Source organism: Pseudoselenomonas ruminantium (genome assembly GCF_900113715.1).
Taxonomy (GTDB): Bacteria; Bacillota; Negativicutes; order Selenomonadales; family Selenomonadaceae; genus Selenomonas_A; species Selenomonas_A caprae.
This window is the reverse complement of sequence record NZ_FOQK01000006.1, coordinates 30,182-87,852: the sequence shown is the minus strand read 5'-3', so window position 1 is coordinate 87,852 and position 57,671 is coordinate 30,182. Positions and strand designations below refer to the sequence as shown.

Annotated in this window: 42 protein-coding genes and 2 tRNA genes (1 of these 44 cut by a window edge); 4 read left to right on the top strand and 40 right to left on the bottom strand. The window is 54.0% G+C overall.

The window, feature by feature from the left end:
* From BM181_RS04655 to pdxR, 27 genes are all read right to left on the bottom strand, one after another.
* Nucleotides 1-3,510: the 5' portion of a PolC-type DNA polymerase III gene (locus BM181_RS04655; RefSeq protein WP_075442642.1), read on the bottom strand. 330 nt of this gene lie to the left of the window's left edge; the window shows 3,510 of its 3,840 coding nt (coding positions 1-3,510); the start codon lies at nucleotides 3,508-3,510; the stop codon falls past the left edge of the window.
* 30 nt (nucleotides 3,511-3,540) lie between these two features.
* Nucleotides 3,541-4,155 (bottom strand): lytic transglycosylase domain-containing protein, encoded by a 615-nt coding sequence (locus tag BM181_RS04650; protein ID WP_082336166.1) that lies wholly within the window; start codon nucleotides 4,153-4,155, stop codon nucleotides 3,541-3,543.
* A complete protein-coding gene (gene coaE / locus BM181_RS04645) occupies nucleotides 4,136-4,744 on the bottom strand; it encodes a dephospho-CoA kinase (RefSeq protein WP_075442641.1) in 609 nt (202 codons plus the stop codon). Before coaE ends, BM181_RS04650 begins: the two co-directional genes overlap by 20 nt.
* Before the next feature lie 24 nt (nucleotides 4,745-4,768).
* A complete protein-coding gene (gene mutM / locus BM181_RS04640) occupies nucleotides 4,769-5,596 on the bottom strand; it encodes a bifunctional DNA-formamidopyrimidine glycosylase/DNA-(apurinic or apyrimidinic site) lyase (RefSeq protein WP_075442640.1) in 828 nt (275 codons plus the stop codon).
* 1 nt (nucleotide 5,597) lies between these two features.
* On the bottom strand, nucleotides 5,598-8,213 hold the full coding sequence (gene polA / locus BM181_RS04635) for a DNA polymerase I (protein ID WP_143092112.1): 2,616 nt from the start codon (nucleotides 8,211-8,213) through the stop codon (nucleotides 5,598-5,600).
* 66 nt (nucleotides 8,214-8,279) lie between these two features.
* Nucleotides 8,280-9,512, bottom strand: coding sequence for a L,D-transpeptidase (locus BM181_RS04630; protein WP_075442638.1), 1,233 nt, complete (start codon nucleotides 9,510-9,512; stop codon nucleotides 8,280-8,282).
* A 139-nt stretch (nucleotides 9,513-9,651) separates the two neighbouring features.
* Complete coding sequence (fusA, locus tag BM181_RS04625; RefSeq protein ID WP_075442637.1) at nucleotides 9,652-11,715, bottom strand: elongation factor G; 2,064 nt, start codon at nucleotides 11,713-11,715, stop codon at nucleotides 9,652-9,654.
* Between the two features lie 188 nt (nucleotides 11,716-11,903).
* Nucleotides 11,904-12,341: a nucleoside-diphosphate kinase gene (gene ndk / locus BM181_RS04620; RefSeq protein ID WP_075442636.1), complete on the bottom strand. Its 438-nt coding sequence runs from the start codon at nucleotides 12,339-12,341 to the stop codon at nucleotides 11,904-11,906.
* A gap of 43 nt (nucleotides 12,342-12,384) precedes the next feature.
* Nucleotides 12,385-12,903 carry a gamma carbonic anhydrase family protein gene (locus BM181_RS04615; protein WP_075442635.1) on the bottom strand — a complete coding sequence of 173 codons (519 nt, stop codon included), beginning with the start codon at nucleotides 12,901-12,903 and terminating at the stop codon, nucleotides 12,385-12,387.
* Nucleotides 12,904-12,998: 95 nt separating this feature from the next.
* The gene (locus BM181_RS04610; RefSeq protein ID WP_075442634.1) at nucleotides 12,999-14,240 is read right to left on the bottom strand and encodes a tRNA nucleotidyltransferase/poly(A) polymerase-related protein; all 1,242 of its coding nucleotides are present in this window, start codon (nucleotides 14,238-14,240) and stop codon (nucleotides 12,999-13,001) included.
* A gap of 69 nt (nucleotides 14,241-14,309) precedes the next feature.
* Nucleotides 14,310-15,242 (bottom strand): homoserine kinase, encoded by a 933-nt coding sequence (gene thrB / locus BM181_RS04605; RefSeq protein WP_075442633.1) that lies wholly within the window; start codon nucleotides 15,240-15,242, stop codon nucleotides 14,310-14,312.
* Nucleotides 15,242-16,540, bottom strand: coding sequence for a homoserine dehydrogenase (locus BM181_RS04600; RefSeq protein WP_075442632.1), 1,299 nt, complete (start codon nucleotides 16,538-16,540; stop codon nucleotides 15,242-15,244). Before BM181_RS04600 ends, thrB begins: the two co-directional genes overlap by 1 nt.
* A gap of 22 nt (nucleotides 16,541-16,562) precedes the next feature.
* Nucleotides 16,563-17,009 (bottom strand): ACT domain-containing protein, encoded by a 447-nt coding sequence (locus BM181_RS04595; protein ID WP_033170805.1) that lies wholly within the window; start codon nucleotides 17,007-17,009, stop codon nucleotides 16,563-16,565.
* Between the two features lie 141 nt (nucleotides 17,010-17,150).
* Nucleotides 17,151-17,747: a glycerol-3-phosphate 1-O-acyltransferase PlsY gene (gene plsY, locus BM181_RS04590; RefSeq protein WP_075442631.1), complete on the bottom strand. Its 597-nt coding sequence runs from the start codon at nucleotides 17,745-17,747 to the stop codon at nucleotides 17,151-17,153.
* Nucleotides 17,747-19,078, bottom strand: a complete 1,332-nt coding sequence (gene der, locus BM181_RS04585; RefSeq protein WP_075442630.1) for a ribosome biogenesis GTPase Der — start codon at nucleotides 19,076-19,078, stop codon at nucleotides 17,747-17,749. The genes plsY and der overlap by 1 nt, the downstream gene beginning before the upstream one ends.
* Before the next feature lie 34 nt (nucleotides 19,079-19,112).
* Nucleotides 19,113-20,507: a DUF512 domain-containing protein gene (locus BM181_RS04580; RefSeq protein ID WP_075442629.1), complete on the bottom strand. Its 1,395-nt coding sequence runs from the start codon at nucleotides 20,505-20,507 to the stop codon at nucleotides 19,113-19,115.
* 125 nt (nucleotides 20,508-20,632) lie between these two features.
* Entirely contained in the window at nucleotides 20,633-21,682 is a 1,050-nt protein-coding gene (gene rpsA / locus BM181_RS04575; RefSeq protein ID WP_255449292.1) for a 30S ribosomal protein S1, read from the bottom strand.
* A gap of 2 nt (nucleotides 21,683-21,684) precedes the next feature.
* Complete coding sequence (gene ispH / locus BM181_RS04570; protein ID WP_075442627.1) at nucleotides 21,685-22,512, bottom strand: 4-hydroxy-3-methylbut-2-enyl diphosphate reductase; 828 nt, start codon at nucleotides 22,510-22,512, stop codon at nucleotides 21,685-21,687.
* Nucleotides 22,513-22,626: 114 nt separating this feature from the next.
* Complete coding sequence (locus tag BM181_RS04565) at nucleotides 22,627-23,223, bottom strand: lysophospholipid acyltransferase family protein (protein WP_075442626.1); 597 nt, start codon at nucleotides 23,221-23,223, stop codon at nucleotides 22,627-22,629.
* 9 nt (nucleotides 23,224-23,232) lie between these two features.
* Nucleotides 23,233-23,889: a (d)CMP kinase gene (gene cmk / locus BM181_RS04560; RefSeq protein ID WP_177207164.1), complete on the bottom strand. Its 657-nt coding sequence runs from the start codon at nucleotides 23,887-23,889 to the stop codon at nucleotides 23,233-23,235.
* A 42-nt stretch (nucleotides 23,890-23,931) separates the two neighbouring features.
* Complete coding sequence (gene aroA / locus BM181_RS04555; protein WP_075442624.1) at nucleotides 23,932-25,230, bottom strand: 3-phosphoshikimate 1-carboxyvinyltransferase; 1,299 nt, start codon at nucleotides 25,228-25,230, stop codon at nucleotides 23,932-23,934.
* 42 nt (nucleotides 25,231-25,272) lie between these two features.
* A complete protein-coding gene (locus BM181_RS04550; RefSeq protein WP_075442623.1) occupies nucleotides 25,273-26,517 on the bottom strand; it encodes a BaiN/RdsA family NAD(P)/FAD-dependent oxidoreductase in 1,245 nt (414 codons plus the stop codon).
* Entirely contained in the window at nucleotides 26,514-27,242 is a 729-nt protein-coding gene (locus BM181_RS04545; RefSeq protein ID WP_075442622.1) for a pseudouridine synthase, read from the bottom strand. Before BM181_RS04545 ends, BM181_RS04550 begins: the two co-directional genes overlap by 4 nt.
* Nucleotides 27,242-28,471, bottom strand: coding sequence for a D-alanyl-D-alanine carboxypeptidase family protein (locus tag BM181_RS04540; protein ID WP_082336165.1), 1,230 nt, complete (start codon nucleotides 28,469-28,471; stop codon nucleotides 27,242-27,244). The genes BM181_RS04545 and BM181_RS04540 overlap by 1 nt, the downstream gene beginning before the upstream one ends.
* Nucleotides 28,472-28,547: 76 nt before the next feature.
* The gene (locus tag BM181_RS04535) at nucleotides 28,548-31,946 is read right to left on the bottom strand and encodes a DNA polymerase III subunit alpha (protein ID WP_256211298.1); all 3,399 of its coding nucleotides are present in this window, start codon (nucleotides 31,944-31,946) and stop codon (nucleotides 28,548-28,550) included.
* 147 nt (nucleotides 31,947-32,093) lie between these two features.
* Nucleotides 32,094-33,602: a methyl-accepting chemotaxis protein gene (locus BM181_RS04530; RefSeq protein WP_075442621.1), complete on the bottom strand. Its 1,509-nt coding sequence runs from the start codon at nucleotides 33,600-33,602 to the stop codon at nucleotides 32,094-32,096.
* 305 nt (nucleotides 33,603-33,907) lie between these two features.
* On the bottom strand, nucleotides 33,908-35,320 hold the full coding sequence (pdxR, locus tag BM181_RS04525; RefSeq protein WP_256211297.1) for a MocR-like pyridoxine biosynthesis transcription factor PdxR: 1,413 nt from the start codon (nucleotides 35,318-35,320) through the stop codon (nucleotides 33,908-33,910).
* 111 nt (nucleotides 35,321-35,431) lie between these two features.
* Between pdxR and BM181_RS04520 the strand changes: the two genes are divergently transcribed.
* Nucleotides 35,432-35,956, top strand: coding sequence for an ECF transporter S component (locus BM181_RS04520; RefSeq protein ID WP_075442690.1), 525 nt, complete (start codon nucleotides 35,432-35,434; stop codon nucleotides 35,954-35,956).
* Nucleotides 35,957-36,052: 96 nt separating this feature from the next.
* Here the strand turns inward: BM181_RS04520 and BM181_RS04515 are convergent, their stop codons facing one another.
* Entirely contained in the window at nucleotides 36,053-37,651 is a 1,599-nt protein-coding gene (locus BM181_RS04515) for a ribonuclease J (protein ID WP_256211294.1), read from the bottom strand.
* A 362-nt stretch (nucleotides 37,652-38,013) separates the two neighbouring features.
* On the opposite strand from BM181_RS04515, the gene dcuC reads away from it, so the two are divergent.
* Together dcuC and BM181_RS04505 are read left to right on the top strand one after the other, a co-directional pair.
* Nucleotides 38,014-39,288: a C4-dicarboxylate transporter DcuC gene (gene dcuC / locus BM181_RS04510; protein WP_075442618.1), complete on the top strand. Its 1,275-nt coding sequence runs from the start codon at nucleotides 38,014-38,016 to the stop codon at nucleotides 39,286-39,288.
* Nucleotides 39,289-39,328: 40 nt separating this feature from the next.
* Complete coding sequence (locus tag BM181_RS04505; RefSeq protein ID WP_075442689.1) at nucleotides 39,329-40,462, top strand: M20/M25/M40 family metallo-hydrolase; 1,134 nt, start codon at nucleotides 39,329-39,331, stop codon at nucleotides 40,460-40,462.
* A 130-nt stretch (nucleotides 40,463-40,592) separates the two neighbouring features.
* Here the strand turns inward: BM181_RS04505 and BM181_RS04500 are convergent, their stop codons facing one another.
* The 4 genes from BM181_RS04500 to BM181_RS04485 form a co-directional block, all read right to left on the bottom strand.
* Nucleotides 40,593-42,305 (bottom strand): tetratricopeptide repeat protein, encoded by a 1,713-nt coding sequence (locus BM181_RS04500; protein ID WP_075442617.1) that lies wholly within the window; start codon nucleotides 42,303-42,305, stop codon nucleotides 40,593-40,595.
* A 42-nt stretch (nucleotides 42,306-42,347) separates the two neighbouring features.
* Nucleotides 42,348-44,540 (bottom strand): tetratricopeptide repeat protein, encoded by a 2,193-nt coding sequence (locus BM181_RS04495; protein WP_075442616.1) that lies wholly within the window; start codon nucleotides 44,538-44,540, stop codon nucleotides 42,348-42,350.
* Entirely contained in the window at nucleotides 44,530-46,239 is a 1,710-nt protein-coding gene (locus BM181_RS04490; RefSeq protein ID WP_075442615.1) for an ammonium transporter family protein, read from the bottom strand. Before BM181_RS04490 ends, BM181_RS04495 begins: the two co-directional genes overlap by 11 nt.
* 144 nt (nucleotides 46,240-46,383) lie before the next feature.
* Complete coding sequence (locus BM181_RS04485; RefSeq protein WP_075442614.1) at nucleotides 46,384-47,754, bottom strand: cache domain-containing protein; 1,371 nt, start codon at nucleotides 47,752-47,754, stop codon at nucleotides 46,384-46,386.
* Between the two features lie 167 nt (nucleotides 47,755-47,921).
* Here BM181_RS04485 and BM181_RS04480 point away from each other — a divergent pair, with 167 nt between their 5' ends.
* Nucleotides 47,922-48,671: a sulfite exporter TauE/SafE family protein gene (locus BM181_RS04480; RefSeq protein WP_075442613.1), complete on the top strand. Its 750-nt coding sequence runs from the start codon at nucleotides 47,922-47,924 to the stop codon at nucleotides 48,669-48,671.
* A 49-nt stretch (nucleotides 48,672-48,720) separates the two neighbouring features.
* Here BM181_RS04480 and BM181_RS04475 read toward each other — a convergent pair whose 3' ends face one another.
* From BM181_RS04475 to BM181_RS04440, 8 genes are all read right to left on the bottom strand, one after another.
* Nucleotides 48,721-49,524: a class I SAM-dependent methyltransferase gene (locus BM181_RS04475; RefSeq protein ID WP_075442612.1), complete on the bottom strand. Its 804-nt coding sequence runs from the start codon at nucleotides 49,522-49,524 to the stop codon at nucleotides 48,721-48,723.
* A 14-nt stretch (nucleotides 49,525-49,538) separates the two neighbouring features.
* Nucleotides 49,539-51,530, bottom strand: a complete 1,992-nt coding sequence (gene mutL / locus BM181_RS04470) for a DNA mismatch repair endonuclease MutL (RefSeq protein ID WP_075442611.1) — start codon at nucleotides 51,528-51,530, stop codon at nucleotides 49,539-49,541.
* Nucleotides 51,527-54,124: a DNA mismatch repair protein MutS gene (mutS, locus tag BM181_RS04465; protein WP_075442610.1), complete on the bottom strand. Its 2,598-nt coding sequence runs from the start codon at nucleotides 54,122-54,124 to the stop codon at nucleotides 51,527-51,529. Before mutS ends, mutL begins: the two co-directional genes overlap by 4 nt.
* 18 nt (nucleotides 54,125-54,142) lie before the next feature.
* On the bottom strand, nucleotides 54,143-55,450 hold the full coding sequence (gene miaB / locus BM181_RS04460) for a tRNA (N6-isopentenyl adenosine(37)-C2)-methylthiotransferase MiaB (protein ID WP_075442609.1): 1,308 nt from the start codon (nucleotides 55,448-55,450) through the stop codon (nucleotides 54,143-54,145).
* 16 nt (nucleotides 55,451-55,466) lie between these two features.
* Complete coding sequence (locus BM181_RS04455) at nucleotides 55,467-56,387, bottom strand: hypothetical protein (RefSeq protein ID WP_075442608.1); 921 nt, start codon at nucleotides 56,385-56,387, stop codon at nucleotides 55,467-55,469.
* A gap of 143 nt (nucleotides 56,388-56,530) precedes the next feature.
* On the bottom strand, nucleotides 56,531-57,382 hold the full coding sequence (locus BM181_RS04450; protein ID WP_075442607.1) for an RsiV family protein: 852 nt from the start codon (nucleotides 57,380-57,382) through the stop codon (nucleotides 56,531-56,533).
* A 130-nt stretch (nucleotides 57,383-57,512) separates the two neighbouring features.
* A tRNA-Cys gene (locus BM181_RS04445) sits at nucleotides 57,513-57,586 on the bottom strand.
* A gap of 8 nt (nucleotides 57,587-57,594) precedes the next feature.
* Nucleotides 57,595-57,669 (bottom strand) — tRNA-Gly (locus BM181_RS04440).
* Between the last annotated feature and the right edge of the window lie 2 nt (nucleotides 57,670-57,671).

Below are 57,671 nucleotides of genomic sequence, written 5' to 3'. Positions count from 1 at the left end.
ATCGAGCTTCTTCTCCTTGGCCGCCAGCTCCAGCTGATGGATCTGCTCGCCGACATAGTCCTTGCCACGCGCGATGACATTGGCATCGAACTCAGCCGCGCGGATTGAGAAATACGCAGCATAATAGGCCAGCGGGTAATGCACCTTGCAGAAAGCGATGCGGTACGCCATCATGACGTAAGCCGTCGCATGGGCGCGCGGGAACAGATACTTGATCTTCTGGCATGACTCGATATACCATTCGGGGATACCGCCCTTACGCAGGATCTCGACCACATCATCGGCTATCCCCTTGCCCTTACGGACTTTCTCCATCGTCTTGAAGGAGAGCAGCGGATCGATGCCGTTGTGGATCAAATACATCATGATATCATCACGCGCCGAGATAGCGTTCTTGATGGTGCACTGCCCGCTGCGGATAAGGTCCTGGGCATTGCCGAGCCAAACGTCGGTACCATGCGAGAACCCCGATATGCGCACGAGATCCGAGAACACGTCCGGATTCGTATCGTCAATCATCTGCCGCGTGAACGGCGTGCGGAACTCGGGGATGCCAAAGGTACCCGAAGTCGCCCCAAGCTCTTCCGGCGAAAGTCCCAAGGCCACCGTCGAATTGAACAGCGACATCGTGGCCTTATCGTCAAAGGGTATCGTCTTCGGGTCACGGCAGGTGAGGTCTTCAAGCATCTTGATGACCGTCGGATCATCGTGGCCGAGGATATCGAGCTTGACCAGACGGCTGCTTATCGAATGATAGTCGAAGTGGGTCGTGATCGTGCCGCAATTCATATCGTTGGCCGGATGCTGGATCGGCGTGAAGAAATGCACATCCATGTTGCGCGGCACAACCATGATGCCGGCCGGATGCTGGCCCGTCGTCGACTTGACGCCCATGCAGCCATGGGCAAGCCTGTCGATATAGGAGATATGCTTCTTGACGCCCTTTTCCTCGAAGAACTTCTTGACATAGCCAAAGGCCGTCTTATCGGCAACAGTCTGGATGGAACCTGCGCGGTAGACGTTGTCCTTGCCGAAGAGCACCTCGGTATACTTATGTGCGACTGGCTGATAGGTACCCGAGAAGTTCAGATCGATATCCGGGACCTTATCACCATCGAAACCGAGGAAGACGGCAAAGGGGATATCATGGCCGTCCTTGATGAGCGGCTCGCCGCAGACCGGACAGGTCATGTCCGGCAGGTCATAGCCGCAACCATAGGAACCATCGGTAATGAACTTGCTGTACTGGCAGTGCGGGCAGCGCCAATGCGGCGGCAGCGGATTTACCTCGGTGATGCCCGTCATCGTCGCGATGAAGGACGAGCCGACCGAACCACGGGAGCCGACCAGATAGCCGTCGTCGTTGGATTTCTTGACGAGACGCTGGGAGATAAGATACAGAACCGAGAAGCCATGGCCGATGATCGGCTTCAGCTCCTGCTGCAGTCTCGCCTCGACGATCTCGGGCAGGTTCTCGCCATACATGGCCTTGGCCCGGTTATAGGACATCGTGCGGATCTCATCGTCAGCACCCGGGATCATTGGCGAATAGAGATCATCCGGAATCGGCTTGAAGGACTCGATCATCTCGTTGATCTTGCGCGGATTCGTGACGACAGCCTCATAGGCCAGCTCCTCGCCGAGATAGTCGAATTCCTGAAGCATCTCCTCCGTCGTGCGCAGGTAGAGCGGCGGCTGCAGTTCAGCATCATCAAAGCCCTTGCCCTTCATCAGGATAGCACGATAAATGCTGTCCTCGGGGTTCAGGAAATGCACATCGCAGGTCGCGACGAGCATCTTGCCGAGCTTCTGCGCCAGCTCTGCTACCTTGAGGTTGATATCGATAAGATCCTGATCCGTGGTGATGTCGGGGAACTTATCGCTGCGCTTCAAGAAGTCGTTGTTGTGGATTGGCTGGATTTCCAGATAATCGTAGAACTTCGCGATCTCGATAAGCTCCTCATCCGACTGGCCCTCGACGATGGCGCGGATGAGCTCGCCGGCCTCGCAGGCCGAACCGATCAGGATGCCCTCGCGGTACTCCTGGACAATCTTCTTGGGCAGGCGCGGCTGACGATGATAGTACTTGACATGCGCCAGCGAAACCATCTGATAGAGATTGCGCAAGCCATTGGGATTCTTCGCGAGGAAGATGATATGGTTGGCCCGCTTCTGCTCATAGTCATCACCGGTCAGATAGCCCTCCATGCCATAGATGACCTTGATGCCGGCATCCTTGGCGGCCTTGGCCGCATCCGGGTAGGCCTGCACGACGCCGTGGTCCGTGATGGCAATAGCCGGCCATCCCCAGCGCCCTGCCGTCTTGATGAGGTCCTTGACCGAAACGACAGCATCCATTGCGCTCATCGTGGTATGGGCATGCAGCTCGACGCGCTTGACCTCGGCCGTGTCCTCGCGCTGCTGCTTCTCCTTCTTGGCCATCGCATCGATGAACAGTACATACTCGTTCATATAGGTATCAAAGCGAACCGAACCGCGCACGCGCACTTCCATGCCCTCTTTGAGCTGGCCGATGATCTCGTCGTAGTCCTCCTCAGGGCCGTTCTTGCCGCGCTTTGGCTTGAAGAACTTTTTGCAGGCAATGCCGTTGGACTCATCAGCCAGGCAGAACGTGAGCAGCTTCGTGCCCGTCTTGAACTCGATGGTCTTGAGGCCGGAGCCAGCGCCCTCGCCGATAAAGCCCTCGAGGATGACATTCTTCGCCTCACCATCGAGCTCGTCGATGAGCTTGCGCTCGCCCATGACGCCGCGGCCGAAGATCAGATTGCCTGCGCCCTGCACCACGACCGGCTTGTCAAAGTCATCATGATGCTTGGGCAGCTGCGGCTTGTCCGCTGCCTTCGGTACCGGGCTGGGCGCACGTTTCGCCGCCGGCGCGGCCTTCGGGGCTGCCGCCCGCGTCTCAGCCACGCGCTCTTTCTGGCAGGCCGCCAGGTATTCGGGCGTATTGAAGCTGTCGTCCACCTCCAGGTTCTGCAGCACCTCATCGCTGGCATTGCACTCAACAGGGCAGCGATAGCCGAGCAGCTGCTTGATGGCACGGCTCATGAGCTGCGTGACCGAATGGGCGCGCATGATCTCGCCGCCGAGCTCGCCAGGCACGTCGATGACGAGCTTGCTGCCATCAACGCTGTACTTGGAGCGCTTGAGCAGCTGGAACACCGTCGGATTGCCCTCAGAGACCACAGTCACGAGCTTGGGCCAGATCTGCTGGATGCCGTCCTCGATATTGATGACATCCTGATAGAAGACGACACTTTCGAGCTGGCACTTGCGCCGTATCTGGGCAGCCGCCTCCTGCAGCAGCGCATCGGGGATAAGCGTCTGGCTTGTCAGGGCGATCTCCCAGCTACTCCGCTTCGTGCAGACCTCCACATGCCGGATGGTCGCCGCCTTCATCAGTTCCTTCTGCCCCTCATCGAGTGACATTCCCTGAACCAGCTGCCAGAACATATTCTCTTGTTTCGGTACGATCCGATACTTCTGCATGCTGCCAAACTCCCTCAAACTACACGCTGTTTACTCGGGATAGAGCTCCCGGTATTTCTTCTGGTCAGCCAGGACCTGACGGACGTATTCGCGCGTCTCCTTGAACGGAATCGCTTCGATATCCGCAAAATCATAGGACCAGTCGTTCTCCTTCATCCATTCCTGCACGTTGCCGCGCCCTGCGTTATATGCCGCCAGCGCCAGCACATCATTGCCATGGAATTCCTTCTGCAGGGTGGCCAGATACCAGGTACCATAACGGATATTGCGGTCCGGCTCATGGAGCCCCTCCTCTGAGTAGCCCGTATCGCCGAGCTGCGTCGATATCCATTTGGCCGTATCAGGCATGATCTGCATGAGCCCAACCGCCCCGCGGTGTGAATGCACATCGCGCTTGAACTTGCTCTCCTTCTTGATGACCGCTGCCGCCAGATTGCTGTCCACCCGGTACATCGACGCATATTTCATCACGGTATCATGATAAGGATACACATAAAAATAGCTGCGCTGCACAGGCTCGAACTGCAGGATGAGGTAGGCGCTGAGGCTCATCACCAATATGAACAACGCGACACAAAAGCAGGCAACCATGCGGCGATGCTGCATCTGCCTGCTCTGCCGGACCCTATTGTGAAAATCCGTCATGCGTCCACTCCTTCCATAGGAGGTCAACCTGCCGCAGGGTCGCCGGCAAGTCGCCATTATTATCGATCAGGCGGTCGGCGCGCCGCCGCTTTTCCGCCAGCGGCATCTGTGCAGCAATGCGCGCGCGCGCCGCCTGTTCATCATAGCCATCACGCTGTATCAGCCGTGCAAGCTGCACAGCTTCGCTGACGTCGACCAGACAATTTTCTTCTGTCATTTTATCCCATCCGGACTCAAAGAGCAATGGAACATCCAACACGATAAGCGGCACATCTTGTATTTTTTTCTCGGCAAGCTGCCGCTCGATTTCCGCCCGGATCAACGGATGTACAGACCGGTCGATCCAGGCGCGTTCCTCCGGCTGAGCAAAAACAATCTTCCCGATGGCCGCGCGGTCCAGCCGGCCATCAGCCTGCAGCACCGCCGCCCCGAAATGCCTGCGATACGCTTGATAGAGACTGCCCCCTGGTTCGGCCAGTGCATGGGCGATTGCATCCGCATCGAGAATAGCTGCGCCCTTTTCACGCAAATACCGGGAAACGGTGCTTTTGCCGCTGGCAATGCCACCTGTCAGCCCGATTACCTTCATAGTTCTCCCCATTCCTTCTATCCCTTATGGCCGCTGGCATTGCGGGCATAAATGCGTCCCCCGCCCGCCAACGGTCATCTTCTCGATCTCTGTGCCACACCGGCGGCATGGCTGTCCTTGACGGTTATAGACATACAGCTGTTCCTGATGGCTGCCCTGCTTGCCCTCACCGTTCTTATAATCCCGGAAAGTCGTTCCACCGTCGCGGATACCTGCTGCGATGGCCGTATTGACCGACTGATGCAGTCGTTGGCACTCTGCCGCCGACAAGCTGCCAACAGGCCGCAGCGGATGTATCCCGGCCAGGAACAAGGCCTCATCGGCATAGATGTTGCCAATGCCGCCGATGTATTTCTGGTTGAGCAGGAACGATTTGACCGCCGTCCGGCGGCCTTTCGCCGTCTGCTGGATATACGCCGGCGTAAAATCCCCGGTGAGCGGCTCCGGCCCCATTTCCGCAAGGCCATGGATGCGCCAGCGCTCACCAGGGGATAGCGCATAGAGCGTCCCCAGCGTGCGCGTGTCACCATAGACCAGCAGTCCGCCACCGTCCAGCTGGAACAGCAGGCGGGCATGGCTGTCATGGTTCACGCCGTCCGGTTCATAGACGAGCCGTCCCGTCATGCGCAGATGAAAGACAAGCTCACTGCCGTTATCCAGCGCCATGAGCAGATATTTGCCGCGGCGGTTCATACCGGCGATCGTGCGGCCAATCGCCATCGCCCGGTACCCTTCCGGCTCCGGCCATTTGATCTGGCGCGGCAGCAGGAGGTCCACGCCCATGATGCGCTGACCGGTCAGCTGCTTATCCAGATAACGGCGGATGATCTCTACCTCAGGCATTTCTGGCATGTCATTTCGCCTCCGCCCAATCTTTACCGCTATGGATATCAATGACGAGCGGCACGGAAAGATCGGCGACGTGCTCCATTGATTCCTTGAGGATTGCACTGACCTGCTCAAGTTCTTCCTGTGTCGTCTCCAGCACAAGCTCATCGTGTACCTGCAGCAGCATGCGGCTCTTGACACCGGCGGCCTGCAGGCGTTTATAGGCATCTATCATCGCGAGCTTGATGATATCGGCCGCCGTTCCCTGGATTGGCGTGTTCATCGCCATGCGTTCAGCCAACGAACGCTGCATGAAATTGCGGCTCTTTATGGCCGGCAACTCGCGGCGGCGGCCATAAAGCGTCTTGACCCCGCCCGTTTCATGGGCCTCAGCTACCGTATCATCGAGGAATTTCTTGACCCCCGGATAACGCGCGAAATAGTTCTTGATATACTCAGCCGCCTCTTTCTTCGGGATATGAAGATCACGCGACAGGCCATAGTCGCTGATACCGTAGACAATCCCAAAGTTTACGGCCTTGGCCTTACGGCGCAAGTCCGGTGTGACCTCAGTAAACGGCACATCAAAGACTTCAGCTGCCGTGCGCGCATGGATGTCCTGATTCTGGCAGAACGCATCGATGAAGCTGGCATCTTTGGACATATGCGCGAGCAGGCGCAGCTCGATCTGCGAATAATCCGCCGACAGCAGGCAGTCATAGCCTGCGCCCGGTTCAAACAAGGCGCGGATTGTCTTGCCCTCCTCGGTGCGTACCGGGATATTCTGCAGGTTCGGATCCGAGCTCGACAGGCGTCCCGTCGCCGTGACCGTCTGGTTGAAGCTCGTATGGACGCGGCCCGACTCGGGATGGATAAGCTCGCCGATACCGTCCAGATAGGTCGATTTCAATTTTGTCCACATGCGGTAAGCCAGGATCTGCTCGACGATGGGATGCTGGAACCGCAGCGACTCTAACACCTCAGCATTCGTCGAGTAGCCCGTCTTCGTTTTCTTGGTGGGCGGCAGCCCCAGGCGCTCGAACAATACTTCGCCCAGCTGTTTGGGCGAATTGATGTTGAACTCCATCCCGGCCAGCGCATAGATGTCCTGCTGGATTTCTGCGATCTTGCTGCCGACCTCTGCGGCTTTGCGCTCGAGATGCGCACGATTCACATAGACACCATTCTGCTCCATAGCCGCCAGCACTTCCACCAGCGGCAATTCCACCGTTTCATACAGGTCCTTCATGCCAAGCGACGTAAGCTCAGCCATGAGTTTATCCTGCAACATGCCAAGTATCCTGGCATTCCAGACCGCCTGCTCGGTTTCATCAGTAAATCGCTCGGGAACAGACTGCTCCGGAAAATACTGATGGGAAAGATTGGCCAGCTCATATCTTGCCAGTTCCGGCTGCAGCAAATAAGCCGCCAGCTTCACATCAAAATATTTGTTTCCCGCCTTGAGACCGGCATGATAGTAGCGCTTGAGTTCAAATACCGTAGCAGGCTTTTGCTCCATCGCGGCTAAGACCAGCGAAAATGCCGGCGTGTCCGCTGCCACAAAACCAGCTTTGCCGACAGGTGCTGTCACCACGGCCAGTCCTTCGAGCTGCTCAAACGGCGCCTTGCCAGTAAAGATACCACTGACCGCCAAAGATTCCGCCTGCGCCAGCATAGTTTCGGCCTGCTCTTTCTCCCAACGGTCATAGGTCAAATCAAGCGTAACAGTCTCGGGAATATCCATCCCTGCAAACAAGCCATCGCCCTCGGCTCCATAGATTTTCGTGAAATTCTTCCAAACTGCCTTGAGCTCATAACGGTCGCAGAATTGTTTCATCCGCGCATGATCCGGCGTAATGGCATAGCTGTCCATCTGCAATTCCAGCTCTGGCACCTGCAATTCGATGGTAGCCAGTTCCTTCGACAAAATGGCCTGCTCGCGGTTCTCCGTCAGGCGCTCCTTTAGTTTCTTACCCGAAATATCCGCAATATGTGCAAAAACATTTTCCAGCGTGCCATACTCGATAAGCAGCTTGGTTGCCGTCTTCGGCCCGACCCCGGGCACGCCAGGGATATTATCGGACGTGTCGCCCATAAGCCCTTTGAGGTCAATCATGCGCAGCGGCTCAAAGCCGTATTCCTCCGTAAAGACTGCCTCATCGTAGGCCTTGAGTTCTGATATTCCCTTTTTGGTCAGCATGACGCGCAGATTCGGCCGCACAAGCTGCAAAGCATCCTTATCGCCCGTCACCACCATGACATCATGACCAGCCGCAGCTGCTTTCGTTGCCAGCGTACCGATGATATCATCGGCCTCATAGCGCTCCTTTTCGATGAATGAAATGCCAAAAGCTGCTGCAAATTCATGCAGCAGCGGGATTTGGGCGAGGAGCTCTTCCGGCGTCTTATCACGCGTTCCCTTGTACGCAGCGTAACGTTCCGTGCGGAACGTCTTTTTCCCCTTGTCAAAGGCGATGACCAGTGCGTCGGGCTCCAGCTCACTCAATAGCTTGGTCAGCATATTCGAGAAGCCAAAGATCGCATTGGTCGGCTCACCTTGGGAATCTGTTAGCGGTGGCAGCGCATAAAACGCACGATACATAAGACTGCTGCCATCTAAAATCACAAAACGCTGGCTCAACAGGATTCCTCCTCATATTGTTCAATTAAAAATGTACCAACCGATCATTTTCCAGGAACCTGGTGCTTACTTCGTAGCCTCCTGGTAGATTTCCGTCAACGATTTCTTGCTGGCACTGCCATCGGTCAGCACCGGCTTAGTCTCTGCCTTTTCTTGCACAGGCACTGCTTTTGTGTCACCCGCAACCTTCTGGCTTTGAGCCGCAGGCTCTTTTTCCGTACGGACTTCAGCAGCAACGGTCTGCAGCGAATAGCGTTTCTCCTTGTCCATGCCACCCGTCAAATGGAACAACGTCCGTACATCTTTATCCGTACAATAAAGCACATCGCGCTTATCCACGCCAAGTGCCTTGCCATAGGTACTCATGAGCGTCTGCGCCTCTGGAATCCAGCCCAGGTTGACCTTGACAGCATCCGCCAGATCGATTGCCGGCAAATACAGTACACCATCCTGCTCAACGGCATTGTTCTTCAACCGCTTGCCATTGACATAGAGCGGATAAACCTTGCCAATATACGTCGGATTGCCATCCGATTCGACGATTTTCTTGTCAATTTCCTCATCGCTGACAAAATTGCCAACACCATAGCCACTGAGCCATTTATGCACTTCTTCGGTTGTAATCTTCTGCCAGCCATACTCATCGGGATAAATGTAGTATACGACCGTACCATCAGCCGGCGCCTTCTCGACGACTACACGGTTATACGTGATTTCAATCGGCGTGCCGACATGGATCAGACTGTAAAGCTCCTCGACGTCCTTCTCAAACATGCGCATGCAGCCATGGGAAGCATACGTGCCAATAGAGCCGGGATTGTTCGTACCGTGGATGCCGATGTTGCCCTGCACGCCAATCCAGCGATATCCCAGCGGACAATCAGGGCCCGACGGGATTGATGTGCCAGTCTCGGGGTCTGTCCAGGTCGGATTGACTTCCTTTTCACTGACCTTGTAATAACCAGTCGGCGTCGGCGTCGAGGCCGTTCCCGGTGCAATCGGATACAGGCGGACCTTTTCCGCGCCACGGTACAGTGCCAGCGAACGCGCCGCCAGATTGATCGAGATCTTCAGCTGGTCTTCTTTCTTCTGCTCGTCCTTCTTCTCTTCTGCTGCCACATCAGCCACCGGCTCCTGCGCAGCTGGCTGTGCAGCAGGCTGCGCGGCCTGCTCTTTCTCAGCGGCAGGTGCCACGGCCACCTGCGGCTGCACACTGCCCTTCTCAGCAGCCGAAACACCGGCCGCCGTCCCCGTTATCATCATCGCGCCCAACATTCCAGCGCAAACTTTTTCCCACATAATACACTATCTCTTTTCTTTGTTTTTTTTGCCGCAGACACGGCAGCAATTACCTTATTAGCTTAACATCTTTACCCCGTGTTTGCAAGTGAAAAGGGCCTCTCCGCAAAAGGAAAGGCCCTGAGGCTTGCACATATTCCTACCGTGCCTGTGCTTCGGCAATGATGTCTGCGGCCGCGCGCTCCGGCACCGGCTCATAGCGGGCAAATTCCAGCTGATACGAGCCGCGTCCCTGTGTCAGCGAACGCAGGTCCGTTGCGAACTTATAGAGCTCTGCCAGCGGGATCAAGGCCTGGATTTCACTCATATCACGGTCTTTGCTATCGACGCCGAGCACATGGGCGCGCTTGCTGTTGAGCCGTCCCATGACATCACCTAGATAATACTCCGGCGTCAGGACCTTGATGGTCTCGATCGGTTCGAGCAGGATCGGGTCTGCCTCCATGACTCCTTTGCGGATGGCCAGGGCTGCCGCCGTCTTGAATGCTGCCTCCGACGAATCGACAGGATGATAGGAGCCATCGTAAAGATTGACCTTGACATCAACAACCGGGAATCCTGCCAACACGCCCTGGGCCAGCGTCTCAGCTGTCCCCTTCTCGACGGCTGGGATATACTGCTTCGGCACGCTGCCGCCAAAGATCGTCTCGGTGAACTCGTTGCCCGAACCAGCTTCGCGCGGCCCGATCTCGAGCCAGACATCGCCGAACTGTCCATGACCACCGCTCTGCTTCTTGTGGCGTCCCTGTACCTTGACACTCTGGCGTATCGTCTCACGGTATGGCACCCGTGGCTTGCTGAGCTCGATCTCCGCCCCGAATTTGCGCTGGAGCTTCTCGGCCAATATCTCCAGATGGACTTCGCCGACACCACGGACCAAGGTCTCCCCTGTCTCTTTGTTTTTGCTTACCAGGATGGTCGGATCTTCATCCTGCTGCTTGGCCAGCGCACCGAATACCTTATCCTCTTCGCCTTTTTTGTGGGCCGAGGCTGCCATTTCCAGCATCGCCTCCGGATACGCGATTGCTTCATACTGGATAGCATCGCTTTTATCGCAGAGCGTGTCGCCAGTCTTCACCTGCTGCAGCTTCGTCGTCACGACAATATCGCCAGCCGCCACCTGATTCAGATTGTGCTGGACCTTGCCCTGCATCGTGAACAGCGTGCCGATGCGCTCCTCGTTTTCCTTGTTCGGATGGAAATACGATGCATCCCCGCGCATATCCCCCGACAAGATACGGATGAAACTCTGGCGCCCGACAAAGGGATCGACGATTGTCTTGAATACCTGTGCCGAGAAGGCATCCTCGGTATGGCGCTCCTTGAGCTCGCCGCTCACGGGGTCAAGGCCGATTGATACCTTGAAATACGGCGTCGGCATGTACTCGACGATGCCATTCATCAGCTTGCGCATGCCGATGTTCTGCTTTGCTGACCCGCAGAACACCGGAAAGATCTTGCCAGCCTGGATGCCCTCGATGAGCGCCGCGGCAATCTCCACTTCCGTGATATCGGCCCCCTCGATATATTTCTCCAGCAGCTCATCGTTGAACTCGGAAATCGCTTCGATCATCTTCTGCCGTGCCTGCTCGACTTCTGCTGCCATGTATTCAGGCACCTCGTCCTTGATGACCTCCTTGTCATGGGTGACGATCTTCATATGCAGAGACAGCAGGTCCACAACACCTTGGAACGCTGCCTCTTTGCCGATCGGCAGCTGCACCGGCACGACGCCGTCGCCGAAGCGCACGCGCAGCTCCTCGACGACCCCGTCGAAGTCCGCATGCTCACGGTCCATCTTGTTAATGAAAAAAGCCCGCGGCAATTCGTTCTCCTCTGCATAGTACCATGCATTCTCCGTACCAGACTTGATGCCCGACGAAGCCGAAATGACAATCAAGGCACTATCGGCCGCCGCCATCGCATCCTTCACTTCGCCAACGAAATCCGGATAGCCCGGCGTGTCAATGAAATTGAGCTTGAAGTCCCGCCATTCGCAGGCTGCCAGTTTCAGGTTGACCGTCATACCGCGTTTCGTCTCTTCTGGCTCATAGTCCAAAGCGCTCGTGTTATCCTCAACACTTCCGAGACGTTTCACGGCTTCCGTATTGAACAGACAGGCATCCAGCAGGCTTGTCTTGCCTGTTTTCCCATGTCCCACGACAGCGACATTGCGAATATTGGTACTCTTATAGTTCTTCATTGACATTCCCTCCTATTGTTATGATATTATCTGTATTCTCCGAAAATTTATAATATCCTGCTGCGGCTGCTATATTTTCCCAGAAACTCTGCCAATCCCATAGATACCAGGCTCCACTACCAAAGGCTCTACCGCAGGCAGCAAAAAAGCTCCAGGCCGTAACCTGGAGCCTCTGCTCCTATCGCAGATCACTCTTTGGCATGATACTGGCCATCGAGGATCTCCGTCTCATTGAAGAAGATATGTATCTCGCGGTTGGCATTCTCGACGCTATCCGACGCATGGACCGCATTGCGGCTGCCGCTGGCAGCAAACTGCTTGCGGATCGTACCCTCCTCGGCCTCAGCCGGATTCGTCTTGCCATGCAGCTTGCGGACGCGGGCAATGGCATCCTCGCCTTCAAGGACCAGCGCAATCAGCGGTGCTGACGTCATGAAGCTCACGAGATCGTCATAATACGGACGGCCGATATGCTCCTCGTAATGGATGGATGCCAGCCGCTCATCCATCTTGAGCAGCTTCATCGCCACGATGCGGAAGCCTTCCTGCTCATAGCGCTTGATGATATCCCCGCTGTAATGCTTGCTGAACGCATCCGGTTTGATGAGTACGAGTGTTTTTTCCATTGAAACAAATCCCCTTGCCTAAGTATAGAAATATTAAAATCAATCAAAGCATCTCTGCCTTGTAATTTTCTGCTACCTTGCGATAGTCGAGCGCCGAATCATGCAATGCCTCGATCTCGTCCTCGCGCAGTGCCCGGATGATCTGCGCCGGGTTGCCATAGACGAGCGAATTGCTTGGGATCTTCTTATGCTGAGTGATCATCGTCCCCGCGCCGATCACGACGTTGTCACCGATCTCGGTATAGCCCAGAATGATCGACCCCATGCCCACCAGGCAGTTGTTGCCGATCTTGCGTGCATGGATGATCGCATTGTGCCCGATCGTGACATCATCGCCGATCTCCGTAGGAACATTCGCCATGACATGGATCACCGCATTATCCTGGACGTTGGTATTCTTGCCGATCCGGAGGGGTTGGAAATCCCCGCGGACCACCGCATTGAACCAGATACTTGCTCCCTCACCGATTTCGACATCACCGACTACCGTAGCCGACGGAGCTAGAAAAACACTTGGATCGATCTTTGGTGCCACCGATTTATACGGAATGATGTAGCTCATGAACTGTCGCCTCCTCAGCATCTCCATATCGACTGACGCTTTTCGTGCGCCATTTATTATCTTAATTATAGCGACTTTTTGAAAATTTGGCAACTCTAATCGGCACAATCCGAATCAATCAAGAGATTTCGATAAACTTTGACCTGCTGATTCCGTACCCATACGCCTACCTGCGGGCCTGTCATGCCTGCAGGACAATCGCGGCCGCTCACGCGCTTCAGCTGCCGGACGATGGCCGGAGCCTGCGCGAGATACCATGGCAGGCTGTGATGATCCGCACGGATCACCGCATTGAACTCCGGCCAGCTCAGGCAGCTTTTGTCTACTGCCAGCAGCAGATCGACGATCTTGGCCGCCTTGCCGATGCGCGGGGCCCGCATATGCTGGGCAATCACGAACAGGCCGCCCTGGAGCCACTCCCTGGGCAGTGTCATGCGCGCGTTCCAAGCCTTGAGGATTGCCAGCCCCCGTTCCTCATGTCCGTAATGGTGCGGCTCCATTTCCTTGGGCGTCTGTCCTTTGCCCAAGTCATGCACCAGGCCGGCGAACCGTGCCAACAGGGAATCCGTTTCGGCAGCCACCGTATCGACGACCAGCATCGTATGCGCAAACGCATCGCCCTCGGGATGGAACGCCACAGGCTGCGTTTTGCCGATCAATGCGGCCAGCTCCGGAAATACCACAGCCAACAGGCCAGCTCGGGCAAGGCTGCGGAAATACACGGACGGCTTTGGTGCCTGCAGGGCACGCCGCAGCTCAGCCAGCAGCCGCTCGGCCGGCTCTGCACCAAGCTCTTCTTGGCAAGCAGCCATCAGCGCATACGTGTCGTCGCTGATGGCGAAGCCGAACTCAGCCGCCTGACGCGCAGCCCGCAGGGCCCGTACAGGGTCTTCGCAGAAATGCTCCGATATGGCGCGGATGCGCTGCTGCCGGATGTCAGCGATGCCACCGTAGAGATCGATGATTTCCCCCTGGGGCAATTCCATGGCCAGGCTGTTCATGGTCGTATCGCGGCGGTAGAGATCCTCCTCCACCGTCACCTCAGGGTTATAGTCAACGGAAAAACCGTTATAGCCGCTGCCCGTCTTGCGTTCCTTGCGCGCAAAGGCGACCTCGGATCGCTGGCCGTCGATCGTGACCAGATAGACCGGGAACGATCGGCCCACCTTGACAGCCTCCGGCAGGAGCACCGTGAATTGCTGCTCGGTGATGCCGGAGACCATATAATCCTTGTCATGGGGCGTGACGCCGCGCACATAGTCACGCACCCAGCCACCGACCAAAAACACACGTGCACCAGCCGCTTTCAGCCGCCGGGCAAATTCTTCTTCCTTCATCGTGTTCCCCTTACTCTCCTGTATCATCAAAAACACCTTCCCCCGCAGGAGAAGGTGTCGGTATGGCTCTTATTTCACGATATGCGCACCGCGCGTATCCAGATCCATGATGAGGATCTTCGCCTCCACATCATGCTGGCGGAAAGCAGCCTTCATCGCTTCCCCCACCGCCTCTTCACAGTGGCGGCGCTCGAGCGCATAGGCAATCAGGCAAGGCCCGGCTCCACTGAGGTTAGCTCCGAGCGCTCCCGCCTTGCGGGCAGCTGCGAAGACATCATACATGCCCGGAATCAGCTTGGCACGATACGGCTGGTGCAGTGCATCATCAAACACATTGCGCAGGAACTTCTCATTGCCCTTGCAGAGTGCCGCCACGAGCATCGAAGCCCGGCTGATATTGTTCACAGCATCGGCCATCGGCACCTGTGCCGGCAGCACAGCGCGTGCCTTGCGCGTCGACAGCGGGAAATCCGGCACGGCCACGATGAGCTTCATGCGGAATTTCGGCAAGAACGAGAAGCACTCCACATCCCCCCGCGTCACGGTGCTCACGGTAAAGCCGCCAAAGATCGCCGGAGCTACATTATCGGGATGTCCCTCGATATCCGTAGCGAACTGCAACAGCTCCCGCCGGTTGAAGCGGTTGCCGATCAATACATTGGCGGCCTTGAGGCCGGCGACGATCGCCGTGGCACTGCTGCCCAGGCCCCGCGACAACGGCACGTTGTTCTCCATATGGATGACCGCGCCCAGATATTGGTCAAGAAGGCCTGCCTTGCGCAAAAGATACTGCACAGACCGCCAGACGATATTGCGGCCATCGCAGGGGATGTTCGCAGCCCCCTCGCCGCTTATCGTGATCTTGACGCCTGCTTCCTTCTTGAGCGTGAGCTCCAGATCGTTATAGACGGTGCAAGCCAGTCCTATCGCATCAAAGCCCGGGCCGCAGTTGGCGCTCGTGCCCGGAACACGGACTCTTATCGTATGATCTGCAAAAGACATCAAGCCTGCTCCTTCTCTACGCGAATGACATTGCGGATCTCATCGACCACCGGCATCCCCTTGAGCTCCTGCAGAGCTGCCTGGATGCTCGCATGACGGACCGCATGGGTGATAGCGACGATCTCGGCATGGTCGACGATATTCCGCTGGGTCTGGATGACCGATTTGAGGCTGACGCCGGCATCGCCGAACGCCGTCGCGATAAGGCCGAGGACGCCGGGCTTATCATCCACCAGCAAGCGCACGTAGTAAGACGACTCCGTCTCTTCCAGCGGGCAGAGACGCTTCTGCTCATAGCAGGTGCAGCGCACGCGCCCAAAGGTATCATTGACGATATCGCGGGAGACATCGATGATATCTGCGACAACAGCTGAAGCTGTGGGCAGCGAACCGGCTCCCTGACCATAGAACATCGCCTCGCCGATCGCATTGCCGCGGACAAAGATTGCGTTGAACACGCCATTGACCGCTGCCAGCGGATGCTCCTTGGGCAGGAACACCGGATGCACGCGGACATCGACGCCATGCTCGGGCGAATCCTTGCCGACAGCCAGCAGCTTCACGACATAGCCGAGGTTGCGCGCGTATTCGATATCATCTGGCGTGATTTTCGTGATGCCCTCCACCGATACGTCCTTGAGCTCCACGCGGGTATTGAACGCCAGCGAAGCAAGGATGGCCGCCTTGCGCGCAGCATCGAGGCCATCGACATCGGCTGAAGGATTCGCCTCGGCATAGCCCTTGGCCTGTGCCTCCTTGAGCACCTCATCGTAATCACTGCCGCACTCGGTCATCTTCGTGAGCATGTAGTTGGTCGTACCATTGACGATGCCCATGATCTCCGTGATCTTATTTGCCGTCAGGCACTGCTTGAGCGGCGTGATGATGGGGATGCCGCCGCCGACGCTGGCTTCAAACATGAAATCGACATCATGCTTCTCCGCCATGGCAAACATTTCCTTGCCGAACTGCGCGACGACGTCCTTGTTCGCCGTCACGACGCTCTTGCCATGCTCCATGGCCTTGAGCATATACTCACGGGCCGGCTCAAGGCCGCCCATAAGCTCGACGACGACATCAATCTCTTCATCCTTCACGATATCATCGATATTGTCCGTCAGCACATAGCCCTCAAGCTGCGGACGTTTCTTGGCCAGATTGCGGACCAGGACGGTCTTGAGCTGGATCTGTGCGCCGACGCGCTCGGTAATCTGCCGCCGATTCATCTCCAGTACTTGAATGACACCGGAGCCCACGGTACCGGCTCCCAGTAGACCTACACGAATCACTTTCTCCATATCGACGCACCTCCTTTTCTGCTTAAGCCTGTCCCAGTACTTCCAAACGCTTCACGCCATCAACCATGCGCAGCTTGTCGAGCAGAGCCTCGAGGTCTACGCTGAGGTTGGCCGTCTCGATCGAGACCGTAGCATTGGCTACGCCCTGAAGCGGAATGCCCTGATTGATGGTCATGATGCTGCCCGAATCCGAAGAGATTGTGTTGAGAACACTCGAAAGCACACCCTTCTTATGCTCAAGCAAGAACGTCAGCGTGACGATCTTGTTCTGGCTTGCCTCATAGAACGGGAATACATAGTCTTTATATTTATAATACGCACTGCGCGACAGCTCCATTTTTTCCACGGCTTCGTTAATCGTACGAGCATCACCGCGTTTGAGCATCTCTTTGACTTTGATGGTCTTCTTGATGGCCTCTGGAAGGATTTCTTCGCGAACGAGGAAGAATCCGCTCTTTTGATTATTCATATATTACGCCTCCAATGGATATATTTCTACTGACAAAAGATAGTATACCACAAACCGTGGACGATTGCCAATATATTTTTTACAAATGTCCATCACACTTGTAAAATTCATATGTTTTTACGTGAATTATTGTAAATAGTGTCAACGATGTCCAGCTTTGATCTTACTTTCGGTTCCACTCAGAAGACGGCCGATATTCGCGTGATGGCGGATGATGATAAAGGCCGCGGCAAGCACGCCAAAGCCGATGTATTCCACCGGATAACCAAACTGCCAGGCCAGGACCGGTACCAAGGCAGCAGCGACGATCGACCCCAGCGAGACATAGCCGCTGATCTTGACGATGGCCAGCCAGACCAGGAAGACGATGAGCGCTGGCAGCGGCATCATCATGACGATGACACCGAGCCCCGTCGCCACGCCCTTGCCCCCCTTGAACTTCAGGAACAGAGAACACGAATGGCCAACAATCGCCAGGACGCCAGCCAACACCATCGCCAGCGGCGTACCAACGAGCAGTGAGCCCAGCCAGACACTCAAGGCCCCCTTCAGGAAATCCAGCAGGAAGATCAAGAAGCCCGGCCCCTTGCCCAGCGTGCGCCAGGCATTTGTCGCACCGATGTTGTGGCTGCCATGCTCGCGCAGGTCAATGTGCCAGAGCAGCTTGCCAAAAACAAGGCCATTCGGGATTGAGCCCAGCAGATACGCAATGAGACATGCAATTGCCATATTCTCCATTAATACTCGTCCTCCTCATCCCGGGCGCGCACGATCAGGCGCAGCGGCGTTCCCTCGAAACCGTACATCTCGCGCAGGCGGTTCTCGATGAAGCGCAGATACGAGAAGTGCATGAGTTCCGGATCGTTGACAAAGATGATGAACTTTGGCGGCTTGACATCGGCCTGGGTCATGAACAGGATCTTCAGACGGCGGCCGCGGTGCATCGGCGGCGGATTGATCGATACCGCATCGCGGATCAGCTCATTTAAAACGCTCGTCTTGATGCGCATCGACTGCTGCTCGGCAACATACTTGACCAGCTCAGTCACGCGACCGACACGCTGGCCCGTGAGCGCCGAAGCATAGAGAACCGGTGCATACTGCAGGAAGCCGATCTCCTCACGCAGCTCTTCGGTGAAGCGCAGCGTTGATTTGTCATCCTTGTTCGGATAGATATCCCATTTGTTGACCACAATGACAACACCACGGCCCGACTCATGCGCATAGCCGGCAATCTTCTTGTCCTGCTCCGTGATGCCCTCCGAGGCGTCAATCATCATCAAGACAACATCCGCACGATCGATAGCGCGCAGCGAACGCATGACACTGTAACGCTCCACCGGCTCGTCGATCTTACCGCGGCGGCGCATGCCAGCCGTATCGATCAGCATGAACTTCATGCCGTCCTTGACAAAATGCGTATCGATGGCATCGCGCGTCGTACCAGCCATATCACTGACGATGACGCGTTCCTCGCCGAGCAGCTGATTGACGATCGAGGATTTGCCCACATTCGGGCGGCCGATGACCGCGATGCTGATCTCATCCTCATCTTTATCCTCGAGCTCATGCTCCGGGAAAGCTGCGACGATGGCATCGAGCAGATCGCCGAGGTTCATCGCATTCGATGCCGACAAAGGAATCGGATCGCCCAGGCCGAGGTTGTAGAATTCATACGAATTCATCTCCAGCTGCGGGCTGTCGATCTTATTGACACCGAGGATGACCGGCTTCTTCGTGCTGCGCAGGATCTTGGCGACCTCTTCATCCGCCGTCGTCAGGCCAGCACGGCCATCGACAAGGAACAAGATGACATCGGCCTCCTCCATGGCAATCTGTGCCTGATCGCGCATGGATTTGAGGATATGGTTGCTCTCGTCGAGCTCGATACCCCCCGTATCGATCATCGTGAACTCGTGGTTGAGCCACTCCGCATCGAGATAGATGCGGTCACGCGTCACGCCCGGCATATCGTCGACGATAGATACGCGCTTCTTGCCAATCTGGTTGAACAAGGTGGATTTGCCCACATTCGGCCGGCCGACAATGGCCACGATTGGTTTGCTCATGATATTACCTTCTTTCTAACTGAATATCTATTCCTCAGTACTGGATATTTTTCGTATAGCCCGCATTGCTCTGCCAGGTGTAGGCCGTTTCGCCTTGGCGGTCCTTGTGATAGGTTGTCCAGCCAGACAGAGCCTCCCGAAAATCCTTGCCGCCCTGCACGGGCTCGATGCGTGCCTCTGGATAATGGGCCTGAAGTTCCTGCAGCGTCACATCGTCAAGGAAGATATCTTCGCCCGACCGCAATGCCGACTCGGGTATCAGGATGCCCGTCCGCCTGCCCTCCAGGCTGTCGAGCTTGCGCATGATGTCCTTGGCCGTGAGCAGCCCCGAAACATTGACCGTATGGCCGAAGTGATCGTTCTCCACCGGCACGATGCGCACATGCAGATTGTCCTTCGCCAGGGACGACGCCAGCTTCTCCAGCATCGGGGCCACAGACGTCCCCGAAACGACATCGAGATAGACCGGCTCCTCATAGCGGTCTGCTGCCGAAGCCGTCTTTTCCCAATCGTTGATGAAGTTGCGCGTCAGGCCGATGCCGTTATCAAGCTGCGGGAAGCCATCATAGAACTCCGACGGCGGTACCTCCCGGCCTGCCAGCAGATAGAACTCATCACCCAGATAGATGAAGGTGCGGCCCTCTTCCTGCTGGATCTTGCGCTGCCACTTCTCCACCTGGTCGATGACGCGGGCAGCCCCGGCTGCGTCGAACTGGGTGAGCGGGAACGGATCGGTGCGGTACTTCGTGATGCCCACCGGCACGATGGCCAGTGACTGTGCATGGGGCCGCCGCGCGACGATCTCGCGGATCGTGCGCTCGAGCTCCTCCCCATCGTTAAGACCATTGCAGAGCACGACCTGCGTATGATACTCAGCACCAGCCTGCTCAAGATTGTCGAGCTGCTCAGCGATCCTGGCTGCTCCCTTGCAGCGAAGCATCTGGGCCCGCAGCTCCGGATTCATGCATTGGACCGAAACGTAGAGCGGCGACAGATGGAATTGCTCGATGCGCTTGAAATCAGCCGGGCCCATATTCGTCATCGTGACGAAATTGCCATAGAGGAACGAAAGACGATAGTCGTCGTCCTTGATGGACAAGCTGCCGCGCATGTTCGGGGCAATCATGTCGACAAAGCAGAAATAGCAGTGGTTCGCGCAGTTGCGGATGCCGTCAAAGACAGCTGACTCGAATTCGACACCGAGTTCTTCGTCAAATTCCTTGTCGAAGGAAATCATCTCCTGCTCACCATCGGCATGTTCGATCAGCAGATCGATCTCCTCATCGGCCATGGCAAAGCTCAGGTCGATAATATCCCGGAGCTCCTGTCCATTGATGGACACAATCTTGTCGCCCGGCACCAGCTCAAGCTCCTCAGCCAGGCTGCCGGGGTATATGCGCAGGATTACACCTGCATGTTGCTTGCTCATACATCGTCTCTTTCTTTCAGTTCAATCCCGCTATCCTTTATCTTTTCTCCCATCAAAAACAAAGGAGTGATGCTATATCATCACTCCTCTGAGTTATTCTATCCAGTTGATATACTGACTAGTGATTAGTCTTTTGCTTTCGTGATGGACAGGGAGATGCGTTTACGCTTCGTGTCGATGCGCAGAACTTTGACCTTGACCTCATCGCCAACATGAACAGCCTCATCAGCGCGCTCGATGCGTTTCTCAGCGAGCTCGCCCATCGGAATCAGGCCATCGAAGCCCGGCTCGATTTCCATGAATGCACCGAAGTCCGTCAGTTTGATGACTTTGCCTTCAATGATGTCGCCCTCAGCATATTTCTCTGCATTGTCGAGCCACGGATCGCGCATCGTATCTTTGATGGACAGGGAGATGCGTTTTGCTTCCGTATCAACGGATTTAACAAATACATCGAGTTCCTGGCCAACTTCGAGAACATCCGACGGATGTTTTACACGGTGCCAAGCGAGGTCGGAGATATGAGCCAGACCATCTACGCCACCGATATCGATGAATGCACCGTAGTCAACGATACGTTTGACCGTACCGCGAACCGTCGTGCCAGCCTCGAGGGTGGAGAAGATCTCGTCTTCTTTGGCAGCGCGCTCAACTTCGAGAAGTGCACGGCGGGAAAGAACGAGACGCTGTTTGTGTACGTCGATCTCGATGATTTCGCACTCAACCGTCTGGCCAACATAAACCGACAGGTCTTTTACGAAATGGAGCTCCATCTGGGAAGCCGGGATGAAACCACGCAGGCCATTGACCGATGCAACAAGGCCGCCTTTGACAACCTGGTTGACCTGAGCCTGAACGTGCTCACCGCGCTCTTTGACAGCTTCCATGTCTTTCCAAGCAACCATGCGGTCAGCTTTTACCTTGGAAAGGATGCCGCCGTTGTCGCCACCAAGGGAAACAACATAAACATCGATTTTATCGCCAACTTTGACTACGTCCTCAGCGGACTCCGGAGCCGGATAAGCAAGCTCTCTCTTCGGAATAGCAATCTCCTGCTTGTATCCGATATCAACATAGGCTTCATCGCGGGAAACCTGGATAACGGTACCTTCAACAACCGTACGCTCCTGGATATCCGGCATCGAGCTCTCTGCCTGTGCTAATAATTCTTCCATATTCATCTGTTCTGACACTTTATATATACCTCCTTGATAATCCAGTCAGGCGTAGAAGCGCCCGCTGTAATACCAATTTTTTCAATTTTATCAAACCACTCGTCCTGCAGCTCCGCTGCAGTTTCGATGTGATAAGTTCTGCATTTGTCTGCACAAAGCTGTGCAAGCCGCGTCGTATTGGCACTGTTCTTGCCGCCAATGACCAGCATCATATCTACCTTTGCCGCTAAATCCATAGCCGCTGCCTGCCGCTGATCCGTTGCTGTACATATCGTGCGCAATATCCGTATGTCGCGGGATTTCTCCAGCAGATGCGATACGATTTCCCGAAACTTAGCGCCCGAGAATGTCGTCTGGCATACGATCCCGAGCTTCGCACAACTTGGCAGCGCATCGGCTTCTTCCACGGTTTCGATAACCGCCGCCTTAGCAGCCGACCATTCAAATATGCTGCGAACCTCCGGATGTTCCTTCTCGCCGACAATGACGACTGAATAGCCCTCATCGACGAGCGATTTGGCAGACAACTGCGCTTTCTTGACATGCGGGCAGGTTGCATCGACCACTTCAAGGCCACGGCTTTCAGCCGCATCATATACCTGCGGGCCGACACCGTGGGAACGGATGATGACAGTTCCCTTCTCCATCTCAGCCAAATCATCGACAGCACCAACGCCCTCTTGCTTCAGGCGCTCGACCATCTGCGGATTATGGATGATTGGTCCCAATGTACAGGCGGTTCCATCAGCGGAAGCATTTTCCTTGGCAATCGTTATCGCGCGCTTGACGCCATAACAGAATCCCAGATAGTCTGCTAAAATGACTTCCATACATCAACCACCAACATTCAATCATGCGAATTTGCTATATTAGCTATCATTTTTCGCAATCTAATGCTTAGTTTATCATATAATGCAGTGACAAGCAAACTATTTTTTAACAATTTAAAGATTTTTTTCCTTGAGTTCGGCAATCCGCTCCATGATCGCTTGCGAGAAGGCTTCGAGCTGCTCTTTGTCCTTGCGGTCACCGGTGAAATGCATCGGTTCGCCATAGATGACCTTGAGCTTGGGAAAGTGACCGCCGTTGGCAAAGATGCGGTCCGTGCCGATGATGGCGGCAGGTACGACCGGAGCATCCGTCAGCGAGGCAATCAAGCCGACTCCCGCTTCAGCCTTCTTCATCTTCCCCGTGCGGCTGCGCGTGCCCTCGGGGAAAAGACCGAGGCATCTGCCCTGCTTGAGCACCTGCATCGCCGCCTTGATGGCACCGCGGTCAGCAGCCCCGCGCTTGACAGGAAACGCGTGGCAGGAGCGGATTGCTGCACCGAAAATGGGATTCTCGAAGAGCTCGATCTTGGCCATGTAGCTGACAGGCCGTTTGAGGAACGTCGCCACAAACGGCGGGTCCCAGTTGCTCATATGATTGGCGGCCAGGATAACGGCACCGTCCTTTGGCATGTTCTCGCGGCCGATGATCTCCGCGCGGAAAAAGATCTTGAAGAATGCGCCGAAGACAATCTGAAGTATTCCGTATAGCATCGGCTCACCTCACTGGCACATCGAGAGGATCCGTGCGACAACCTCGTCAATCGAAAGGCCCGTCGTATCCAGGAGCGTTGCATCCTCTGCCTGCACCAGCGGCGAGATCTCCCGTTCACTGTCAGCCTTGTCGCGGGCAGCGATATCCTGCTGCAATTTCTCGAGGGTCATATCATAGCCCTTCTGCTGGAGTTCCTTCCAGCGTCGCTGCGCACGCTCCTCGATCGAAGCCGTGAGGAAGATCTTGACATCGGCGTTCGGCAGCACATTGGTCGCGATGTCACGGCCGTCCATGAGCACACCGCCGCGCTCTGCCATCTTGCGCTGCAAGTCAACCATCTTGACGCGCACCGGCCCCAACGCCGCTACCTGTGAGACAATGCCGCTGACTTCCGGCGTGCGGATAGCCGCACTGACATCCGTGCCGTCAACCGTGACCTTCGTCTTGCCATCCGCATACTGCAGATTGACATCGATGTTCTTGACGACTTCGAGGATCAGCTCGTCCGTGACCTCCTGGCCCTGCTGCAGCGTCTTCCAGGCCACAGCGCGGTACATCGCACCGGTGTCGATGTACGTATAGCCAAGCTGCTTGGCCGCCAGCTGGGCAACCGTGCTTTTGCCGGCACCTGCCGGTCCATCAATGGCAACAACTAAATTCTTCAAAATCAATTCCTCCTATTAATCCGGTCAACGCTCGACCGCTAATTACCGCAATTCCTCCAGCGTCTGGTAGAACGCCGGATACGAGATGTTGACGCACTCCGGCCGCTCGATGGTCACGCCCTCACCGGCAGCGCCCAGGATGGCCAGCGACATGGCGATGCGATGGTCATCATAGGAAAATGCCGCCGCCGACTCGATTTTCCGGCCGCCATGGATGATAAGTCCATCCTCCTGTCCTTCGACAGCGCCCGGTGCCAGCTTGTTGAACTGATCCGTGATGGCCTGCAGGCGGTCCGTTTCCTTGACGCGCAGCTCGCCTGCCCCTGTGATGACCGTATCGCCTTCCGCAAACAACGCAGCCACTGCAATGACAGGGATCTCATCGATAAGCCGCGGCATGATCTCAGCGCCAAACCGGGTGCCCTGCAGCCTGCTGTACCGCACGCGGATATCCGCAGCCGCCTCACCACCGCTCGTGCGTTCATTCAGTACCTCGATGTCTGCACCCATATCCTTGAGTACATCGAGAATGCCCGTGCGCGTCGGATTGACACCGACATTGCGCAGCATGAGGTCGCTGCCTGGAATGATGGCACCTGCCACCAGCCAGTAAGCCGCCGAGCTGATATCGCCCGGCACCTCTATCTCCTTCGGCGCACGGAACTCGTCCACCGGATGGATCGTCACCGCCGTGCCCTGCTTTTCCGTATGGACACCAAAGGCCTCCAGCATACGTTCCGTATGGTCGCGCGAGGTGAACGGCTCGACGACCGTCGTATCGCCTTCCGCGTACATGCCCGCCAGCAGGACAGCCGATTTGACCTGTGCACTTGCTACGGGGCTGTTGTACGTCATACCCTGGAAACGGCCCTCGGCCGGCACGATCGTGATCGGCAGTTTCTGGTTCTGCTGGCGGCCAAAGATCTTGGCCCCCATCTGGGACAAGGGCTTTATGACGCGTCCCATCGGCCGTTTGTGCAGCGAAGCATCGCCCGTGAACGTCGTGAGGAAAGGCTGTGGAGCAAGAATGCCCATCATCAGACGCAGGGTCGTCCCCGAATTGCCGGCATCGATGATCATGTCCGGCTCCTTGAGACCATGCAGGCCATTGCCGGTCACGATGAGTTCCGTATCGCTGAGGAATTCCACCTTGGCACCGAGTGCCTGCATGCAGGCTGCCGTCGACATGCAGTCCTGGGCATGCAGGAAATTCGTGATATGCACGGGCGTGCTGCCGAGTGCCGAGAACATCACACTGCGATGCGATATGGATTTATCGCCCGGAATCTGAATCTCACCCTTGAGACCACTTACTGCTTTTGCTATCGTTTTCGTATCCATTGCTCCACAACTCCTCTATTTTCTGCTGTAACAATCGCTGCATCAGTCGTTCCAGACGCTCCAGTTGCCGGCAGCTGCCCCCATCGAGAACGCCGCCTGCAAATTGTAGCCGCCTGTATAGGCATCGACATCCGTGACCTCACCGGCAAAGTAAAGCCCCGGCACGAGTTTCGACTCCATCGTCTTCGGGTTGATTTCCTTGACCGACACGCCGCCAACGGTGACTATCGCCTCAGCCAGCGGCCGAGTACCTGCAATGACCAGGGTCAGGTCCTGCAGGGTCTCCACCAGACGGTGGCGCTCCTCCAGCGTGATCTGATGCACAGGCTTATCCGCCGCCAGGAATGCGCTGTCGAGCACAGGGGCGATAAGCTTATGCGGCAAAAGATCCACCAGCGCATTGCCCAGCTGCTTGCGCTGATACTTCTCGAAGTCGCGCTGGACGCGCGCATCGAGTTTCTCCTGGGACAGTGCCGGCTTGAGGTTCAGCGACAGTTCGACGAAATGACTGTCATCGGCCAGATACTCCGAGGCCATGCGGCTCATCGAAAGGATGATGGGCCCGGTCACGCCGTAATGGGTGAACATCATCTCACCGAACATCTCCTGCACCTTCTCGCCGTCGACACGCAGCGTGCCGCGCACATTGCGCAGCGACAGCCCCTGCACGTCCTTGACCCATTCCTCCTCGGTCACCAGTGGCACCAGCGAAGGGCGCACGGGGACAGTCGTATGACCGACGGCTTCCGCCATCGCATAGCCATCACCGGTCGAGCCCGTTCCCGGATACGATGCACCGCCGACACAGACGATGACCGCATCAGCCTTATAGATGGCCCCGGACTGAGTGCGCACGCCGGCGATGCGGCCTTCCTGGGTCAGCAGGTCCTTGACCGCCACCTCCGTCTCGATCGTCACACCGAGCTCATGCATCCGCTGCACCATGGCATCGACGACGTCCTGGGCCTTGTCACTGACCGGAAACACGCGATTGCCGCGCTCTACTTTTGTCGGTACGCCCTGGCCCTCAAAGAAGCATATGACATCCTGGTTGTCGAACGCCCGCATCGAACTGTTGAGGAAGCGCCCGTTGCCATGGATGTTGCGGATGATTTCGGGCACATCCGCTGCATTCGTGATGTTGCAGCGGCCCTTGCCCGTGATCATCATCTTGCGGCCTGGCTTCTTCATCTTTTCGAGCAGTGTCACTTCGGCGCCGTTTTCCGCGGCCTTGATGGCAGCCATCATACCGGCTGGCCCCGCGCCTACCACTAAGATATGTTTCATCGTTTTATCCCCGCCAATCTGAACAGTGCCAGGAGCTCTGCTGGTGTCAGCTCGCGGTATTGGCCGCGTTTGACACCCTTCAGGGTAAGCCCCGCGAATCTTACGCGCTTAAGTGCCCGGACATCACAGCCGATAGCGGCAAACATGCGGCGCACCTGCCGGTTGCGACCCTCATGGATGGCGATTTCCACGCGGCTCTGGCCGCCGCCCTGTTCCAGGAGCCGCACCTTCGCAGGCGCAGTCATGCCATCTTCCAGTCGGATGCCCTGGCGCAGCCGGTCGAGCGTCACCTCATCCGGCTCGCCCATGATGCGGACAATGTAGGTCTTCTCGACCTCATATTTCGGATGCAGCAAACCATTCATCAGCGTGCCGTCGTTCGTGATCAGCAGCAAGCCCTCCGTATTGTTGTCCAGACGGCCCACCGGATAGACGCGCTCGGTCACCTCCGGCAGCAGGTCAAGCACCGTGCGGCGGCCGCGCTCATCGTGCGCCGTCGACAGATAGCCTTTGGGCTTGTTGAGCAGGAAATAGACATGCCGCTCGGCAGCGGATACCCGCTTGCCGTCCACGCGGATATCCGCCGTGGCGGGGTCAACCTTGCAGCCAAGTTCCGTCACCACCTTGCCGTCGACCTTGACCCGTCCCTCGGCAATCATTTTCTCTGCCGCCCGCCGGGAGGCTACTCCCGCCTGGCTGATGATTTTCTGCAACCGTTCCTGCATCAGAACAATCCTTTCGTAAGTCTTGCCCACCATTCCTTGATGGTCATCCACCAGGAATGATACGCCACATCCTCCGTTGCCAGCAAATCCACGCGGTCGACGACCTTGCCATCGGCATAGCAGATCATCTTGCCGACTACGTCGCCCTTTTTGACCGGCGCATCGATGCTGCCTGGCATATCGAGCTTCTTCTCGATCTTCGGCTTAGCGCCTGCCTCATAACCGATCACTGAATCGCGGGCAGCCACCGCCTGGATCTCGCCCTTGGCCCCCGTCGACACATCGACAGTGCCAGCGACCTCGCCCCGCTTGAGGATTGGCAGCGGCTCGACCTTGGAAAAACCGTAGTCGAGCATCGAGTAAGCGTCCGTCCACATGAAGTCGCTGTCCAGCACCACGGCTACCAGCTGGATGCCGTCGCGCTTGGCCGTCGACACGACGCAGCGGCCAGCCTTCTGCGTATAGCCTGTCTTGCCGCCATTGCCGCCTTCGTACTGCCAGAGCAGCTTGTTCTCGCTGATCACTTCCTTGGACGTATCGTTATACCAGTTGAATACCGCCCGGTCTGTGCTGACAATCTCCTCGTAGCCCGGGACCGTGAAGCCATATGCCGTGATGAGCGCCAGGTCGTGTGCCGTCGTGTAATGGTTGTCATCGGGCAGGCCATGCGAATTGACAAAGTGCGTATCGGTGGCACCGATTTCCTGCGCCTTGTCATTCATCATCTTCGCAAAGGCCGTCATCGAACCGGCCACATGCTCGGCTACGGCAATCGTCGCATCGTTGCCGGACCGCATCATCATCCCCATCAGGAGTTCCTTCATGGGGATCTTATCGCCTTCGGCCAGATTGAGTGACGAGCCCTCAGCCCCCACGGCCCGCGGCCCGACGGTAACGATCTCGTCCGGTTTGCTATGCTCCAGCGCAACGATAAGGGTCATGATCTTCGTCGTGCTGGCCGGATAACGGCGCGTATCTTTCTCGCGCTCATAAATGACTTTGCCCGTCTTGGCCTCAATCAGTACCGCTGAATGCGCCATAAGTTTCGGCAGTGCATCACCAGCCTTGACACGGATGCCAACCGTCGACGGATCTGGCAGTTTCGCCAGATCCGCCGCTGTGATTGCCGGTTTTACGTTTCCAGCTGCCGTAACGATTCCCGGCATCCCCATAAACATGCCTGTTCCCAGCAGGCATATTGCCACACTCTTCTGGATCGATTTCCTCAAAAAACAAACACTCCAATTCCGTTAAGATATACCTTTCTATTTTATCATTCGCCCAAAGGCTTGGCAACACCGTCCCTCAACGCTTCTTAACGGCCTTTGCCCCCAAAAGCCCGGTAAGCTCAGCCAAGACCTCATCACTGTCATCGAGCCAGAATGATTCGCCGAGTTTCTGCCAGCGGCCACCCATTTGCAAAAACACAGCCTGCCGGCCATGATGCGCTGCCAGGATGGCTTTCAGCTTCTCCCGCAGGTCTGCCGTATCCGCATCCGCCGGCAGGCGAAGATAGTATTCCGGCAGGTATTCCGTAAGTGACCATACCTTATCGGCCAGGATCTTGACCCCATCGTCCCCAATATCCGTCTTGCCCTGGATGACCACGGCCATATCCGGTACCAGCAGGTTCGCATGCTCATAGAAGGTGCGCGGGAACACCGTGATTTCCATGCGCTCCGTATAATCCTCCAGCGTTGCAAAACACATCGTATCGCCCTTTTTCGTCGTGATGCGCTTCGTTTCCGTCAGCAGCCCGCCAATGCGGACGAGCTGCTTGTCCTTGACCGCCCCCTTCTCAAGGGTCGCGATGCCCGGCAGGTTCTCCAGCTTGCGCCGGAACTGGTCCAACGGATGGCCCGTGATGTAGAAGCCCGTCGTCTCCTTCTCCCACTCCAGCCGCTCGGCCTCGGGAGCCTCCTCGATATCGGGCGGCTGGAGCTCGCCAGCGTCCCCCATCGTCTCCTCCGTGAACAGGCCCAGCTGGCCGTTCTGGGCATCTTTCTGCTGGCGCTGCGCCTCGCCGACTGCGGCATCGAGCACAGCCACCAGCTGGCTGCGCTTGGCCCCCGACGAATCGAACGCGCCGCATTTGATCAGGCTTTCGACGACACGCTTGTTGACCTTGCCCATATCGACACGGCTGCAGAAATCCACCAGAGACTTGAACGCGCCATCACGGCTGCGCGCCGCCGTGATATCTTGGATAGCCGCATCGCCGACATTGCGCACAGCCGCCAGGCCAAAGCGGATAGCTTCGCCATCGACGCTGAAATTGGCCGAGCTCGCATTGATATCCGGCGGCAGGATCTTGATGCCCATGCGCTTGCAAAGCTCGATATAGGTCGGCACCTTCTGCGTATCCATGATGCTCGTGAGCATCGCAGCCATGAACTCAGCCGGATAATGGGCCTTGAGGTATGCCGTCTGCCAGGCGACCAGTGCATAGGCGGCACTGTGGGACTTGTTGAAACCATAGTCGGCAAAATGCGTGAGCAGGTCGAAGATCGTATTGGCAAGCCCCGGCTCGATATGGTTCTTCGCACAGCCCGACAGGAAGTTCGTCTTCTGCGCCATCAGGATCTCATGCTTTTTCTTGCCCATGGCACGGCGCAGCAGGTCTGCCTGACCCAGGGAGAACCCTGCGAGGACCTGCACGATCTGCATGACCTGCTCCTGATAGAGCACGACGCCAAAGGTCTCCTTGAGGATGGGCTCGAGCAAAGGATGCATATAGGTGACTTCCTTGCGTCCATGGCGGCCGCTGATGAAGTCCTCGACCATGCCGCTGCCCAGCGGCCCCGGACGGTAGAGTGCCACCGTCGGGATGAGGTCCGCGAAGTTCTTCGGGGCCAGGTCCTTGACAAGCTGGGTCATGCCCGACGACTCCATCTGAAACACCGCCCCCGTGCGCCCTTCGCAGAGCATCCTGGCCGTGAGCTCATCTTCGAGCGGGATCTTATTGATGTCGACCTTCTCCCCGCGGGTCTGCTCGATATTCTGCAGCGTGTCGCTGATGACTGTCAGCGTGCGCAGGCCCAAAAAGTCCATCTTCAAAAGGCCCAGTTCCTCGACGTGGTCCTTGTCGAACTCCGTCACCAGCGTGCCATCGGACACCGTCACCGGCAGATAGTCGGTCAACGGATTGCGCGCGATGACGACACCGGCCGCATGGGTCGAGGAATGACGCGGCAGGCCCTCGACCTTGCGGGCCAGGTCAATCAAGCGCTTGACCTCGGGATTGGCCTCATAGAGCACATGCAGGTCCTTGGACTCCTTGAGGGCCTTATCGAGGGTCATCTTGAGCTCATTGGGGATGAGCTTGGCGATATCGGCCACCTGAGCATAGGGCATATTGAGCACGCGGCCCACATCGCGCACTGCCCCCTTGGCCGCCATCGTGCCGAAGGTGACGATCTGGGCCACATGATCATAGCCATACCGCTCCTTGACGTAGTCGATGACCTCCTCACGGCGGATATAGCAGAAGTCAATATCGATATCCGGCATCGTCACGCGGTCCGGGTTCAGGAAACGCTCGAACAGCAAATCGTATTTGAGCGGATCGAGATTCGTAATGCCGAGCAGATAAGCGACGATACTGCCTGCCGCCGAGCCACGGCCCGGGCCCACCGAGATGCCCACCTCACGCGAATGGTTGATGAAATCCCAGACAATCAGGAAGTAGCTGTCATAACCCATGCGATGGATGATATCGAGCTCATAATCCAGCCGCTCCCGCACAGCTGGCGTGACATCCGGATAGCGCGAGGGCAGTGCCTCTTCGCAGAGGGCGCGCAGGTAGGCCTCGTCGTCAGCATATGGTGCCGGGATCGGATAATACGGCAGCTGGATATTGCCGAACTCAAAATCGACCTGACAGCGCGCAGCGATCTTGGCCGTATTGGCCAGCGCCTCGGGATGCTCGGGGAAGAGCGCAGCCATCTCTGTCGGCGACTTCACATAGTAATCGTCGCTGTTGAAGCGCATGCGATCCGGATCGTCGATGGTCTTGCCCATCTGGATGCAGAGCAGCACATCGTGGAACTCACTGTCCTCACGCTTCACATAGTGGCAGTCATTCGTGGCGACCAGCCCGATATCGTATTTCTCGGCCAGCTCGATAAGGCCGGCATTGGCCTTGCGCTCCTCGGGCAGGCCATGGTTCTGGATCTCCAGGAAGAAATTATCCTTGCCGAAAATCTCCAGGTACTCCTGCACCAGGGCATCGGCCTTGTCCTTGTTGTCCTGGATCAAGGCACGCGGAATCTCACCAGCGATGCAGGCCGACAGGCAGATGATGCCCTCGTGGTACTTGCGCAAAAGCTCCTTATCGATGCGCGGCTTGTAATACATGCCCTCGATGTTGGCCAGCGACACAAGCTGCACGAGATTCTTATAGCCCGTCTGGTTCTCCGCCAGCAGGATCAGATGGTAATACTTGACACCATTTATCTCCTGCCTATCCTTGCGGTCCCCCGGTGCCAGATACACCTCGCAGCCGATGATTGGCTTTATCTCCTGTTTCTTGCATTCTTTATAGAAATCGATGACGCCGAACATGACGCCATGATCGGTGATGGCGAGGGAATCCATCCCGAGTTCTTTGGTCGCCGACACCAGCTCCTTGATGCGGCTCGCACCATCGAGCAGGCTGAATTCCGTATGGGTATGCAGATGACAAAAGGGTATCTTGCTGACCATCTAGCAATCACTTCCTCACTATATTAAATCTTTCATTAAATCTTCGTTCTCATATCAGTGACTACTAGTATAACACAAAATGAGCATAGCCGTATCGGTCTATGCTCATTTTAGACTGGATTAAAATGTTATGTCCTTTATTCCTTCTCAAATCTTGAACTTCCGCACTTCATCGCTTAAGAGCTCCGCCTGACGGCTTAATTCTTCACTAGCCGAGGCGCTTTCTTCGCTGGTAGCGGAATTGGCCTGTACCACTTGGGAAACCTGCAATACCCCCTGATTAATCTGCTCAATGGCTAAGCTCTGTTCCTTCGAGGCCTTTGCAATGGATTCCACCAAATCTGCCACCTCGGATACATTAGCCACAATGGTCTTCAGTTTCTCAGCCGCTTGGTGCGCGGACGCCTGTCCATTGTCGACCTTGGCAATGGAATTTTCAATCAGCTCTGTGGTCTCTTTGGCAGCCTTGGCGCTGCGTGCCGCAAGATTGCGGACCTCCTCGGCCACCACTGCAAAGCCCTTGCCATGCTGGCCTGCCCGGGCAGCTTCTACTGCGGCGTTAAGGGCCAGGATATTTGTCTGGAAAGCGATCTCGTCAATCACTTTGATTATCTTAGAAATATCGCCTGAGGATACATTGATCGCTTCCATCGCCTGCAACATGCGCATCATATCATCATTGCCAGCTTCCGCATTAGTACGGGTAACGACGGTAATACTATTGGCCCGCTCAGCATTCTCGGCATTGCTTTTCGTCTGGGAAGAAATCTCCGCAATGGATGCCGACAGCTCTTCGACGGAAGACGCCTGCTGGGCGGCGCCTTGGGAAAGAACCATACTCGAATCAGAAATATTCTTGGCACCACCGGCCACCTGCTCCGCAGAAGAAGCAATGTTTTCCATGATAGCCTTCATTGCCTTCTTCATCCGATTGGTATCCTGACCAAGCTTTGAAATTTCATCGTTTCCCTTCAGTTCAATATCCCGACCGCTCAAATCACCGCTAGCAATCGCCGCTAAGGTCTTTTGCACTTCGAGGATGCGCATCATTTGCTTGGTGATAATCCCAGTTGCCAGGACTCCCATAATCATCACCAGCACGAGAATCGTAAGAATCATATTGCGGACAAAACGATGCTGGACTTCGATTACCGGCGCACTGGGTGCACCGACAAAGAACATGCCAATTCTTTCTCCACTCTCGGAAACAATGGGCAAATAGCAAGTAAAGTAGGGCACCCCAAGCACGTCGGTCTCAACGGCCAAGGTCTCGCCCCGGCCGATTACCGCCTCGACCACCTTGTCTCCCGCCTGAGTTCCCACGGCGCGGCTGCCCTCTTGTTTGATGGTTGTCGAAACCCGCATATTGCCACGGAAAATGGTTATCGCATCATCACCAGCAATGCCGTCAATACCGTCTGTCAAGTCTTCCATGAGCATATCTCCCTTGTACAGCCTGCCATCTTTGATCTGCCAATTTCCCGGATATTGTTTGTCCAGCAGCATGTTAAGATGCCTGGCATCATCAGATACCTTGCCAATATACACAGCGGAAAAGGCATCATCGGCATTCTTGTAGGCCAGGATACCAACGCAGAGGCATGCGAACGCGATACATACGTTCAGGAATAATACTGTCTTCTTTTTCAGATCCATCTTATACCTCCCTGTCTCAGCCCGTTGGGCATACTTAATCTGATATTTGCCGAGCAGAACCATATTATGTTGCAATATTCGTCATCAGACGAAGGGTTTCCTGCGTAGAAATACCTATGGCGCATATTATTTCACAGTCTTTTTTCAAACACAAAAAGCCTTCCCCCATCGGAGAAGGCTCAAGCCCCAGACGATCATATAGCAAGCAAAGATTTTTCCTCCATGCTTCGCATTCCCTCTGCAAGGATCATTATACCAAAGGCCCAGGATAACTTTGCGATGATCTGCCGCAGGATATCCTGTATTCATTCCACACACCGCAACAAACGCTGGACTGCGTCCTCGAGTACATCATCGGTCACCCCCGAGTAGTTGAGGACGAAGAGGTGCTGGCAGTGCTCGGGGCTGCCCTCGTAGTAGTCAGCCAGCGGACGCAGGCGGATGCCTTGGGCCGCAAGCTTTGCCCCAAAGGCCGCATCGCTTTCGCTCAACGCGAGCCGCAACAGGAAGTGCAGGCCCGAGCCGTGCTCGATGATCGTCAGCCTGCCTGCTGCCGCCGGTGCTTTCAGCAGGGCCAGCAGGCGTTCGCGCTTGCGGCGGTAGAAATTGCGCATGCGGTTGATGTGCTTCTCAAAGTAACCATCCTGGATGAAGCGCGCCAGCGTATACTGCTCGAAATTCGACACGGTGCAGCTGTAGAAGCCGAGCTTTTCCCTAAACGGCGCTACAAGCTCCTTCGGCAGCACCATGTAGCTGATGCGGATGGTCGGCGTCAGGCTTTTCGAGAAGGTGTTCATGTAGATGACACGGTCGCTGACATCGATGCCCATCATCGTCGGGATGGGCCGGCCAGTCAGTCGGAATTCGCTGTCATAGTCATCCTCGATGATGTAGCGGTCCGGTGCCGCCGCAGCCCAGCCCAGCAGCTCGTAGCGGCGGCTCACCGGCATGATGATCCCCGTCGGGAAATGATGCGAAGGGCTGATATGCAGGATCTGCGCCTTCTGACGGTTCAATTCCGCCGGACGCACCCCCTGCGCATCCATGTCAGCCAGCACGCAGTCAGCACCACTGGCCGTATAGATCTGCCGGATGCGGTCGTAGCCGGGATTCTCCACGCAGAAACGCCGGTCGCGGCCGAAAAACTGCACGAGCAGATTGTAAAGGTACTCCGTCCCCGCACCGATGACGATCTGCTCCGGCTGCACCGTAAGCCCCCGGAAACTGTGCAGGTGCTCGGCGATCGCCTGCCGCAGGAGTGGCACGCCAAAGGACGCCGACCGCTCCAGCAGCGCATCGGCATCTTCGTTCACCACCTTGCGCAGCAGCCTTGTCCACAGGTCGAACGGAAAGAGTTTTGCCGGGACGCTGTTGGCCGAAAAATCTGCCAGCCACTCTTTTCTGACCGTTGACCGGTCAACGGCCTGCCGCGCAGGCGGGAGGGGCGGCGGCACCTGCTCCTGGGGCGCGACATTCGTCACGAAAAAACCACGCCGCGGCGCGGACTGGCAATAACCTTCAGCGGTCAACTGGCCATAAGCACCTTCGACGGTGATCGTGCTGACACCGAGATTCCGTGCCAGTGCCCGCTTCGACGGCAGCTTTTCCCCTGCCCGCAAGCGCCCGGACAGGATATCGTCGCGGATGCAGGCATAGAGGTACTCATAGAGCGGCTTATCCCCCGCCTGTTCAAACGAATAGGTCAACAATCTTCTCATCCTCTTCTATCTGACATGTTTTTCTGTTTTACTTTGATTCTTTTACCATAGCCAGATTCAGTATACAATAGACCCATACCATTTACAAGAAAGAGGTTGAAGTTTATGTCGATGAACACCATATCCGTACAAACGATCCGCACCGGAAAGACACACTGGAGTGCACGTGAGCTCTGCCTGGCAGCCGTCATGACGGCCGTCGTCTTCCTCGCGACCTTCGTGCCGCGCATCCCGATTCCCCTCGGCTATGCCCACCTCGGCGATGCCGCCATCTTCCTGCTGGTGCTGCTGCTGCCCAGCCGCCCGGCACTCCTGGCCGCCTGCCTGGGCTCGGCCCTCTCTGACCTGCTCGGTGGCTTTGCCCTTTGGATCCTGCCGACGCTGCTGATAAAATTCGTCATGGGCTATCTTGTCCTGAAACTGGCACGGAAGGACAGCAGCATCCCGCGCACAGCCATAGCCTTCCTGCTTGCCAGCCTCTGGATGACCGCCGGCTACACGCTGTTCGGTGCCCTGCTCTACGCCAGTCTCAGCGCCGGCCTCGCCTCTGCTCCGGGCCTGTTCCTCGAAGGACTCATCAACTCGGGCGCAGCGCTGCTCCTGCTGCCTGTCCTGCGCCGCAATATCCACCTTTGATCTGCCTTTCGCCCGAGATACGAAAAAGGCTGCGAGAAGATAATGTAATCTTCTCGCAGCCTTTTCTTATGCACGAGCTGCCTTACGGCAGATACTTTAGATTTCCATGATGATCGGCAGGATCATCGGACGGCGGCGCGTCTTCTCGAAGAGATAACGGCCCAGAGCATCGCGGACATTGGACTTGATAGCTGCCCACTCCTTGACGCCTTCGTCCTCACAGCGGTCGAGGGCCTGCTCGACACGGGCTTTGGCCTCATCCATCAAAGCCTCGGACTCACGGACATAGACAAAGCCACGCGACACGATGTCAGGGCCGGCCACAACCGTATTGCTGGCCTTATCCATCGTAACGACGACGATCAGGATGCCGTCCTGGGACAGCTGACGGCGGTCACGCAGGACGATGTTGCCAACATCGCCGACGCCGAGGCCATCGACCATGACCATGCCAGCCGTCACCTTGCCAGCCACCGTACCCTTGTCGCGCGTGAACTCGAAGATCGTACCGTTCTCACCCATGAAGATATGGTCTTTGGGCATACCGAGCTCCTGCGCCAGTTTGGCATGCTGGACGAGATGATGATACTCGCCATGGACCGGAATGAAGAACTTCGGCCGCACGAGGTTGTGCATGAGCTTGAGCTCTTCCTGGCTCGCATGGCCCGATACATGGACGCCCTTATCGCGGCCATAGACCACGTTCGCACCCAGACGCAGCAGATTGTCGATCGTCTTGGAAACGAGCTTTTCGTTGCCCGGGATCGGCGTAGCCGAGATGATGACCGTATCGTTCGGCGCAATCGTGACCTTGCGATGGTCCGACATCGCCATACGCGTCAGCGCCGACATCGGCTCACCCTGGCTGCCCGTCGTCACGATGACAAGCTGCTCTGCGCGGAAGTTATTGATTTCATCGATATCGATGAGCGTCCCCTCGGGGCATGTGATATAGCCAAGCTCCAGCGAGATATTGACGACATTGACCATGCTACGGCCCAATACGGCAACCCGGCGCTTATAGCGCACGGCCGTATCGATGACCTGCTGGATGCGATGGACATTCGAGGAGAAGGTCGCGACGATGATGCGGCCGCGGGCATTGTGGAACGCCTTGTCAAACGAAGCACCTACCGTGCTCTCGCTCGGCGTATGGCCTGCGCGCTCGGAATTCGTCGAATCCGCCATCATGACCAGGACACCCTTGTTGCCAAGATCCGAGAAACGGCGGAAGTCCGTCATCTTGCCATCGATTGGCGTGTAGTCAAGCTTGAAGTCGCCCGTATGGACAATCATGCCGACCGGCGTCTTGATGGACAGTCCCACAGCATCGGGAATTGAATGATTGACACGAATGAAACCAACGCTGAAGCAGCCGACATTGATGATATCGCCCTGCATAACGGAATGCAGATTACTCGAATCAACGCCATTTTCCTTGAGACGTCCCTCAAGGATGCCCAACGTCAAACGCGTACCATAGACCGGTACATTGATCTGTTTGAGAACATACGGCAGCGCGCCGATGTGATCCTCATGGCCATGCGTCAGGACAATCGCCTTGATTTTCTCACGATTCTCCAGCAGGTAGCTGATATCCGGGATAACAAGATCGATACCCAGCATATCCTCTTCCGGGAACATCAGGCCCGAGTCAATCACGAGGATTTCGTCATCCACGCGAATAACCGTCATGTTCTTACCAATTTCCCCTAGTCCACCCAGAGGAATAATCTGTAGTTTTTGTGCTCCTTTAGCCAAAAAATACACCTCCAACTATTTAATTTATATCCTATTGCGTATGAAGCAATTATCGTCCGAACAAAAAATAAAAAAAGTTTATAACGCTTATCCGATCAAATCATTCTTTTCTATTTTAGCATCACGGCTAAGATATTGCAACCGAAAAAGCAGAACAGCATTACACTATTACATAATCCCGCAAGCATATGTCCACGAATCAAGCGCATAGATATTATCCTGTGGTATTGTTGGATAAATATTATTAATGTATAATTGACTTGTCAAAAAACTATTATTGTTTGGAGGTTTTTATCATGTTGATTGCTGGAGGTATTCTAGTAATTCTCACCTTCGTACTCATCGTCAAAAAGTACGAAGCCCGTCTGGTGCTGTTCAGCGCCGGTCTCATCATGTGTCTGATTGGCGGTTTGCCTGGAGATGTCATGAAAGCCTTTACGAAGGCCATGGTCAATAACTCGCTGGTACCGACAATCTGTACGGTCATGGGTTTCTCCTATGTCATGAAACTCACGCAGTGCGACCAGCACCTCGTCCAGTCCATATCGGGTATCCTCAAGCGCGGCCGCGCCCTGCTCGTGCCGCTGTCGTTCCTGCTGACCTGGTGGATCAGTCTCGCGATTCCCTCAGCTTCTGGCTGCTCGGCTGCCGTCGGCAGTATCCTGATCCCGACACTTATCGCAGCTGGTGTCCATCCTGCCATGGCTGCTGCCACGGTGCTTGCCGGTACCTGGGGCAGTGCCATCAGCCCGGGCAACGCCCATAACCCATTCGTAGCCGACCTTGCCGGCACCGATATGATGACTGTCATCCTCAATGAGACCCCGGCATCGATTGCCGCATCGATTGCCTGCATCGCCGTCATGACGGCCTATGCCTTCTTCTTCCACGAAGGCGCCTCTGCCGAACGCAGCAAGGCATATCAGCAGAAAATCGCTGCCGAAGAGCACCTGCAGCTGAGCACCTTCAAGGTCAATCCGCTGCGTGCTCTCGTTCCGATTGTCCCGCTGTTCCTGTTGATCCTCGGCTCGAAACAGGTTGCTGTGCTGCCGGAAATCAGTGTGCCGCTGTCGATGCTTATCGGCGTGGCGCTCGGCCTTATCGTCACCTGGTCGGATGCGCAGGAAGTCTGCCGCAATTTCTTCAAAGGTATGGGCAGTGCGTATAGCGATGTCATCGGCCTTATTGTCTGCGCCAGCGTATTCACGACAGGCATGACAGCCATCGGCCTTACGGGAGCGCTCACCGATCTCATGAAAGGCTCAGAGTCGATTGCTGCTGCCGCTGGTACATTTGGCCCCTTCTTCATCGCCGTCATCTCCGGCTCGGGCGATGCCGCTGCCTTTGCCTTCAATGGTGCTGTAACGCCATATGCTGAGCAGTTCGGCATGAGCATCATGGATCTTGGTTCACTGGCCCAGATTGCCGGTGCTATGGGCCGCTCCATGTCGCCAGTCGCTGGCGCTGCCATCATCTGTGCCGGCCTTGCCAAGGTCAATCCGATTGAAGTATCCAAACGCAATGCGCTGCCATGCCTGGCCGCTGCTATTGTGCTGATGATCCTGCTCTAAGGCAGTTTCTCTTAGGAAGGAAGTCTTTTTCATGTCTGACATAATCAATGAAGCCCGCGTACTTGACGAATTCCTCGAACTCGTGCAAGTACGCTGCTCTACCCGCAACGAACGCGAAATCGGCGATATTTTGACCAAGCGCCTGACAGAGCTCGGCGGCATCGTCCATGAGGATAACGCTGGCGAAAAACTCGGCGGTAATTGTGGCAATCTCGTAGCTGATTTCCCAGCTTCGGATGCGGCGCACAACGATTTACCGACTATCATGCTGACCGCCCATATGGACTGCGTCGAGCCCTGCGGCGGCGTGCATCCGATTCGCGAAAACGGCATCATCCGTTCCGATGGCACGACAATCCTCGGCGGCGATGACAAAGCCGGCGTCACGGCCATCCTTGAAACTTTGCGCCAGCTGCGCGAGCAAAACCTGCCGCATGGCCCCTTGCAGATTGTCTTTACGATTGCCGAGGAAAATGGTGTCCACGGTTCCCAGAATCTTGACACCAGTCTCTTGCATGCTGATTTCGGCTATACGCTCGACACGCATAACCATCCGGGCTGCATGACCTTCATGGCCCCGGGCAAGAACCAGCTGCATATCCATATCCAGGGCAAGGCCGCGCATGCCGGTGTTGCGCCAGAATCTGGCAACAATGCCATCATCGCCGCCGGCAAGCTGCTTGCCGATGCGCCGCAGGGCCGCATCGATGAGGAAACCACCTGCAACGTGGGCAAAATTGTTGGCGGCAGTGCGACAAACGTTGTCGCCGACACCTGTGACATCTACTACGAAAGCCGCAGCCGCAACAAGGAAAAGCTTGCCAAGATCACACAGGACATCATCGATCACTTCACCGCAGGCGCTGCTGCCACCGGCTGTGAGATTACCGCCGAGGTAAGTCCTGACTACGGCCCTTACGAGCTTACAAAAGACTGTACAGCCATAAAGCTTGCGAGCCAGGCTGCCGCAAAACTCGGCTTCCCCGTAAAACTCGAAGAATCCGGCGGCGGCTCGGATGCCAACCACTTCAATACATACGGAATCCCGACCGTCGTCCTCGCCGTTGGCATGGAAAACTGCCATACGAAGGAAGAATACATCGAAGAGAAAGATCTCTACGATGCCGCCCGCTGGGCCCTGCAGATTGTCCTAGATGGTGCTAAACAAAAATAACCGAAAAAATTGAGCACAAGAAAGTGATTTTATAAATCATCGTTTTTCTTGTGCTCTTTAATTTCAAATCCTATTTTTATGCAACATGTTCTCAAAAGAAATCGTACACTTCTCGAGCATCTATTATTAATTAAAATGATGGCTTTAGTTTCGCCAATTCCCATTTTGCTGATTTATAATACATTCCCTTTAAATTTATAGCACGCATATAACACTCTTTTGCCTGTTCTTTATTCATAGCTACGCCCTTCAATCCATGATGATAAATCTCTCCTAGTTTATACCAACCATAATCACAACCTTCATTTCCTGATCTCTCATACCATTTGCAAGACTCCTTTCCATTTTTTGAAGCAGCACATATATCACCCAGCTCATTCATTGCCAAAAACAATCCTCGTGCAGCAGATTTTCTCAGTATTTCATATCCTTTTTTATTTCTATAGTTCTCCTTAAACTGCGCCCATTCATAAAGAGCATACATATCCCCCATATCCGCAAGGTGTTTTATTTCGCTCATTGCCCCCATATCTGTCCACTTGTTTACTAGATATCTACATAATACATCATCAAAATCCACACCTTCGCGCCAACACTCATAAGCTTTTGCATTATCCCTTTCTCCATCAATCCCCCAGGCATAAATCCTTCCCATCAAGTACATTATTTTGCCATCTTTAGGCTTCAATTCCTTTAACACAGTCAATGCTTCCTTCATTTCACATGCCAAGAACAGTTTTTGTGCTTCTTCGAATGTCATAGTTTGATATCCGCCTGCGTTCGTCTCCAACATCAACGATTTATCTTCTGATGCTTCCTCATTCAATGCCTGTTTTATATTATATAATAGGTCTAAGACCATATCATAGACTTCCACTTCCGTATCCACATTTACATGAGCCTTATTATACATATATTTTCTCACTAAATCATTTTGCACATCTACGGCTAAAGCATCTCCTCCTTGATCCGTTATGTATTCAACTACAGTATCCACCACATATTTCTCATCATTTTCCAAAACATCCAGCTTTGCTAATACTGCTAACGACATCAACTGTTCAGGCTCCTTAATACAGCTAAGTTTCCCATTACCCCCCAGTAATTTTGCTTGCAAGTCTCTGTCAAAGTGAATATCTTGCAGCACTTCAAAATACTTTATTTTCTTTTTAGGCTGTATATCCATTGTAGACATTGCGGTTTTTAACAACAGCAAATCAGCCAACGACCAATTTCCTTTAGTAATATCATAAAAATCTCTTATTAGGCATACAATCTTACCCGTATCATTCAAATCAACATATTCTACGCCATTAAATTCTTGATATTCTATAGAACTCTGCCATGTCAGCAAATTAACATTACGTTCAATTTTATCCAGACGTGACACCATCATTGCCATTTCATTACGATTATGGCGTAAGAACTTTGCTAAGCCTGCATAAATATTGTTAAACTCTGCATTAACATTAACAGATAGAGCATTAAGCTTATTATTTACAGAAGCAATCAGTTCAAAACTCATCATATTTTGCTCTGCCAGTTTATTCAATGTCTGTTGTGCAGCATATTGCGCCGCAGCACGATTCTTATTGATTTTATCCTGCAACGCCTTATTACTGCCAGTTAATCCTCCTACCAGTCTTTGTAAAAAGGATTTGTTCTCCAACTCTGCCTGTGCTTCGTCAGCCTCTGTCATCGTAGCCACTGCTTCGAACACCAAACGATTTATCTCTTGTCGATTACTTTTATTGCGACTTATATAATTTTCCAATTCCATCTCAAAACTTTTTGATTCATCTGTCGTGAATATATCTCCATCATAAACACTTAATCGATCCATCAATACTCATCCCTCTCTGTTTATCATCAATTTGTAGCCAATCTATATATTAATTTTATTAAGCATAATAACTCTGAGTGCAGCCCCAATCATATTATGCTCATCTCTCTTCCCATCAGATATTATTTTATTTGCTTTAAGATCTAGATATATATCGCGAATTTTAGCTTCAGCTTCCTTTTGTGCTTCGCCTTTTAATTCGTAAGCCTTAAAGAAATAGTAACTAGCCAAGGCTAGATCTTCTTTATTATAAAAAATACGCCCTAATTCATAGCATCCCCAATCATATCCTTCATCAGCAGATTTTTTTAACCATTCTATTGCTTTACTTAAATTTTCATATTTATATAACAATCCAATTTCATATGCACTAGCACCAGCAAACATCTCATGAAAATCATAGCATTTTTGATAACTTTCTATTGCTTTATCTAATCTACATCTACCATCTTGATTTATTCCATAATAAATCTTTCCAAGCTTGTAATATGCCTTCGAACACCCTAATTGTCCTGCTATATTATACCATTTGACTTTTTCACTTTCGTTATCACACATATCGCCCATAGCGATTGCACTTAATCCACTATAGTGACCATTTAATTCATAAGCTAAATTATAACATTTCCATTCTTCATGAACATTATTTACGAAATCCGCCAAAAACCACCATCCTGCATCATATCCCACTTCACCTGCCGTGCGAAACCATTTTTTTGCTTTTTCATCATGATTTACTGCATATAATAATCCCAACTCTTCCATTGCTAAAAAGTACCCTTGTTCTGCTGATTTTAACAATAAATTTATACCTTTTTCTTCATCCCAATAATAATCATTCCCCAATATGAATTGTGCATACATATCACCATTATCTGCTAAATTACGCAGTTCCATTTCGCGATGTTCCCGCTCACCATAGTCACACTTTTCTCTGCATAATACATCTCTTTCTCGTGCGCCTCTATACCACCAATATCTCGCTAATTCTTTGTCACAATCACATTCTGGCAATAAGCCATTGTAAATTTCCCCTAACATATACATAGCCCTTGCACTTCCGTTTTCCGCAACCTTGGTGAGTTTCTTGGCAGCCTCCTTGAATTTACATTGCAAATATAATTTCTCTGCTTCTTTAAAATCATTCATCTCTTCATTTTCCGTTATCATTGCCACAGGCGTTTCTTCTGCAATTATTTTTGTGTTATCTATATCTTCTAAGCCTTTTATATTGTAAAGCAAATCCAATATCATATCGTAGGCATCAACATCCACATTCAAATTCACACCAGCTATATCATGTATATATTTTTGTGTTAAGTTATCACATACTTCCTGTTCGGTTATATTAACGCCCTTATCCCGTAAGAATGTACTCATTGTTTCAACCACATACTTTTCTTGGGATGACAAACTATCCAGTTTACCCAACACCCCCATTGAAATCATATACTGCGGCTTTACATTTTGTAACGTTTTCACATCTCCCAATAATTTATCTTTAATTGCTTTATTTGTATTAATCTCTTGCAATACCTGATAATAATTCACTTTATCTTTCTGTTGAATACCAATCTCCGCCATTACGCTTCTGATATACAGCAAATCTTCTGTTGACCAAGTCCCCTTCGTCTTTTCATAGAAATCTCTTGCAATACATACAATTTTCCCTGTTGGACTCAGATCCTTATATTCCGTATCATCTAATTCGTTAAAGCGAATCATATCCTTCCATCTACCCAATTCCACATTATGTTCTATCTTTTCTAAACGCTCTTCTATCATAACTAAGGCATTAACACTGCGACGTAAAAATTTCACCAATCCGCTATAAATATTTTTAAACTCTTCATTTGCCTCGTTCAGCGAAGCATTAAGCTTATTATTTACAGCAACAATCAATTCATAACTCATCATATTTTGCTCTGCCAGTTTATTCAATGTCTGCTGAGCAGCATACTGGGCCGCAGCACGATTCTTATTGATTTTATCCTGCAACGCCTTATTACTGCCAGTTAATCCTCCCACCAATCTTTGCAAAAAAGATTTATTTTCCAACTCGGCCTGTGCTTCATCAGCTTCTGTCATCGTAGCTACAGCTTCAAAAACCAACTGATTTATCTCCTGCCGATTATTTTGATTCCGCATTACATACTTATCCAATTCCGCTTCAAAGGCACTGCGCTCCTCTGTCGTAAAGACATCACCTTTAACAAGCATAAGTTCATTTGCCATTATCCATACCCTCCAATAACCGTTTTACCTCTGCCTTATAATTTTCTTTTTCTCTCTGTAATTCCCAATTTCGTTCTTTATATTGCTTCTCATCAGCGGCCATTGTCTGCAATAACAATTCTTGCTGTTGTGATATCACATTTATCTGTCTTGTCACATACCACGCTTTGCGTGCGGCTCGCTCTGACAAGCCACGTCCTAATAATCTTTCCCCTATCTTTTGACTGTCTAATTGAGCCGCCATTGTATATTCATTCAAACCATCGCTTGTCTGCGCTTTACTGAGGGCAATCCCTATACCTGTTTGTATCTTTTCATTATCAGGTATCACTATGTTGACACGCCATTTTATAACATCTTCTATCGTCTTAGTCAGCAATTCATTAGCAAATATCACTTTATCCTCACTAGCATACATATAGAGCAGTGCCCCAGCTTGCAAAACATCCTGTAATTCATCCACAACAATCTTTAATTCTTCTTCACTGAGTAAATATTCCTGTGCCAACAGGACAAGTTGTTGATTCAGGATCGCTACCATTTGCACAGCATCATCTTCAATAAATTTATCCAGCAATTTTTTCGTTGCTTCACCAGATAACGTTCCACCAACTAACCCAACGACAAAGGCGCCCAAAGGGCCCGCCAATGCCAGCCCAGCAGCATAACCGATATAACCGCCCACCACACCACTAGCAACTGTAGACATATTCTTAAACAACTGTTTGCCAGATATCTTGCTTTGAAAGAAATTACTGATATCCCCGACGGACATGACAATGGTTGTAATTGCCGCTGCCGCAAAATTTGCCCTTAACCCCTTAGCTAAATTATTTGTCGCCGCTTGACCATATATTTTCGTATTTATTTTTGCTGCATCCCGTAATACATTTACCATCTCATGCCGCACACTGCTTGGCAGCATTTGCACCAACTTAATAGAGGGAGCCATCAACATCTGATTCAGTCCTGTTCTTGCTAATTGCGCGGTCAAAACCGAGCTGGCAAAGGCAATTCCACCGGCTTTGATTCCACTGCATATTGACATTTCTAAAGCCTTGTTTGCATCTTCCCCACGCCAAACTGCCTGTGCAAATGTAATCGTTGCAGATATGCCCAATGCCGTTGTCGCAATAATCGCACCATGAACGGCATCAAATGTTAAAGAGTCTATGTTTCCTGCCTTGGCTATCCTCTTGGCTGTCGCATAGTCAACATTTCCCTGCCGAACTATTTTTGTTGCATCATCAGGATTTGTTGTTCCCGGCACCTGCCCCTGCTCAATCTTTCGCCGCATATGCTGTACAGCCTCATGATATTGATCTTTCGGCACTTCTAATTGCATAAAATTACCTTCAGCATCAATATATCGATAAGTGCCATTACGAAAAGCTGCATTAACAGATTCAGCTGCCGTCTGGCAATACTTCGTCTGTATAAGAACACCATCGACCTGACGGTCAGGCCCATTTTTCTTATTATCATCTCCTAATATAATCGCATCTTTGCCATGAGCTCTATCGATTAGGTTATTTGCCCGTTCAGCACTAAAGCCATGCCCTTGTTTAGCATGACATTTTGTCAGCGGTTCAGCATTGGCGGCATTTTCCACTGCAATTTGGTAAGAATTGAATACTTTTTGTTGCTTTTTATATTTGGGATTATGTAACACATTTCCCTCGTATGTTTTGTTATCCATCTTCCTTGCCCTCGTCAATACCGAATATTCAGTCTACTTTACTATTTCTATAATCCTCAAAAAAATCCTGCCTACACTAAAAGGAGCTTATTACATAAGTGAACCCTCACTCATGTAATAAGCTCCTTTGTACACTGTCTTTAGTTACCCCTGATACACACGGTAGCAGGAACGCCCGCAGGCTTTCGCCTCATACAACGCCTCATCGCTCTGGTTCATCAATACCTCAATGGGTACAGGCTGTTCCTTGGCATACGCAATGCCTGCACTCACGGTCAAACACTGCAGCCCTTCATCCTGCTGATAGACAGCGATCAGCTGCCGCATGAACGTCCGCAGCCGCTCCTCAAGCACAGCATGGTCAACCTTTCCCGTAAGCACCACGAGGAATTCATCGCCGCCCATGCGGACATTCAAAGCATCGGTAAACTGGCTCTTCAAGACTTCCGCTAAAATCAGCAGCGCCGCATCGCCCGTCTGATGGCCGAAATTGTCATTGACCTGCTTGAAGTGATCAAGATCCAAGGAAATCAGCGTGAACATGGTATCAGCGGAACATTTCTGGATAAACTCCGCAAAGTGACGGCGATTGGCAAGGCCTGTCAAGGCATCGTTCTGCGCCATGCGCAAAATGAGCTGCTGATTGTCGTAGAGCTTCTGATTCATCTCATTCATGGCGCGGCTCATGGCACCGAACTCATCGTCGCGCTTGGCAAGCGCCTCCATCTCTGCCTCGGTCTGGCTGTCCATCCTAAGCTTGCCATTGCCGAGTTCCCGCATGCGCTTCGTTGCCACCATGATCGGATAGGCCAGCCGCCGCCCGACAAAGATGGCCAGCAGCACAAACAGGATTTCCAGCAGGAGGAGGCCCGTGAGCGTGCGGATGACCTGCTCCTTCATATTCTGGACAAAAGCCTTCTCACGCAGGGCTACGCGACGGTCAATCTGATCGAGCCAGATTCCCGTGCCAATCACCCAATGATACGGCGCAAACTCCAGCGTGTAATAGCGTTTAGGCAAGGGATCTGAAAAACCGGGCTTCGGGAACATGAAATCAGAAAAGCCGCCACCGAGCTTAGCCTGATGAATCATCTCCCGGATGAAGTAACGCCCCTCGGGATCTTTGGCATCGATGCGCAGCTTGCCTTCGGCCTCTGTGCCCAGCAGCACGACATTTTTTCCTTGGTCCGTATCGATGGTAAAATATCCCTTGCCGTTGTCGTAGCGCATATTGCGTACGAGGTCAGCCGCACGCTGCATGGCCTCTTCCTGTGTAAGCTCACCGCGCACCTGCGCCTGATAGCAGTTTTCGATGACACTTAGCGCCGAGTGCGTCTGCCACTCAAGCTGCAGCTGGGCATTTTCTTCCATATCCTTGCGGAATTCCGCAATCAGACGGTTGTTTTCCTGCACAGCACCATAAATACCGCAGCTGCCTAAAAAAAGCATAGTAAAGAACGATATACCGATAAATATTGTTGTCAAACGAGATTGCATAGATTTGAACTTCAACATCGAAATCCTCCTGGCGAAAGAATTACACAGAAAGACACGAAAAACCGCAAATAATTACTGTAACTTTAGTCCCATTATACTCTCATTGAATCTGATAAGTCAAAAAGATTCCATATTCTGTAGTATAATGAGGATATATTACGCACAATAAGGCAGGTGTAGATTTTATGGAGACCTATCTTATAAACCTTTCACTGCATATCGCGCCACTTTTCTGCGTCTTTCTCGCAGCTTTCCTGCAATCCATCACAGGGTTCGGTCTTGTCATCGTCGCAGCGCCGCTTTTGATGTTCTTCTACGATCCCAAGCTTGTCATCCCCATCATGATCCTGCTGGCCACCTGCGGCAACATCGCCCAGACCATCCTGCTGCATCGCGAGTGCCAATGGAAAGTCATCGGCTGGCTGCTGTTAGGCGCCGTTATCGGACAGCCGCTCGGCTACCAGATCTATGCAGGCATTCCCGCCCATTACCTCAAAATCCTCATCAGCTGCGTGGTGCTTGTCTCGCTTGCCATCATGCAGCTCAGGCAGCAACAGATCCGCATCTGTCCGCGCAACACCATCCGCACAGGCATAGCCGCTGGCATCATGGCCATGACGACCGGTATGGCGGGGCCGCCCGTGGCCATGTATCTGGCAAGCACTGCCCTATCCGCCCGCGAGCTGCGCGCCACCTCCATCGGTTTCTTTTTCTTCTCCAATCTGGTCTCGCTTGCGACGTTTGCACTTGGTGGCGTAAGCCTTACCCCCTGCCTGTACGAATTTATCTATCTATTGCCAGGCCTGGCTTGCGGCATCCTGCTCGGACAGCTGACCTTCCGCTTCTTTCCCGTGCACATCATCAAGCGCATCATCTTCACGCTACTATACTTCACTTGCTTCTATACGATATACCGCGTGCTCATCACCATGTAAAAAACGGCTGCCCACAAGCAAGTCTTGTGGACAGCCGTTTTATGCTGACTTATTCTTCCTCCAGCGTCATGACGCCGTAATGCACTTTGCTGTATTTGCCGCCTTCGATACGCGTAAAGCCAAGCCGCGCAAATTCGCCGCTGCGGGCGTTTTCCTTGAACACGACGCGGTGACGGGCCACGCGGCGCGCCTCTTCGATATGCTCGTGGCTAAGCGCCGCGTGATTGGCCACGGTGCGCAGCGGCGTGAGACTCGCGCTGTCCAGCAGCGGATGGCGGAACATCGGATCGAAGTAAACCACATCAACCGACTTATCGGGCTGACGCTTCAGATAATCCAGCGAATCCGTGCAGACCGTCTTGACCCGGCGCATGGCCTCAAGGATGCGCCAGGTATCGCCTTCAAAATGCGACAGCCCCCGGCTCACGACAGCCTCGATAAGCGGCTCTGACTCAAGGCCTGTAACACTTCCCTCGGGTCCCACCACAAAGCTTGCGACAATCGCGTCAGCGCCAAACCCTAACGTGCCGTCAAGCACCGACATGCCGGGCTTTAAGTCCATGGCCTCTGCCATGCGGTCGCCGTCGCCCTTGCGGATATTCTTGAGGCGCAGATGGGCCATGTTCGGATGGAAGAACAGCTCTCCCTGGGGCGTATCGAGCACCAGAAGATCCTGCTTGGCCACGAGCACGAAATCCACATGATAGCGTTCACGCACCTCATCGACCGAGAGCCGCTGGCGCGGTGCGTAGGCAATGCCGAGCTTATCCGCCGTTGCCTTGGCCAGCGCGATCGTCTCATCGTTCCATTTACGCGCCGTCGTGACCGCCGCTGCAAGTTGGTTATCTGTCATAGTCTCTCCCTTTATCAAAAGCCAAACCCTGTCCGCTTGAACATCTTGGCTAAATCCTCACTGGAAAACTTCAAAATCGTCGGCCGTCCATGGGGACAGGTATACGGAAACGGCGTATGCGAAAGCTCCTCCAGGAGAATCTGCATCTGCCGCAGATTGAGTTCCTCGCCAGCCTTGATGGCAGCGCGGCAAGCCGTCGTCGCCAGGCAGTGCTGGCGGATTTCCTTGGCCGTCGTCTCATGCATCTCATTAAGTCCCGTAAGGATTTCGCGGATGATATCCTCGGCCTCGCTGACCGGCACATCAGCCGGCACTTCCATGAGGCGGTAATCCAAATCCCCCGCCGGCTCCATATGGAAACCGAGCTTTGCAAAAAGCTCCTTATTCTCCTCGACGAGGGCGGCTTCCTTGCGGTCAAAAGTCAGCAGCTGATGCACCAAAAGCTGCTGCGAAGGAATCCCATCGGCCATCGCCGACAATTTATCGAACAAGATGCGCTCATGAGCCGCATGCTGGTCGATGAGGTAGAGTCCCTTGGCGTCCTGCGCGATGATATAGGTAAGGTCAACCTGACCTATGGGGATAATCGTCCCCTCGGCATCGAGCAGGGCCTGCGCCTCACAGTCAGCCTGCGGCGCAGCCGCCCCATCCTGCCCGGAATCTGACCAGTCAGCTTGACTTGTCAGATTTGACTTGTCAGCTTGACTTGTCAATGTTGACTTGTCAGCTGCGCCAAAGTCCTTGGCACCTTCTGCCACCCTTTCCTGGGGCTCTGGCGCCGGATAATGGGTCTGCCGCGCCTGCCGGAGCTCGGCCTGGGCATCGGCAAAGCCAATCGACGGCTGGCTGGCTGGCCGGTGCACGGCTTCGTAAATCGTGCGCGGCGCACTGTCATGGCTGCGGTCTGCCGAAACCTGCCGTACTGGTTCCGTCGCCGGCACGAAGTGCATCGGCTCCATCGTATAGTTGGGCCGCGGCTTTTCGACAACAGCTGCGACTTCGCCAAGCCCGCGATCCGACGCCGGACGGATGGCGTCAAGCACCGCCTTGTAGACGGCCTTGAAGATAAGTCCCTCGTCCTCGAATTTCATCTCGCTCTTCTGCGGATGGACGTTGACGTCAATCGTGCGCTGCGGCACCTCGATCTTCAGCACCGCCAGCGGGAAGCCGCTTTTCGGGATCAAGGACTTATAGGCGTTATCGATGGCCTTGGCAATCGCCCGGTTCTGGATGATGCGGCCGTTGACGATATAGGTCTGCCAGCCGCGGCTGCTCTTGAGCAGCGAAGGCTTCGTGATATAGCCGCTGATTTTGACTTCTTCGCTGTCAAGGCTCAATGCCAGCAGTGAATCCGCGACATTTGCACCATAGATGGCCTGTATCGTGTCAAACAGATTATCATTGCCCGGCGTCACGACCGACACCTTGTTATTGTTGATGAAATGGAACTCGATATCGGGCCGCGACAAAGCGAGTTTTACGATAAAGTCGTTGATTTTCGAACCCTCGGTGTGGTTCGTCTTGAGGAATTTCTTGCGCGCCGGCGTGTTGAAAAATAAATCCTCTACCTTGATGGTCGTGCCGAGACCACAGCCGGTCTCGATGATATCGGGCGTCTTGCCGCCGCTGATATCGACGCGCGTGCCGAGGTCATCGCCCTTTTGACGCGTGAGCATCGTAAAGCGCGAGACCGAGGCAATCGTCGGCAGGGCCTCGCCGCGAAAGCCCAGCGTACCGATGGTATTGAGGTCGCCGACTTCGCGAATCTTGCTCGTCGCATGGCGAAGGATGGCAAGTTTTGCATCCTCCATGCTCATGCCCTTGCCGTTGTCCGTAACGCGCATGAAGCTGGTGCCGCCGGCCATGATCTCGACTTCGATACGGTTTGCGCCAGCATCCATTGCATTTTCTATAAGCTCTTTGATGACCGACGCTGGCCGTTCTACCACCTCACCGGCAGCAATCTTGTTGATGGTGTTATCGTCCAAAACATGGATAAGACTCATGCCTGTCCAGCCTCCCTCTTTGCCTGCTCCTGCAGTTTGTAAAGTTCATTCATCGCCTCAAGTGGCGTCATCGTCATAACATCGAGCGATAAAAGCGTATCGCTCAGGCTGCTCGCAAACAACGAGCCCATCATATCGTCAGCCTCAGCCACTTTTTCCACAGGTTTTGCCGCCTGGGCTGCAGCGGCTGCCACCTCAGCGCCCTGCTCGGACTCCAAGGCCGCCAGGATATCTTCCGCCCGCTTCGTCACAGCCTTTGGCAGGCCAGCGAGCCGTGCGACATGGATGCCGTAGGACTTATCGGCCGAGCCTGCCACGATGCGGCGCAGGAACGCAACCTGGGTACCGCGCTCCTTGACCGCCACGCAGAAGTTCTTGACCTTATCGTCCTCGAGGTCCGTGAGCTCATGGTAATGCGTGGCAAAGAGCGTCTTCGCGTGTACCTTGCTTTCGATATGTTCGATGACGGCGCGGGCGATGCTCATGCCGTCAAAGGTGCTCGTACCGCGGCCAATCTCATCGAGAATCACGAGGCTGTCCTTGGTCGCGTATTTTAGGATTTGCGCCACCTCATTCATCTCGACCATAAACGTACTCTGGCCGCTGACGAGGTCATCGCTGGCGCCGATGCGCGTAAAGATGCGGTCAACCGGCGAGATGGATGCTTCCCGCGCCGGAATGAAGCTGCCGATCTGTGCCATAAGCGTAAGCAGCGCCACCTGGCGCATATAAGTCGACTTACCGGCCATATTCGGCCCCGTAATCAGCATGATTTCACAATCGTTATGGTTAAGACGCGTATCGTTCGGCACGAAGAGGTCGCGCGTCAGGATGCGCTCGACGAGTGGATGACGGCCATCCTTTATATCGATGGCACCGTCATTGGTCATGCGCGGGCGCACATAGTTATAGGTGCTCGCTGCCTCCGCCAGGCTCGTGAGCACATCGACGATGGCAATCTCGTGCGCCGTGGCCTGGATTTCTGTCAGCTGGCCCTTGATGGTCTCCCGGACTTCGGTAAACAGATTGTACTCAATCTGCACGATTTTTTCCTGCGCACCGAGGATCTTCGTCTCAAATTCCTTGAGTTCCTCGGTGATATAGCGCTCGGCATTGGCCAGTGTCTGCTTGCGGATATAGCGGTCGGGCACGAGGTCCGTGCCGCTGTGGCGCACCTCGATATAGTAGCCAAAGACCTTGTTGTAGCCAATCTTCAGCGACTTGATGCCCGTCGCTTCCTTCTCCCGCTCCTCGATTTCCTGCAGCATGGCCTTGCTGTCATGGGCAATACGGCGGTATTCGTCAAGCTCGGCGTTATAGCCGGATTTGATGATGCCGCCTTCCCTAAGCGAAATGCCAGGCTCCTCGACGATCGAGCGCTGCAAAAGGTCCACGAGGGCATCAAAGGACTGGATGCCCGCCTTGCACTCCGTAAGCACCTGGGACTTGACCCCAGCCATATGCTGCTGGATGCCCGGCAGGCACATGAGCGAAATCTTCAGCGCGATGAGGTCGCGGGCATTGGCCGTGCCAACCTCGATGCGCGTGAGCAGCCGCTCGAAATCGTGGATTTCCTTGCAGTCTGCCCGCAGGCCGCCACGCAGGGAAAAATCCTGCGTAAGCTCCTCGACGGCATCGAGGCGGCGGTTTATCGGCAGCACGTTGAGCAGTGGATACTCGAGCCATTTCTTCAAAAGGCGGCTGCCCATGGCCGTCTCGGTAAAATCAAGTACGTCAAGGAGCGTATCCTTCTTGCCGCCATCGCGCAGATTGCGCGTGATTTCCAGGTTGCGCAGCGTATAAGTATCGATGACGAGATTCTCTGACGCATCAAGATAGGTGAGCTTGTTAAGATGCGTAAGGTCCGTCATGACCGTCTCATGGAGGTAGTCAAGAAGCGTTGCAACAGCCTCCCGGGCCTCCTGATTATCGGGCCGCGTCGCCGCATCGAAATGCTGGATGATGCGGTCGTCAACGGCGCGCGAAATCTCCTCGCGCAGCGTATACGAGCAATTCGGCAGACGCAAATCGGTAAACTCCTTGAGCGCGTCCATAAAGGACGGCTTGCCGACGACCAAGAGCTCCGGCATCGCCAGGCGGTAGAGCTCATCCAAGAGCATCTGCAGGCGGTTGCCCCCCGTGTAGATGCCATAGAAACACTCACCCGTCGAGATGTCGGCACCGGCCAGCACGATGTCTTCGTTCTTCTCATAGACCAGCGCGATATAGTTGTTCTGCGCGTCTTTGAGGGCCGACTCGGAAAGCACCGTGCCCGGCGTGATGATCTTGATGATTTCGCGTTTCGTGAGCCCCTTGGCCTTCGGATCGCCAATCTGCTCAGCAATCGCCACCTTATAGCCACGGCCCACGAGCTTATTGATATAGGTTTCCGCCGCATGATACGGTACGCCGCACATCGGCGCTTTGTCTTTATTGCCGCTGCGGCTTGTAAGGGTCAGCCCCAGCTCCTTGGAGACAATCCGGGCATCATCGAAAAACATCTCGTAGAAATCGCCCAAGCGGAAAAACAAGATGCTCCCGGGATTCTGCTCCTTCGTAGCCAGATACTGCTGCATCATCGGCGTAAATTCCATGGAAATACCTCCGGTCTATTATACCCGCTCGCCCTTCAAAACCCAGGTCTGCGGTTGTGTGATCTTGACATTGATGAAATCGCCCTCCTGCTCATCGCCATGAGCAAACAGTACGATCTTATTCGTGCGCGTGCGGCCATTCCAGATGCCCGCATCATTCTTGCTCGGTCCCTCAACCATGACCTCCAGCACCTTATCCTGCAGGCCCCGATTGATTTCCAGGCTGATTTCGTTCTGCAGGGCCATGAGCTGTTCGAGGCGCTGGTGCTTGACCTTGTCATCGACCTGATTCTCCATCGTCGCGGCCGGCGTGCCCGAACGCTTCGAGTAGATGAAGGTATAGGCCGAGTCATAGCGGATCTCCTTGAGGAAAGCCAGCATCTCAGCAAAGTCCTCGTCGGTCTCGCCAGGGAATCCCACGATAAGATCCGTGGTCAGCGCGGCCTCCGGGATCTCCTGGCGGATGCGGCGCACCAAATCCTTATAGCTCTCCACCGTGTAAACGCGGTTCATGGCCTTCAGCAGCTTGTTGCTGCCGTACTGCACCGGCAGGTGGATGTGCTCGCAGATGTGCTTGCCGTCGCGGATCACCGCAATGACCTTATCGCTCAAATCCTTCGGATGCGACGTCATAAAGCGCACGCGCTCGATCCCCGGCACCTCGTCGACCATTTTCAAGAGATCGGCAAAGTCGGCCTGCTTATGGTCCTTACCATAGGAATTGACATTCTGACCCAAGAGCGTGACTTCCTTATAGCCCTGGGCCACGGCCTCACGGACTTCCTGCACGACATCTTCGGGCAGACGGCTGCGCTCGCGGCCGCGCACATAGGGAACGATGCAATAAGTGCAGAAATTATTGCAGCCGTACATGATGGGGACCCAGGCCGAGAACTTGCCCCCGCGGGCCACCGGCACATCGTCGGGAAGTTCGGTCTCGCCAAGCTGCGTGTCGACGATATGGCCGCGCTCCTGCTCGATTTCCTGTACGACATGGGTGAGTTCATGGACTTTATTGGTGCCGAGGACAAAATCGATATGCGGGGCACGCTTGATGAGCCCGTCGCTTTCCTTCTGCGCCATGCAGCCCGTGATGCCAAAGATGAGCTCCGGATTGGCACGCTTCAGATGCTTGATTTCGCCAATCTTGCCATAGACCTTGTCCTCAGCCGTCTCACGCACGCAGCAGGTATTCAGGAGAATGAGGTCAGCGCCCTCCATCTCCTCCACGCGCTCATAGCCGATGGTCTTCAGCTGGCCTTCCATGCGCTCGGCATCACTGATATTCATTTGGCATCCGTAGACGCCAATAAAAGCTTTCTTCATTTAGTGAATGATCTCCTTACTCTTCTTCCTGTGCCAATGACTCCAGACGTTTGGTCACCAAATCGATCCATTCGCCATGGAAGCCGACTTCCATAAACAATTCGTCAAGGGTTTCCACGCGCGGCTGCTCCAAGAACATCAACACGCGCTTCTTCTCGATATTCCGATAGATATAGTAGTCCTCCGGCAGCTGCCCCGGTGCCGGGAACACGACCGTATATTCGTGATACATTTTGTCGTTCATCGACTCGAATACCGCCGTCGAACGAGCCGCATAGGCTTTCCACTGCTCCGGCAGTTCCGCAAGCATTCGCTGCAGCTTCGTTTCGATAGCACCGATCTCCTCGCGATACGCCTGCAAGATTGCCTTCTCGGCTGAGGTATCCTCAAGCATGACCGCACAGATGAAATCGCGCAGGGCAGCAAAATCCGTCAGATTATACGACAGGAACGCTTCCGGCTTTTCTACCTCAGCGAGCCAATCCGTCAAAGCCTTTTCCATTGCCGCCCGTGCTTTGGCCACGACAAGCTCATCGGCCCGGTGCAGCTGCTCGGAAAGATTTACCACCTGCTGCGCGGGCGTCTTTGCCGTCAGGACTTTTTCCGCTGCACAGGCACGGCAAAGCCCGACCGCCTCATTGGTAAACGGCGTGCCAGCCTGGATTTGCCCCATAAACGGGAACTCCTTGCCCAGCGCATCATAGACGCGCCGCTGCTGCGCGAGTTTCCCCTTGGAGAAATACGTCAGCGGGCGCGGGTTGTATCTGACATTCGTCACCTTGCCACAGGCCTTGCAATGATATTCCTTGTCGACAAGCTTCACCGGAATATCCCGCTCCGGATTCGGCTTGAAGAACGCATAGGGAACGGTCTCCACAAAACAATAATTATAGACATTCAGCAGATTATCCGTAATCCGGGACGGTTCATTAGCCATTGGCGAACAACTCCTCATATCATTAATAAAACAATATTTAATTATATCAGTTCTCTCCCAGAATGAAAAGGGCACAAAAAAACCGGAACGCATCCATTCTGCCGTTCCGGCTTATCGTCTCTATCCTATTTGCCGCGTACCTGTTACCCCTTCGCCATGATTCCGGTAAAGACGTATTGCGGGCAGAAGAACTCCGCATGTGTCTTATATGGCACAGTGACCACCATAGTCCCCATTGCATAGCTGCCGAGGGCATAATTGCCAAAGTACACCTTCATGCCGTCATTGTCTAGGCCAAACACCAAGGAATCACTGTCTATCATCTCCTGGATCAGCCGGATCGATTCGCTGCGCTCCGGCAATTGATCGCGATACTCCTGCTGGGCGATGGCTTCATCGGCAATAACAGCGGCAAAGCCTGCTGTTTTCTGCAAAACATCCGTAAGCTTCAAAACCTTGCCCGTGCGCGTATCGATTGTCACTGCGTCGTAATAGAGTGTTGGATGCGCCCCACCGAAGTAACTGTACGCACTACTGGCAAAGCTGAAAACATGCGAGTCAGCCCGCAGCCCCATGAAGCTATTCTCGTAAGAAAACGGCGTGCTCGTATCAGCTGGCATCGCTTGCTTGTGCTGTTCATAGATGGATTGGAAATCCTGTTTCCAGTTCTGCAGCAGCTTATGCAGCTGTGATTTTTTCTCCTTGGAGATACGCGTAAGCGTCTGCTGCAGCTGCGGATAATACTCTGCATATTTTCCCGAAAGCGTCACGGCATACGTCTTTGCTTCAATCATCAGCTTGCCATCCTGTTTGTCCCTAAGCGTTTCGGTCACGACCTCGGATGAATACGCCAGCGGCAGGCAAAACGGAGTCCTTGCCTCCTGCCCCTCCTCGCAAGCACTGGCCGTCATCTGCCAAGGGCTGTCCACGGCACTTGGCACAAATACAGTGCATAAGCCTGCCAGCAGCCCTGCCGCAATCATTCGCTTTTTCATAATCCTGCCTCCTTTACCGCACAGATAAACTTCGCTACATCTATTATATGATAATTTACAATTATTTGAAATCTTTTTTCTGGCAATAAAAAAGCCTGAAAGATTCTCTTTCAGACCTGCTCATTTATTTTGGAGGCGACACTCAGAATCGAACTGAGGATAGAGGATTTGCAGTCCTCGGCCTTACCACTTGGCTATGTCGCCAAAAAAAATGGAGCGGAAAACGAGGCTCGAACTCGCGACCCCCACCTTGGCAAGGTGGTGCTCTACCACTGAGCTATTTCCGCAT

Excerpts from the sequence above, each read along its gene's own strand:
- BM181_RS04650 (WP_082336166.1), bottom strand. The coding sequence starts at position 4,155 with ATGACGGATTTTCACAATAGGGTCCGGCAGAGCAGGCAGATGCAGCAT.
- coaE (WP_075442641.1), bottom strand. The coding sequence starts at position 4,744 with ATGAAGGTAATCGGGCTGACAGGTGGCATTGCCAGCGGCAAAAGCACC.
- mutM (WP_075442640.1), bottom strand. The coding sequence starts at position 5,596 with ATGCCAGAAATGCCTGAGGTAGAGATCATCCGCCGTTATCTGGATAAG.
- BM181_RS04630 (WP_075442638.1), bottom strand. The coding sequence starts at position 9,512 with ATGTGGGAAAAAGTTTGCGCTGGAATGTTGGGCGCGATGATGATAACG.
- fusA (WP_075442637.1), bottom strand. The coding sequence starts at position 11,715 with ATGAAGAACTATAAGAGTACCAATATTCGCAATGTCGCTGTCGTGGGA.
- ndk (WP_075442636.1), bottom strand. The coding sequence starts at position 12,341 with ATGGAAAAAACACTCGTACTCATCAAACCGGATGCGTTCAGCAAGCAT.
- BM181_RS04615 (WP_075442635.1), bottom strand. The coding sequence starts at position 12,903 with ATGAGCTACATCATTCCGTATAAATCGGTGGCACCAAAGATCGATCCA.
- BM181_RS04610 (WP_075442634.1), bottom strand. The coding sequence starts at position 14,240 with ATGAAGGAAGAAGAATTTGCCCGGCGGCTGAAAGCGGCTGGTGCACGT.
- thrB (WP_075442633.1), bottom strand. The coding sequence starts at position 15,242 with ATGTCTTTTGCAGATCATACGATAAGAGTCCGTGTTCCGGGCACGAGC.
- BM181_RS04600 (WP_075442632.1), bottom strand. The coding sequence starts at position 16,540 with ATGGAGAAAGTGATTCGTGTAGGTCTACTGGGAGCCGGTACCGTGGGC.
- BM181_RS04595 (WP_033170805.1), bottom strand. The coding sequence starts at position 17,009 with ATGAATAATCAAAAGAGCGGATTCTTCCTCGTTCGCGAAGAAATCCTT.
- plsY (WP_075442631.1), bottom strand. The coding sequence starts at position 17,747 with ATGGAGAATATGGCAATTGCATGTCTCATTGCGTATCTGCTGGGCTCA.
- der (WP_075442630.1), bottom strand. The coding sequence starts at position 19,078 with ATGAGCAAACCAATCGTGGCCATTGTCGGCCGGCCGAATGTGGGCAAA.
- BM181_RS04580 (WP_075442629.1), bottom strand. The coding sequence starts at position 20,507 with ATGAGCAAGCAACATGCAGGTGTAATCCTGCGCATATACCCCGGCAGC.
- rpsA (WP_255449292.1), bottom strand. The coding sequence starts at position 21,682 with ATGGAAGAATTATTAGCACAGGCAGAGAGCTCGATGCCGGATATCCAG.
- ispH (WP_075442627.1), bottom strand. The coding sequence starts at position 22,512 with ATGGAAGTCATTTTAGCAGACTATCTGGGATTCTGTTATGGCGTCAAG.
- BM181_RS04565 (WP_075442626.1), bottom strand. The coding sequence starts at position 23,223 with ATGCTATACGGAATACTTCAGATTGTCTTCGGCGCATTCTTCAAGATC.
- aroA (WP_075442624.1), bottom strand. The coding sequence starts at position 25,230 with ATGGATACGAAAACGATAGCAAAAGCAGTAAGTGGTCTCAAGGGTGAG.
- BM181_RS04550 (WP_075442623.1), bottom strand. The coding sequence starts at position 26,517 with ATGAAACATATCTTAGTGGTAGGCGCGGGGCCAGCCGGTATGATGGCT.
- BM181_RS04545 (WP_075442622.1), bottom strand. The coding sequence starts at position 27,242 with ATGCAGGAACGGTTGCAGAAAATCATCAGCCAGGCGGGAGTAGCCTCC.
- BM181_RS04535 (WP_256211298.1), bottom strand. The coding sequence starts at position 31,946 with ATGGTCAGCAAGATACCCTTTTGTCATCTGCATACCCATACGGAATTC.
- BM181_RS04530 (WP_075442621.1), bottom strand. The coding sequence starts at position 33,602 with ATGGATCTGAAAAAGAAGACAGTATTATTCCTGAACGTATGTATCGCG.
- pdxR (WP_256211297.1), bottom strand. The coding sequence starts at position 35,320 with ATGAGAAGATTGTTGACCTATTCGTTTGAACAGGCGGGGGATAAGCCG.
- BM181_RS04520 (WP_075442690.1), top strand. The coding sequence starts at position 35,432 with ATGAACACCATATCCGTACAAACGATCCGCACCGGAAAGACACACTGG.
- BM181_RS04515 (WP_256211294.1), bottom strand. The coding sequence starts at position 37,651 with ATGACGGTTATTCGCGTGGATGACGAAATCCTCGTGATTGACTCGGGC.
- dcuC (WP_075442618.1), top strand. The coding sequence starts at position 38,014 with ATGTTGATTGCTGGAGGTATTCTAGTAATTCTCACCTTCGTACTCATC.
- BM181_RS04500 (WP_075442617.1), bottom strand. The coding sequence starts at position 42,305 with ATGGATCGATTAAGTGTTTATGATGGAGATATATTCACGACAGATGAA.
- BM181_RS04495 (WP_075442616.1), bottom strand. The coding sequence starts at position 44,540 with ATGGCAAATGAACTTATGCTTGTTAAAGGTGATGTCTTTACGACAGAG.
- BM181_RS04490 (WP_075442615.1), bottom strand. The coding sequence starts at position 46,239 with ATGGATAACAAAACATACGAGGGAAATGTGTTACATAATCCCAAATAT.
- BM181_RS04485 (WP_075442614.1), bottom strand. The coding sequence starts at position 47,754 with ATGTTGAAGTTCAAATCTATGCAATCTCGTTTGACAACAATATTTATC.
- BM181_RS04480 (WP_075442613.1), top strand. The coding sequence starts at position 47,922 with ATGGAGACCTATCTTATAAACCTTTCACTGCATATCGCGCCACTTTTC.
- BM181_RS04475 (WP_075442612.1), bottom strand. The coding sequence starts at position 49,524 with ATGACAGATAACCAACTTGCAGCGGCGGTCACGACGGCGCGTAAATGG.
- mutL (WP_075442611.1), bottom strand. The coding sequence starts at position 51,530 with ATGAGTCTTATCCATGTTTTGGACGATAACACCATCAACAAGATTGCT.
- mutS (WP_075442610.1), bottom strand. The coding sequence starts at position 54,124 with ATGGAATTTACGCCGATGATGCAGCAGTATCTGGCTACGAAGGAGCAG.
- miaB (WP_075442609.1), bottom strand. The coding sequence starts at position 55,450 with ATGAAGAAAGCTTTTATTGGCGTCTACGGATGCCAAATGAATATCAGT.
- BM181_RS04455 (WP_075442608.1), bottom strand. The coding sequence starts at position 56,387 with ATGGCTAATGAACCGTCCCGGATTACGGATAATCTGCTGAATGTCTAT.
- BM181_RS04450 (WP_075442607.1), bottom strand. The coding sequence starts at position 57,382 with ATGAAAAAGCGAATGATTGCGGCAGGGCTGCTGGCAGGCTTATGCACT.